This is a genomic window from Mesorhizobium sp. M6A.T.Ce.TU.002.03.1.1, from assembly GCF_003997275.1.
Classification (GTDB): Bacteria; Pseudomonadota; Alphaproteobacteria; order Rhizobiales; family Rhizobiaceae; genus Mesorhizobium; species Mesorhizobium mediterraneum.
In genome coordinates this window covers 1-41,998 of record NZ_RZTI01000044.1, presented here as the reverse complement: position 1 = coordinate 41,998, position 41,998 = coordinate 1, and the positions used below count along the sequence as shown (strand labels likewise).

The following is a 41,998-nucleotide window of genomic DNA, read 5'->3' as shown; positions in this document are numbered from 1 at the left end:
GAGCGTTACGGCATGCGACGCCTGCGCTTCTTCAACCTCGCCACCAACCGCACGCAGTGCATACTGGCCGCCTGCGCTTACAATCTGCGCACCATGATTGGCGTCCTCTATCCACCCGATGAGAGGCGGACATGAGGGAGGAGTGCGTCCACAATCCGGCAGGATGGCTGCCTAAACCGACAAAGGCCCCGCAAGGGCCGCGGAAAACCGCTCTGCCGGCCTTCAAAAAGGCCCTCACTGACCACCGAAATCCACTTCGCTCCCCGTGCAAAGCCCTCCTTGTGGGAGAAGGTGGCCTCGCGAAGCGAGGTCGGATGATGGATGTTCCAGCTTGGCAATAGCAAAGATCCACCGCCTCATTTCTTCCAACACCCCTCATCCGTCTCGACACTAACGCGCCGATCCACCTTCTCCCACAAGGGGAGAAGGGGCGCTAAGCTATCGCTCAGTCTGAAAATCCGCTGCTATAGCTTATCGCAGGCACCTGGCGTGCGCAGGTGCCTTGACGCGGACACTAAGCCCGCCGCACTATCCCCATTGCAGGCGAAGGGAGGCCAGTCGCCTGCGGGAGGATATACCCATGACGGAAGCGATCAGGCTCTACTGGGGCCGGTTCGGACATGTTTCTGTCCTGAACGTCGCCAGCGACTTCGTCACCCATGCCCATGTCGAGGCGCACATCATCATCTGGCTGGAAGGCACGGCCGGCGAGATGACCATCGGCCGCGAGACGGTGCGACTTGGACCGGGCACCGCCGCCGGCATCAATTCCTTCCAGCCGCACAGCCACGCTCTGTCCCGCGACGGCCGGCCCGGCCTGTTCCTCGCCTTCTACATCGATCCGGACTGGGCGCGACGACGCCGCGATCTGCCGTCCGCCGCGCCGCTGTTCTCGACGCCGGCGATCGTGCTGGAGCCATGGCTGCACAAGGCGGCGGCCAACCTTCTCGACCATCTCAGCGACAATGAGAGCATCGACGACATCGCCAATTACGAGATCGAGCGTTTTATCGACAGCCTGCTCGATGCTGCTGACGCTTCGGCCCCGCCGGTGACGCGCGCCCGCGTCCGTACCATGCAGGACTTCCGCGTTCGCAAGGCGATCCAGCTGATGAAGGCCAATGTCTGCGAGCGCATCTGCTTCGATGACGTTGCGCGCAGCGTCGGCCTGTCGCGGCCGCATTTCTTCGCGCTGTTCAAGGAGCAGACCAATCTGACGCCCAACGTCTATTGGAACACGCTGCGCATGGAAGAAGCGGTGCGGCAGTTGCAGTGGTCGCAGGAGCCGCTGATCTCAGTGGCCTGCAATCTCGGCTTCACCACGCAGGGCAATTTCTCGCGCTTCTTCCGCGACCATGTCGGCGTTCCGCCGACACTCTATCGCGAGGCGGCGCGGGCCATTTCCTGAACCATTTTCAGACTATTTGATAGGTGTTCAAGACGCATTGATAAGCGCCGCCGGGCTCGCCGCCCTACCCTCGCGACACACATATTTGCAAGGGAACGATCATATGGCGAAAGTCACCATCTCCAGCGTCATCGACGCACCGGTCGAAAAGGTCTGGGCGCGCATACGCGACTTCAACGGCCTGCCGAGCTGGCACCCGCGCATGGTCGAGAGCCATATCGAGGACGGCAAGGATGCCGGCACGATCGGCTGCGTGCGCAATTTCGAGCTCGCCAGCGGCGCCCGTATCCGCGAAAAGCTGCTCGACTTCTCCGACGACAATTTCCTTGTCAGCTATTCCATCCTGGAGACGCCGCAGCCGCTCACCAATCACAAGGCGACACTGCGATTGCGGCGGGTGACCGACGGCGACCGCACCTATGCCGAATGGACCGCCAGCTTCGACGCTGCTCCGGAAGAGGCCGACAAATTGGCCGAGGGCATGGGCGCCAACGTTTTCCAGGGCGGCTTCAACGCCCTGAAGAATCATTTCGCCGGTCAAGGTTGAACTGAATTGGGCTGACAAACAGGAGCGTTCCATGGCGCTTGCATTGCAGACTTTTTCGACGGTGAAGGACGCGAATGCGGCATTGAAAGCTGCCGGCACCCGCTATCTCGGCGGCGGCACGCTGGTCGTGCGCGCCGCCAATGAAGGCGATGTCTCGGTCTCCAGCCTTATCAGGTCGACCGAACCGGTGCTGTCGGCCATCACCGTTTCCGGCAGCGAGGTCCACATCGGCGCTTCGGTGACCATGGCGGCGATCGCCCGTCACCCGGATCTCGCTGCGCTTAGCGGCGCGGCGCGCGCCGTCGGCGGCCCGGCGATCCGCAACATGGCGACAGTCGGCGGCAATCTCTTCGCCCCGGCGCCCTATGGCGATTTCACCGTCGCGCTGCTGGCGTTGGATGCCAGCGTCAGCACCGATGGCGGTGACCTGCCGATCGAAACCTTCCTGGCAAAACGCGAAAGCCACCACGCCATCGTCACCGCGGTCGGCTTCAGCTTGCCAGTAGATGGCGGCTTTCGCTTCCTGAAAGTGTCGAGGGTCAAGCCGAAGGGCGTCTCGGTGCTCAGCATCGCCGCCGTGCTGGAGCAGGCGCCGGACGGCACCGTGTCTTCGGCGCGGATCGCGCTTGGCTGCATGGCTGACCGTTCGATGCGCGCCAAGGCGGCAGAAAAGGCGCTGCTCGGCAGGAAACTCACCAGCGATGGCATCGCGCCAGCACTTGCCGCAGCCAGCGACGGGACCTCGCCCGTCACCGATCCGATCGCCAGTGCCTGGTATCGCAACGAAGTCCTATCGGTCCATCTCGGCCGGCTGCTGCTCGGCTGAAATTGCTCATTGGGGCGCGCGCTTGCTTGGCTGCGCGCAAGGAGGAAAACATGGCAAAGGTCCCGGTTCAGTTCACGCTCAACGGCGCGGAGAAGGCCGAATTCATCGACAGCGGCACGACGCTGCTTCATGCACTGCGCGACAAGATCGGCGACACCTCGCCGAAAGGCGGCTGCCATCAAGGCACATGCGGCGCCTGCTCGGTCATCATCGACGGTGAGCTCCGGCTTTCCTGCCTGACGCTGGCCGAGACCTGCAACGGCGCGACCATCACCACGACGTCAGGGCTTTCGGAAGGCGGCGTGCTGCATCCTTTGCAGCGCGCCTTCCTCGACGCCTTCGCCACGCAATGCGGCTTCTGCACGCCGGGCATGATCATGGCGGCCAAGGTTCTGCTCGACCACACGCCGAACCCCAGCCGCGAGGATGTTGTCGAGGCGCTGTCGGGCAATATCTGCCGCTGCACGGGCTACGAGCCGATCATCCAGGCGGTGCTGACCGCCGCACGGTCCAATTCGCAGCATGCGGCTTGAGGGGAGTAAAAAAAGATGGAACTCCGCAAGAGCTATTTCGCCGACCAGCGCAAGGACGATCTGCACGAGATCGGCCAGCCCCGGCCGCGCTCCGATTCACCCGGTCATGTCACCGGCAAGACCGCCTATTTCGCCGACCGCAACTTTCCCGGCATGGTGCACCTGAAAATGGTGCGCAGCCCGCACCATCACGCCCGCATCCGCAGCATCGACATATCAGAGGCGGAAAAACATCCAGGCGTCGTCAAGGTGCTGACGGCTAAGGATGTGCCGCACAATGTCTACACCATCCTGATCCTGATCCAGATCGGGCCGGAGGACGAGACGGTGCTGGCCGACGGCAAGGTGCGCTGGAAGGGCGAGGCGGTGGTGGCGGTGCTGGCAGAGACCGAGCGTGCCGCCCAGGAAGCGGCGGCCAAGGTCAAGGTCGACTACGAGGTGCTGCCGGCCGTCTTCGACATGGAGGAGGCGCTAAAACCCGGCGCGCCGATCGTGAACGAATATCACGGCCAGAACTATTACCTCTATGACAGCGGCGAATGCCGAAAGGTGCGCTTCGGCGATGTCGAGGCAGGCTTCGCCGGCGCCGACCATGTCCTGGAACAGACCTACCAATCCTCGCCGATCGAGCACGCGCCGACCGAGACGACCGGCTGCGTCGTGGCGCCGGAGGGCAATGACCGCTTCACCTGCTATACCAACACGCAGGCGATGTTCTTCACGCTCGACAACACTTCGATCATCCTGCAGATGCCCGGCAACAAGCTGCATTTCGTCGGCGGCACCGTCGGTGGCGGTTTCGGCGGCAAGGTCGACGTCATCGTCGAGCCAATCGCCATCCTCGGCGCCAAGCTGACCGGGCATCCGGTCTCCTTCATCTACAGCCGCGAGGAGGAGATGCAGATCTCCTCGCCGCGCGCGGCGGAAAAGGTCGTCATCAAGGACGGCGTCATGAAGGACGGCCGAATCGTCGCCCGCAAGGTCACCGGCTACACCGATGCCGGCGCCTATTCGCGCCATTCGCCCTATGGCGCGCAGAAGGGCGCTGGCCACTATCCCGGCCCCTATACGATCCCGAATGTGTGGATCGACACCTATTGCGTCTACACCAACCGCACGCCCTCCTCCGCCATGCGCGGCTTCGGCGTCACCATTGGCGATTTCGCGCTGGAGGTGCAGATGGACAAGCTTGCCCGGCTGATCGGGATGGACCCGCTCGAATTTCGCTTCATCAATGCCTACCGCGACGGCGACATGAAAGCGCATCGCCAACCGACGGAAGGGGCCGCGCTGATCGAGTGCATGCAGGAAGCGTCGCGCGCCGCCAACTGGCCGGTGGCGGAAAAATATCTGGCCATGTCCTCCTACGCGAAGGGAGCTTGAGATGGCGATCAGGCGCGGACGCGGCGTGGCCGCGATCAACTACCCGACCGGCATGAATCTCGGCGGCGACCCAACCCAGGCCCTGGTGCATTCGACCCCGACCGGCAATTTCATGGTCACGCTTTCCAGCGTCGATCTCGGCCAGGGCATGAAGCAGATCATGGCGCAGATCTGCGCCGAGACGATCGGCGTGCCGACCGACCGCGTCGTCGTCGACACCGCCGACACCGACACCGGTCCGCACTGCATGGGCACCTTCGCCTCGCGCGGCACGCATCGGGCCGGCAACGCCGTCATCCAGGCGGCCAGGGAAGCCCGCCAGGTGATGCTGGAAGTGGCGGCCGAGGAGCTGGAAGTGAATGCCTCGGACCTCGAGACCGACGGCTTGGGCAACATCCTGGTCAAGGGTGCGCCGCAGAAATCGATCTCGATCTTCGATGTCGCGCTGTCGGCGCATTTCAAGCGCGGCCGCTCGATTTCCGGCCGCGGCATGTTTTTGATCCCCCGCTCCTACCCGGAGAAAGAAACCGGCGCGATGAAGCCGTCGACCTGCTATGCGCATGCCTGCACGGTGGCGGAAGTCGAGGTCGATGACGAGACCGGCGAAGTCACCGTGCTGACGGTCAAGAACGTCTTCGAGATCGGCCGCGCGCTCAACCCGAAAATGGTCGAGCAGCAGCTTGTCGGCGGCTCGTGGATGGGCATCAGCCATGCGCTCTATGAGACGACCGAACCCTATTACCCAAGTCGCGATCATGGCGGCACCGATTTCAACCAGTACCTGATGCCGGGCCCGGGTGATCTCGCGCAAACCGAGATCATCGTGCTGGAACGGCCCTCGGCCGATGGGCCGTACGGCGCCAAGGGGCCAGGCGAAATGTGCGCCAACCCGCAAATCCCGGCGGTCGCCAATGCCGTCTTCGACGCCGTCGGCGTGCGCATCGACACGCTGCCAATCACGCCGGAGCGCATCCTGCGGGCGCTGAAGGCGCAAGCCGGCGCGCCAAACTGAGTGTTGGAAATGCCCAAGAGAAGCGCCGAAACTGTCGCGACCTCGCCGGAGGCGGTGGCGTCGCGCCTCGCCGCCTCGCGCTATCTGGCTGATGAAAGCCTGGCCACCGCCATCTTCCTGGCGATCCGGCTGGGCAAGCCGTTGCTGCTCGAAGGCGCGCCCGGCGTCGGCAAGACGGAAGCGGCGAAGGCGATAGCCGAGCTGCTCGGACGCGATCTGGTGCGGCTGCAGTGCTATGAGGGCATCGACGCCGCGCACGCGCTCTACGAATGGAATTACCAGCGCCAGCTGCTTGCCATCCGCCATGCCGGCGAGCATGAGGTCGACATCTATGACGACCGCTTCCTGATCGCGCGGCCGCTGCTGCAGGTGCTGAAGGCGCCGGAAAAGCGCGTGCTGCTGGTCGACGAGATCGATCGCTCGGACCACGAGTTCGAAGCGCTGCTCCTGGAATTCCTTTCCGATTTCCAGATCAGCATCCCCGAGCGCGGCACCATCCGCGCCACGGCGCAGCCGATCGTCATCCTGACCTCGAACCGCACCCGCGAACTGGCGGAAGCGCTGCGGCGGCGCTGCGTCTACCACTGGATCACCTATCCCGGCGCCGAGCGCGAGGCCGAGATCATCATGCTGCGCGCCGGTGAAGTCGCCGAGGCGACCGCACGTGCCGTGGCTTCTGCCGTGCGCGACATCCGCGCCCGCCCGCTGGCCAAGCCGCCGGGCATCGCCGAAGCGGTCGAATGGGCGAACGCCGCGACGATCCTCGAAAAAGGCGGCAGCCCGTGGCCGGAAGCGTTCCGCCGCGCCATCGGCGTGCTGATCAAGGACGAGGAGGATCTGTCCTACATCGCGCCTGAGCTTGGCCGGATCGTCGAGGAGGCACTGGCGTGAGCGCCACAGCCTTGCCCCGGGCGGCTGCGCCCTTGCTCGGCTTCGGACGGCTGCTGCGCCGCTATGGCTTTCCGGTGGCGCCCGAGCAGGTGTCCGGCTTCATGCAGGCGGTGACGCTGCTTGGCCCGCGCTCTATGGCCGATATCCGCGAAGCAGCCCTTGCCACGCTTGCGCCGCCGCCCGACCGCCGCGATGAATTCGAGGCTCATTTCCAAAGCCATTTCTATGGCAACACCGCGGCTGTGGTCGAAGGCGAGGCCGACGAGGAAACCCGTATCAAGGACGACGGCGGCACCAGAGACGAAGAGAGCGAGGTGGCGCGCCAGGAGGAAGGTGGCGAGCTATCGTCTGGCGCCGAACAGTTGAGCGCCCGCGACTTTCAGCGCGACGGCAACGGGCTTGCTGCCTTCCGCCGCAAGCTTTCCGCCGCCCTGCCCGCTCGCCGCTCCTTCCGCACCGTGCGCACGCACGCGCGCGGCAAGCTCGATCTGCGCCGGTCGCTGCGAGAAATCGTCAGCGCCGATGGCGATGTGCCATCGCCGCTGCTGCGCCGCAGGCAGACCGTGCCGCGCAAGCTGCTGATCCTGATCGACGTGTCGGGCTCGATGAAGCTGCATACATCGGACTATCTCAAACTGGCGCATGCGGCGGTGCAGGGCGCAGACCGGGCTGAAATTTTCACCTTCGGCACGCGGCTGACCCGCATCACCGGGGCGTTGCGCATCCGCGACCGCGACCAGGCGCTGGCCCGCGTGGCAGCGCTGGTCGACGACTGGGACGGCGGCACCCGGATGGGACCGACGCTGCTCGCCTTCCTGTCGGTGCCGCGCTTTTGCGCTTTCGCGCGCGGGGCAGCGATTGTCATCCTGTCGGACGCGCTGGAGCGCGGCGATCATGCCGAGCTGGAAATGGCGATGCGCCGGCTGAGCGCCCGCGCCTTCCGGCTTTCGCTGGCGACGCCGCTGGCCGGCGACCCGCGTTTCCAGCCGGCCACGGCAGCTCTGCGCGCCATCCTGCCGGTGCTCGACGATCTGGTCGATGGCTCGTCTATCTCGTGTCTTACCGATTTCATCCTGTCGCTCGCCCGCCCTGCCCCGGCGGCCGCAGCAATCTGGAAAAGGGCTTCATGATGCAAAAGGCGGTCGACGCGCATTTCCACATTTGGCGCCAAGAGGATCAGCCCTGGCTGCGCGGGCCGATGGTGCCGCGCATCTTCGGATCTTATGAACCGATCCGCCGCGACTATCCGATCGAGGAATTCCTGGCCGATCAGAAAGGCTCCGGCGTCGAGAAGGCGGTCTATGTCCAGACCAACTGGGCGAAGGAGGATTTCGAGACCGAAGTCGCCTTCCTGCAGAAGACAGCTGACGAAACCGGCTGGCCGCATGCCATCGTCGGCTATGCCGACATGACGGTGGACGATGTCCGCCCCCAGATCGATCGCTTAAAAAAATATCCGCTGCTGCGCGGCGTGCGCATGCAACTGCATTGGCACGAAACGCCGGCCTTCCGCTTCGCCGCCTCAGCAGATCAGGTCATCGACCCGAAGGTGCGGGCCAATGTGGCGCGGCTAAAAGACTACGGCCTGTCCTTCGACCTGCAGCTTTTCCCGGCCCAGATGAAGGACGGGCTGACGCTTGTCGCAGAGAACCCGGAAACGAATTTCATCCTCACCCATGCCGGCATGCTGATCGGCATGGACCCGGAGACCACGGAGGCCTGGAAAGCCGGTCTGCGCACGCTTTCAGCCGCACCCAACCTCTACGCCAAGCTCTCCGGCCTCGGCACCTTCGTCCACCGCAACGACCCGGCGCTGATCGCTTACATCGTCGACAACGCGATCGACATCCTCGGCAGCGATCATCTGATGTTCGGCTCGAACTTCCCGATCGAGAAACTTTGGACCAGCCATGCGGAATTGATCAAGGCGCACCGGAAGGCGGTTGCGAAGCATGGCGCGGCGGCAGAGGCGGACATTTTTTGGAACACGGCGGAGAAGGTATATCGGCCGGTGTAGCGCGGCGCCCTTTCCTTCTCCCCTTGTGGGAGAAGGTGGCCGAGCGAAGCTCGGTCGGATGAGGGGTGCTGGAAGGATCGCTACCTCGAAGACGTAAGCACTTTAAATTCCCCGATATTTGCGCGTCGCATTTCTTCCAACACCCCTCATCCGTCTCGGCGCTACGCGCCGATCCACCTTCTCCCACAAGGGGAGAAGGAAAAGCTCCCCGCCTCCGCCGACACAGGACGGACAACTGCCACCGGTCTCAATTCCGCGGAATATGACCCGAGACCTCGGCGCCCGCGGCCGGTGGCAGCGCCAGGAAGCGGAACGAGGCCGCGAGCCCGATAGCGCCGATCGCCAGGAAGGCGAGGCGGAAGTCTATGAGGTCGAGCGCCGGCCCGCCCCTCGCGATCTGCGACAGGTTGAGCAGCGCCGCGGCGATCGCCACGCCGAACAGCATCGCCACCTGCTGCAGCATGCTGGACAGCGTCGCCGCCGAGCTGCGCTGCGGCGGGGCCACATCAGCGAAGGCCAGCGTGTTGAGCGCAGTGAACTGCATCGAACGCGACAGTCCGGCGATCAGCATCAGCGCCACCACCAGCTCTTGCGGGGTCTGCGGCGAGATCGCCGCGCAGGCCATGATCGACAGCGATGCGATCACGCCGTTGATGACCAGCACAGAACGGAAGCCGAAGCGCTTCAGCGTCGGTGTCGTCACCGCCTTCATGCCGAGATTACCTAGGAAATAGGCGAGGATCAGCATGCCGGCATCCACCGGGCTCAGCCCGAAGCCGACCTGGAACAAAAGCGGCAGCAGGAACGGCGTGGCGTTGATGGCGATCCGGAAAATGGTCCCAGCCGACAGCGTCGATAGGGCGAAAGTCTGCACCTTGAACGCTGTGAGATCGAGCAGCGGATTTTTTGTGCGCGCGAGATGCCGCACCGCCAGCCAGCCGACCAAGGTGCCGGCCACAAGCAGCGCCACGGTCGGCAAGGTGCCGTCTTCCGCATGCGCGATGCGCTCGAGACCGTAAAGCAGACAAGCAAGCCCGACCGAGGTCAAAAAGAAACCTGGCCAATCGAGCGGTTTGGTCTCGGACTCGCGGTCGCCGGGGATGAAGCGGGCGACCAGCGCCAGGCCGGCCACGCCGAGCGGAATGTTGATGAAGAAATTCCAGTGCCAGGACAGATAGGTGGTGATGAAGCCGCCGAGCACCGGCCCGATCACCGGCGCGAACAGCGCCGGCCAGGTGATCAGCGCCGTGGCATTGAGCAGCTCGGACTTCGGTGCGTTGCGCAGCACCAGGATTCGCCCGACCGGCGTCATCAACGCACTGCCCAGGCCTTGCACCGCACGCGCGGCGACGAACTGGGTCAGGTTCTGCGAGATGCCGCAGGCGATCGAGGCCAGCGCGAACAGCGCGATCGCCACGAGGAAGATGTTGCGCGCGCCGAAGCGGTCGGCGAGCCAGCCCGACAGCGGCACGAACACCGCCATGGTCAGCATATAGACGGTGATGCCGATGCTCATCGCCACCGCCGGCACGCCGAAAGATTCTCCCATCTGCGGCAGCGATGTCGAGATGATCGTCGAATCCAGAAGCTGCATGAAGAAGGCAACGGCGACGATCAGCGCCACGCGACGCGCCTGTGTCGCGCTTTCGGGCAAGGCTTCGTTTTCGGGAATGGCGGTCATGCGCAGAACTGTACGAGAGTTTTTCCCGTGCCACTGGGAACCAGGCAATTGTCCGGCAAATCGATGACGCACCGGTTTGAACAGCATTTGGGCGGCGCCGTCCAGACATGGCCCAACAAACTTTCGTGTCGTATCGCGACCTGTTATGCGATGACTGAACCTCGCCATCGAACCTCTTCTGACTTAGGAATTGTGTGCGCATGAAGCCCATCTACATCGATTATCTCAACGCCCTCGATATCGAAGCGCTTGATATGACCGATGCAGAAATCATCGGAGCGGTCGAGGCCGGGCTGGTGGCGCAGGGCAACGGCCAGACGGTGATCGAGCCGCGCGTCCATCTCGAGCCGGACCCGTCCTTCAACGGCCATTTCAACGTCCTGCGCGGCTACGTCGCTCCGCTCGATGCGGCCGGCGTCAAGATCGTCGGCGACTATGTCGACAATTACCTGCACGGCCTGCCGTCGGAATTCGGCATCCTCAACCTGTTCGATCCGCGCACCGGCACGCCGCGTGCCATCCTCGATGCCACCGTGATCACCGATATGCGCACCGGCGCCGTCACCGCCATCGGCGCAAAACATCTGGCGAAAAAGACATCGAAGATCCTCGGCCATGTCGGCGCGCGCGGCACCGCGTACTGGAACGTGCGCCTGCTCGACCATCTCTTCGATTTCGACGAGATCCGCGTTCATTCGCGCCGGCCCGAAAGCCGCGACGGCTTTGCCGCAAAGCTATCCGCCGATCTCGGCAAGAAGGTCACGGCGGTCACCGACTGGCGCGCTTGCGTCGAAGGAGCCGACATCGTCGTCGAGGCCTCGCGGCTGCTGGAACCGCAGCCGTTGCTGAGGACGCAATGGATAAAGCCCGGCGCGCTGGTGATGCCCTACGGCACGATGAGCGCGGTGGAATTGTCGCTGACCGACATCATGGCCAAGATCGTCGTCGACGACTGGGGCCAGTGCAAGGACGGCAAATTCGGCTCGCTGCGCGCCCACGTCGAGACCGGACGTCTGAGCGAACAGACGCTGTACGCCGAGCTTGGCCAGATCGCCGCCGGCCTCAAGCCGGGGCGTGAGAGCGACGACGAGACGATCCTGTTCTGGCATCGCGGCCTGTCGCTCTCCGACATCGCGCTGGGCAAGGCGATGCTGGCCAAGGCGCAGGCACAAGGCATCGGCCAGCGGCTGCGCTTCGCATGAGTGCGCTCATCCTCACCGGGGCCGACATCAGGGTCGAGGATGTCGCGGCGGTTGCCCGCGACGGACGCAAGGTCGAGGTGGCGTCTGTCGTCCGCGAGAGGCTGGACAGAGCGCGAAAAGTGCTCGACCGCGCCGCCGCCTCCGGCCAGCAGATCTACGGGCTCAACACCGGGCTCGGCGCCAATCTCGGCACGTCGGTCAGCGGCGACGCCAGCGCCTTCCAGCGCCAGTTGCTGGAAGGGCGCAGCGGCGCCGTGGGGGACGCGCTGCCGCAAGACATCGTGCGGGCGACGATGCTTGCCCGGGCGGGCATGTTTTCGGCCGGCGGTTCGGGCATTTCGTCAGAGGTTTTCAACGCACTCATCGACGCGCTCAATGCCGGCGTGCATCCGGTGATGCCGTCGCTGGGCTCGATCGGCGACAGCGACCTGGTGCTGATGGCAACGCTCGGCCGCATGCTGACCGGCGACGGCAAAGCCGACTTCCAGGGCCGGCGCATGCCGGCGGCCAAGGCGCTGGCGATGGCGCGCCTCGCCCCCGTCAGCCTCGCCCCCAAGGACGGGCTGTCGCTGATAAGCGCCTCGGCGGTGTCCGCCGGCAGCGGCGCGCTGGCGGTGGCCGACGCACTGTCCGCTTTCGCGCAACAACAGCAGGCGGGCGCGTTGACCATGGAAGGCATCGGCGCCAACCAGACGATCCTTGATCCGCGCTTGCATGCGGCACGACCGGCCGCTGGCCAGCAGCGGGCCGCGCAAGGCTTGCGCGATCTGCTGGCCCGCGACAAGGCGCCGGCGCCGGCCACCTTGCAGGACCCACTATCGATCCGCTGCATGCCGTCGATCCATGGCGCGCTGTTGCAGGCAATCGATCAGGCCAGGCAAGCCGTCGAGATCGAGCTCAACGCCGCTGCCGACAACCCGCTCGTGCTGGGCGACGACGCCATTGTGCTGTCGACCGGCAATTTCCACACCCCGTCGCTGTCGCTTGCCTTCGAGACGCTTGGCCTCGCCATAGCTCAATGCGCGGCCGCCTCTGCCGCTCGTTTCATCCAGCTTACCGGCTCAGGCCGCAACGGCCTGCCCAGATATCTATCGCCGGTCGGCGGTGCTTCGGCCGGTTTCGCGCCGCTGCAAAAGACGGTGAGCGCGATCCTCGCTGCCATCCGCCACAAGGCCAACCCGGTGACGCTCGACTTCCTACCGGTCTCGGAGGGCGTCGAGGACCATGCGACGCAAGCACCGCTGGCCGTCTCCAAATGCGCCGACATGATCGTGCTGTGGCAGCGGCTGATCGCCTTCGAGCTGATGGCGGCCGCACAGGCCGTAGACCTGCGCAACGGGCTGACGTTGGCGCCGGCAACCGCCGCGATTCATGCGGCGGTGCGCGCGCTTGTCCTGCCCCTCAAGGAGGACAGGCCCCAGGGCATCGATGCCGAGGCGATTTACGCAGCGCTCGCCAGCGGATCGTGGCAGGCGTAGCGCCGAGCGACCGCTCGTCAAAAGACGATTGTCTTGTGGCCGTTGAGCATGACGCGAGCTTCAAGATGCAGCTTGACGGCCCGCGCCAGCACGCGGCTTTCAATGTCGCGGCCGACGGCCACGAAATCCTCCGCGCTCATCGCATGGGTGACGCGCTCGGTCTCCTGTTCGATGATCGGGCCTTCGTCGAGATCGGATGTCACGTAATGCGCTGTCGCGCCGATCAGCTTGACGCCGCGGTCGAAGGCCTGGTGATAGGGCTTTGCGCCCTTGAAGCTCGGCAGGAAGGAATGGTGGATGTTGATCGCCCGCCCGTAAAGCCGATCCGAAAGGCCCTTCGAAAACACCTGCATGTAGCGCGCCAGGACGACGAGCTCGGACCCCGTCTCCTGCACGAGATCCAGCAGCTTCTGCTCCTGTTCGGCCTTGTTTTCCCTGGTCGTCGGCCAATGGTGGTAGGGGATATCCTCCATCTCGGCGAAGCGCCGGGCGTCTTCATGATTGGAGACGACGGCGGCGACCTCAGCATTCAGCCAGCCGACCCTGATCTGGTAAAGCAGGTGGAGAAGCGCATGGTCGAATTTCGAGACCATGGCGATGATCTTCGGGCGGCGCGCCTGATCGACCAGCGCGGTCTCCATCCCGAACCGGTCGACGGACGATTCCAGGGCTCGCTCCAGATCGTCCTTCGTCGAGCCTGCCGGGCTGGTGAACGCGATCCGCATGAAAAAGCGATTGCTCTGCCGGTCCCAGAACTGACTGCTTTCGGCAATGTTGGCGCCGTTCGCGGCAAGCTCAGTGGTGACCGCGGCGACGACCCCCGGCCGGTCTTCACACGATAGAGTGAGAATATGAACCGGCTTCACATTGCCAGTTGCAGCATTGCCGTCAGGTTTCACGCGCCGTCGACCCTTTTCATGAACAGACCGAGTTGGTCCGGGTCCATATGCACCACATGTTTGTCTTCGGGATAGGCCAAGCTGTTCACGTCGGCGACATATTCGGAAAAAGCGGCGATGCGTTCCGCCTGCAGGCGGTCATATTCAGCGGCGAAATTGCGGTAGACCTTGGAATGGCGGGGCATGTGGCCGCGGTTCTGGCCAAGGATGTCGTCGGCGAACAGATACTGCGCGTCGCAGCCGGTGCCCGCTCCCATCGACAGCATGATCAGCGACGTCCGTTCCGAAATCGCCTTGGCCACCTCGACCGGCACCACTTCGATCTCGGCGCCGACAGCACCTGCGGCCTCATACTGCTTGACTGCCTCGAAAATCTGCATGGCGCTGTCGGCGGTCTTGCCGACGGCCTTGAAGCCACCGGTCCAGGTCGCGCGGGATGGAATGAGTCCGACATGGCCGATCACCGGTATATTGTCATCGGCCAGCCGTTTGACGGTGGCATAACCAGCGCTGCAATAGACCGCGTCGGCGCTCGCCTTGTAGAGCCGGAACGCCCAGCGCACGAAATCGTCGGCTGTGCCGATCTCGTAGAAATTGTCGCCCGGCATGGTGAACAGGCTGGGTGCGGCATCGCGGTATTGCGGGTTGAGCACCAGCTCCGGCGGCACCGAGACGATATCGATCCCAGCCCTTTCGGCGGCCTCGGCCTCATCCATCGTCAACACGCGCAGCATGGTCAGTTGCCGCTTGCCCTTCATGGCGCGCAGATCGGCGATCGTGGGTCTTTTACGGCTCATCGAGTTTGGTCCCTTTGTTGCGTGAATGGAAGGCCGGTCAGGCGATCTGGATCATCACCTTACCGGCCTCGACCTTGACCGGGTAGGTCACAAGATTGACGCAGACGGGAGCCCCCTTGGCCTGGCCGGTCTTGTAATTGAAGCGGCCATTGTGCTTGGGGCATTCGATGATGTCGTCCATGACAAGCCCGTCGGCCAGATGGGCCTTCTCATGCGTGCAAAACCCGTCGGTGGCGAAGAATTCGTCGTCAGGGGAACGGTAGATCGCGAAGGTGCGGCCGCCATGGTCGAAGCGGATGACATCCTCTTCTTCGACATCGTCCACGGCGCACGCTTCGACCCAATCGGCCATCTCTACTTCTCCTGAATTTTCTGTAATGCGGCGGGTGTGCAGTGCCTATTCCGCCGCCGCTGACATGTTCACCTCGTGGAACTCGCCACGATAGGGCCGCGCCGTCGGCGGCAGCTCACGCTTGAGGAAATAATCCTCATATCTGAGCTGCCTGAGGAGGACCGGCCAAACCTCGCGATAGGCATGCCACATCGACGGGTTCGGCTCCGGCAAATCGTGCTTGATCAACTCATGCAGCCTGGGCAGCGCATGATAGGGCACCATCGGGAACATGTGATGCTCCACATGGTAGTTCATGTTCCAGTAGATGAAGCGGCTAATCGGATTCATGTATACGGTGCGGGTGTTGAGCCGGTGGTCGATCACGTTGTCGGCCAGGCCGATGTGCTGCAGCAGGCCGGTCAGCACCATGTGCCAGGTGCCGTAGAGGCGCGGCACGCCGATGAGCACCAGCGGCACCCACGACCGCATGGTGAGGGCGAGCGCAATCGTGGCGACATAGATGGCGACATGCCAGCGCGCGGCGATGACGGCCTTGTGCTGTTCCATCTCGGGAACGTAGCTTTTCTCGTCGGGCGTGAGCTTGCCGAACGCTTGGCGTACCAGCGCCGGAAGCGAATAGCGAAAATCAAGGATACCGGTGAAAGCGAGCGCTGCGCGCAAAAGGTCCGGCGGGCGCATCACGGCGATCTCGGCATCGCGTCCGACGATGATGGTATCGGTGTGGTGTCTGGCATGGCTCCAGCGCCAGGTCACGGGATTGCGCATCAGCATGAAGCTGGCGATCTGGTAGACCACATCATTCATCCAGCGCGTGCGGAAGGCAGTGCCATGGCCGCATTCATGCCAGCGCGAGTCGCTGGAGGAGCCGTACAGCACGCCGTAGACGAAGAAGAACGGCACACACCACCAGGTGCCCCAGAAATAGACGCCACCGGCCGCCGAGCCCAGGATAGCGACGATCCAGATGATCGTGTCGCGGATCGCCGGGCCATCCGACCGTTGCATCAACTCCTTGATTGCCTTGCGGGAGACGTCGGTGTGATACCATTCGGCCGAAGCCAGCCCTGTCTCGATCGCCCTGCGTGTGCTCTCGCCGACCAGGCTGTAGTCGCGCTTCACTGTGCCAGCCATTGTGACCTCCAAATCCTGATGGGCCGCGAGCCCTCCCCGCTCCGACCGGACCCAGCCTCCCAACTGGTGCTTCGCATCGTCCTCGTCATCATCACGACCTGTCTCCGAGCACCGGAAAATTGCCTGACGGCTGCGGATAATCCTGCTGCGGCTGCCTGGCGATGTCAGCAATTCGGCTTTCGGCCGCCGCAATCTCGTCGGCACCGTCAAGGACCCGGAACACCGCATTGTAGGAGCGGCTCTCGCCATGCTCCAGCCAGATCATCTCGCCGCGTTCGCGCGCGGCCAGATTGCCGAGCACATGATGCGTCGACGGCTCTATGCCCAGCGCATACTGCCCTGCCTGGAAATTCTGCCACTCATAGGCGCAAGGCAACTGGTCCTTGCGGGTGACGACTTCAAGGCCGAGGCCAAGACGGTCGTTGACCACCGCCACCGGCACCTCGCCCTTGGCGTCGGCGGCGAGCTCGTGCTGCCAAACCTGTTCCTGGAAACCCAATTGCGGCGCCGGCACCGTGCGATAGCCGACCTTCTGCGCCTCGTAGCGCTCGCCGGCATGGCCGGCCCAGACGACGTCGCGGATCGGCGCCAGATAGCGAGAGCCCTCGTCGAGCACCGGATGGCTGACATTGATGTGGTAGAAATACATATGCGGCGTGCGGTTGAAGCCGTGATTGACGACCCGGTCCGAAAGCCGGATCTCGTTGCCGCCGACATCGGCCTCGATCCGCCGCAGCAGATGCAGGTCCTCGCCGAACACCGTCGACTGCTGGACGATAGCCTCGGCCCACAGCACGCAGCGGTCGCCGTCCCATGTCTCGCCATAACCGGTCAGCCGCGCCGGAATGGTGCTGACGCGGCCATGCAGCGAATGGCGCACCGTCTTCTTCGCCGGATAATTGTAGCTGTCGGCCGGCACTTCATCCATGAACAGAATATGATCTAGACCGCAAGTGAGCAGCAGTCCGGAAAATGACCGCGCCCAGGCGAGCCCCTCCTCGCCTTCGTACTCGTGCAGGCCGGGATGGCGAAAGCCGCTCGGCGAATGCCAGCCGATCGCCTGTCCCCTAAAGTCGCAGTCGGCGATATCGAGCGCCCGGTCGACGAGCGCGGTGAAGCGCAATCCCGAGCCGGTGCGAAATTCGAGCATGCGGATGCCTCGCTCCACGCCGTCGCCGAGCGTCATCAGCCGCACGCCGGCGAATTGCGACAGCATGCCGGAGCGTTCCGAGACCTGCCGGCGCGAAAGCGTCTTGCCGTAAAGCTCTACCATGTGACGGCCAATTCCTTCACTTCGCTCTCGTCTCCTTGAGCAGGGCCGACATGTCGGCGCCGGTGATGATGCTCTCCACCGTCAACAGGTCGGTATCGGCGACCGTCTGCTCGGCGACAATCTCGCCGCGGCGCATGACGATGATGCGGTCGGCGACCTGGAAGACATGGTGGATATTGTGGGTGATCAAAAGCACCGAATGACCGGCTGCGCGGACCTCCTTGACGAAGCGCAGCACGCCATGTGTTTCCTCGACACCGAGATTATTGGTCGGCTCGTCGAGGATGATGACCTTGGCGGCGAACTGCATGGCCCGCGAAATGGCGATCGACTGGCGCTCGCCACCCGACAGCGTGCTGACCAGCGCATCGGCGTCGAGCTTTTTCGAGATGCCGACGCGCTTCAAAAGTGCCGAGGCGGCGTCGCGCAACTTGGCGAGGTCGAGCGGCGCGAACACGCCCAACCATTTGAGATTGACCGGCTCGCGACCGAGAAACAGATTGCGCGCGATGCTGAGATCCGGCGCCAGCGACGTATCCTGGTGGATGGTCTCGATGCCGAGATCCATCGCGTCGCGCGTCGAGCGGATGGAGACCTTCTGGCTGCGCACATAGATCTCGCCGCGGTCAACAGGGAACACGCCGGAGATCGCCTTGATCAGGGTGGATTTGCCGGCGCCATTGTCGCCGAGGAGAGCCACCACCTCGCCCTCGTTGAGTGTGAAGGAGGCGCTCTTCAGGGCGCGGACGCTACCGAAGGACTTTTGCAGGTTCTGCAGCCGAAGCACTTCCATGATCAGCTCCTGGCGGCGTTCTTCTGCAGCAAAGCGTGCAGGATGAGCATGGCGAGGATGATGACGCCGACGAAGATGTTGTAGGCGAGCCCCGGCACGCCGATCAGCACGATGCCGTTGCGGATGCTGCGCAGCATCAGCGCGCCGACGATCGTGCCCAGGATCGTGCCGCGCCCGCCGGTCAGCGCCGTGCCGCCGACCACCACCATGGCGATCACTTCGAGTTCGTAGCCGGTGCCGGCCACCGGCGAGGCAGCCGAGATGCGGAAGGCGCTGATCATGCCGGCCAGACCCGCCAGCACCGAGGTCAGGATGAACAGCCAGATCTTGACCGCATCGGCCGGCACGCCGCGCGCCACCGCCGCATTCCGATTGGAGCCGACGGCGCTGATCCAGTTGCCGAGCTTGGCGTAGTGCAGCACGTAGATCGCCAGCAGCGACAGGCCGACGAACCACCACAACGAGGTGTAGAACCGGAATGAGCCGATGTTGAAGCTCCCAGCCAGCAGCGTCACGAAAAAGCCGGGCTGGTCCCAGGATTTCAGCGGGAAGCCTTGTGTGATGTAGAGCGCCGCCCCTCGCACCACAAGCAGCATCGACAGCGTCACCAGGAAGGAGGAGATACCGATCTTGGTGACGATCAATCCGTTGATGGCCCCGATCGCCACGCATAACAACAGCCCGGCAAGCAGCGCCACACCGATATCAACCTGGCCGCTCTGCACCAGAAGCATGACCACGACCGGCGCGAGCCCGAACACGGCACCGACCGAAAGGTCGAATTCGCCCCCCGTCAGAAGCAGCGTCATGCCGAGGGCGATGATGCCGAGCTCGGGCAGGAACGCCATCATGTTGGAGATGTTGAGCGGCGACAGGAAGTTGGCGTCGGCGATAGCGAACGCCGCCAACAGCACGACGAGGATGACGAGCGAGGAGAATTGCGGCGAGCGGATCAGGCTCGACCTGCGCTTGACGCCCGGCATTTCCTCTTCTGCGGCAATTGTCATAACGGTTTGAACCATATCGTGGAGCGACGTCCGCCGCCTGCGCGGCGGACGTCAATTTCCATCACTTGTTGTAGAGTTTCAGGATCGGCTCGACGCTTGTCGCGTCGTAGAGGCTAAAGGTGTGGATGTCGTAGCCGATCGGTTCGCCCGAGGCGGCGAGACCGAGCAGCGCGACCGGCATAAAGCCTTGCGCCGACGGGAACTGCCAGGCGGCCGCGTTGACGAAGCCGGCCTTGACGGCTTCAGCGGTTTCCTTGGAATTGCCCCAGCCGACGACCGGGATCTTGCCGGCCGGCACGCCAGCGCCGTCGAACACCCGCTTGATGCTGGCCGCCACGGAATCGCCGAGTGCGATGATCGCCGGCGGATTGTTGGCCACCATATAGTCGGTCATCTTGGCGATGATGCCGGCTGGATCGGTGCCGCAATCGACCACGTCATATTTGATGCCAAGCGGATCGAAGACGCTGGCGATGCCTTCGGTCTCGAGCTGCTGATAGCTGGCACCCGGCACCTCCACCGGCAGGAACACCTTGTCGCCCTGCTTCACCATCTTGTTGTCGACCAGATACTTGGCCCAGATGACGCCGGCCTCCTTGAGGTCGGCGCCGACATACGCCTGCCGCCCGGTTGCCGGATCATCGGTGTTGAAGAACACGATCGGGATGCCCGCAGCCTTCGCCGCCTTGACCTCCTCGGTCCACAGGCCGGGCTGCGCCGATGTGGTGCCGATACCGTCGGGCTTGGCGGCCAGTGCCGAGTTGAAGGCCTCCTTCTGCGCCGCCATGTCGCCGCCGCTGAAGGAGATCTTGCAGGTCACCTTGAGCTGGTCGCAGGCCTTGGTGGCGCCGGCATTCCAGTCGAGCCAGAATGCATCCGATGGGCCGCCATGCGACAGGAGATAGAACGTCTTCTGGCCGTCCTGTGCGAATGCCGGCGAGCCCAACCCTATCCCTGCCAACAAAGTCGCGGCCGTCGCCAGTTTCAATCCGAATTTCAACATTTCGCTTCCTCCATTATATTTCCTCCCGGTGGAAAGCGCCGCCGCATAGCGGCGACGCAGGACTCCTATCAGAGGCCGTTGGCGCGGAACTTGCCGTCGAGGAATTTCTTGGCGCGCGGCACGTCGTCTTCCGAGAGATGCTCGATGATGACCGGAATGTTCGGGTGCTTTTCGGCAAGCCGCTTGAGATAGAGGTCGTAGTTGAGCGAACCGAGGCCGGGCGCCGGCAGCTCGATCTCGCCGACACCACGGAAAGTGTGGCTCTCCAGCGCGTCCTCGTCGCCGATATCGGCGTGCTTCTCCGACTTGTCGCCGCCCGATCGCTTGACGTCCTTGGCGTGCGCGATCTTGATCTTGTCGGTCAGCGTGTCGAACACTTGGTTCAGGATCTGGTCCATCCTGTCGATGTTATGGGTCTCGAAATAGTTGGTCGGATCCATCAGAAGGCCGAGGCCGGGATGGTCGACCTGCGCGAACATCTTCACCGTCTCCTCGACCGAGCCGACGACATTGTTGACATAGGTTTCGAGCAGGAAGACCGCCCCGTGGTCGTAGGCCGTCTGGGCAAGGTCGGCGATGACCTTACGGCATTCCTCGAAACCTTCCTCGGTCTTGTTCTTGGGATGATGGACCCAGTCGGACTCGGTGTTGTAAGTGCCGGTTTCCGAGATCACGTAGGGCGAGCCGAAATCACGGGCACTGCGGATGATCTCCTTGAGATAGCCGACGCGCTTCTCGCGCTCCGCTCTGTCCGGATGGATGATGTTGGTGTAGCCCGACACGCAGCACACCGGCAGATTGTGGTCGCGGAAGACGTCGCGAACAGCCCGGGCCTTGTCCTTGGTGATCTGCCCGGCCGACAGGTCGACATCCCTGAAATGCAGGTCGAGCTGCACCGTGTTGAAATCGAGCGCGCGGATCTTCTGCGCGGTTTCCTTGAGGCTGTACGGGAAATAGCCCGTGAAAATACCTGCCTGCATCATGATATGAAGTCCTCCCTGTAAGTGATTCAGCTGATTGGGTTTGTCGAGATTTCGGAAAGCTTGACCGTGCGGCCCTCGTCGATCGAGCGGTAGCCGGCTTCGATCAGCGCCATGGTCTTGACGTTGTCGGCGACCGAGAGTGCCGGCGGCTCACCCGTCTTCACCGCGTGCTGGAGTTGCTCCATCACGCCGATGAAGGCATGCGGGAACCACATCGTGCCCCAGCTGGGTGTCACCCATTCGCCGCCAGTGGTTTCGGTCGAAGCATAGGTCAGCGTCGAGGCGGAACCAGTCGGCCAGCCAATCGTGCCCTTGGCGACGCCCTTGGTGCCGTCGACGCGCCAGTTGATGTGCTGGTCGTCCTTGTAGCCCTCCTGGCGCGGGCCGGACCAAACATCCTCCAGCGACACGGCGAGCACGCCGGACGGGAACCGCAGCGTCGAAACGGTGATGCCGTCCGAATGATCGAAGCGGGTGCGCGGATCCTTGCGGGTCAGCGTGGTGATCTCCAGGGGATCACCGAACAGGAAGCGCAGCACGTCGAGGTGGTGGACGCTCATATTGGCGAGCGTCAGCCGATCGTAGTCCTCGAGGAAGCTCTGCCAGTGCGGGATCGCGTGCATGTCGATCTGCGCGAAGACGATGTCGCCGAGCGCGCCGCTGTCCATGATCTGCTTCAGCACGCGCATCGACTGGTCATAGCGCATGTTCTGGTTGACCGAGAGGATCTTGCCGGCCTTGGCCGCCTCGTCGCGCAGCTCGATTGCATCCTTGAGCGACAACGCCAGCGGCTTCTGCGCCAGGATCGCCTTGATGTGCTTCTGCTTCAGCGCATGCCGGATTAGCGCCGGCTGCTGGTCCGGCGGAAAGGCAAGGTCGATGATCTCGACATTTTCGTCCTCGATCAGTTGTTCAGGCATGCCGTGGACGGTCGGGATCTCCCAGCGCCTTGCGACCTTCTCGGCGCTGGCTTTGGTCCGCGAGGCGATCGCCACCACCGGAAAGCCGGCATCGTGATAGGCAGCAAGATGGCATTCGGCCATGATCATGCCGGCGCCGACGCAGCCGATTCTATACTCTTTCGTGCGGACCTTCACGTCCGGCTCGAACCCGTTGTTTGCCATCTGATCCTCCCGAAGCTCGTTTCTTGCAGCCGCCGTCATCGTGCCAGCGCTCCGCCGCTTTGCCCGAAATAATGCACTCTGGCCGGCTCACAGGATATCGCCACCATGGCGTCCGGCCTTATGTCCGGCTGGCCACGCAGCAGCGCCCTCAGGCGCGCCTGCCCGGCAGCGAGCGTCACCACGGTGTAGCCGCCAAGCGGCTCGACCTCGAACACCCGCGCCGGGCGGCCCGCGCGCCCATCCGATATTTCCCCATCCAGCCATGGCCGGACCTTGATATCTTCCGGCCTGAGCCCGATCTCGACGGCATCGGCCGGAGCAGCCTTGTCCGCGATACGGATCGCGCCTTCCGCCGCCTCGACGCCGCCCTCGCCGCGCACCGATTTCAAGATATTCATCATCGGCGAGCCGAGCAGCCGCGCCACATAGGTGCTGGCCGGGCGATCATAGATCTCGGCCGGCGCGCCGATCTGCCTGATCTTGCCATCCTCCAGGATGGCAATGCGGTCGGCGACCGACATCGCCTCTTCCTGGTCGTGGGTGACATAGATCAGCGTCTTGCCGAGCTCGCGCTGGATGCGCTTCAGCTCGACGCGCGTCTCCTCGCGCAGCCTGGCATCGAGCGCCGAGATTGGATCGTCCATCAGATAGGCATTGGGATCGCGCACCAGCGCGCGGGCGATCGCCACGCGCTGCCGCTCGCCGCCCGACAGCTGCGCCGGCGGCTTGTGCAGGATGTGGCCGATATGCAGCTTGGCCGCGACATCGGCGACACGCCTTTCTATATCGGCCTCGTCGACCCGGCGTTCGACCAGGGGAAAACGGACATTGTCGCGCGCGCTCATATGCGGAAACAGCGCCAGGTTCTGGAACACCATGGCGATGTTGCGCTCGGCCGGCGACACGGTGTTGACTGGCCTGCCGCCGATCAGGATTTCACCCGCGTCAGGCGTTTCAAGCCCGAGCACCAGGCGCAGCACCGTCGACTTGCCCGACAGCGGCGGGCCGAAGAAGCAGAAGAACTCATTGTCGTCGACAGTGAACGAGGCGTCGTCGACGGCCAGCGTGTTGCCGTAGCGTTTCGTCACATTGCGGAAGACGATATCGGCCATGGTCTCAGCCCGCTTTCATCGCAAGGCCGGTCGCGGCGTCGAAGACGCGCACCGACTGCGCGGCCGGCGCGACGACTGCCGTTTGTCCGATGGCCAGCCCAACATCATTGTCGAACAGCGCCTTCACCGCGCTCTCGCCTTGGCCGAGATGGACGATGGTGCGCGCGCCGATGCGCTCGACGAAGGTTACCGGCAAGGAGAGCCCCTGGCCGCGTTTGACCAGCGCCGCCTGTTCGGGTCGGAATCCGTAAAGCACATCGCCCCGCGCGCCCCGCACAGCGGCGGCGATTTCGGCCGCCAGCGGCGGCGTCGCACCGAATGGCCCGAGGTCGACGACCAGGCCCCGGTCGCTTTCCGCTGGCCTGCCCTTGAGCAGGTTCATGCCCGGCGCACCGATGAAGCGGGCGACGAAGACATTGGCCGGATTGTTGTAGACCTCGAGCGGCGTGCCGACCTGCTGCAGCACGCCATGGTCCATCACAGCGATGCGGTCGGCCATGGTCATGGCCTCGAGCTGATCGTGGGTGACATAGACCATGGTTTGCTTGAACTGGCGCTGCAACTGCTTCAGCTCGGTGCGCATGACCGCCCGGAAGGCTGCGTCGACGTTGGACAGCGGCTCGTCGAGCAGGAAGATCGCCGGCTCCATGATCGCCGAACGGCCGATCGCCACACGCTGCAAGATGTTGACCGACAGCCGGTCGGCCTTGCGGTCGAGCAGCGGTGTCAGTTGCAGCATCTCGGCAATGGCGCCGACGCGGCGATCGATCTCGGCCTTTGGCGCGCCGCGCATTTTTGGGCCGTAGGCGAGGTTCTGGCGCACCGTCATATGCGTGAAGATCGCATAGTTCTGGAAGACGAAGCCGACGCCGCGCCGCCCCATCGGCACGCCGGCCATGTCGCGCTCGCCAAACAGGATCTTGCCACCCGTCGGCTCTTCCATCCCGGCGATCATGTTCATCGTTGTCGACTTGCCGCAGCCGGACGGCCCGAGCAGCGCCATGAACTCGCCATCAGCGATGGCCAAGTCCATCGTCTTCAGCGCGGTGAAGTCGCCGAATTTCTTGACCAGGTTCTGCAGATGGATGGCGCTCATGCCGTCACCTCGCGTGCCCGGGCCATGCGCTTCATGGCAAAGACCGCGGCGATGGACAGCACGATCAGGATCGCCAGCGCGATCGCCGCGACATAACCCCAGATCAGGTCCTGCGTGGTGAGCTTGTAGATGTAGACGGAGATCGTCTCGGTGGCGACACCGGGGCCGCCGCCGGTCATGATGTAGAGCGTGTCGAATATCTTGAAGTTCTCGATCATCCTGATCGCCAGCGCGATGATTATGATAGTCTTCATCTTCGGCAGCACGATGGTGACGAAGCGCTGCCAGGGATTGGCGCCGAGCAGCGTCGCCGCCTTGATCTGGTCCTCGGGCACGCCGACCAGGCCGGCAAGCAGGATGAGGAACATCAGCGGCGTCCACTGCCAGATATCGGCGACCATGACGGCTATGAGCGCCAGCGTCGGGTCCGAAAGCCAGGCGATGGTGACGGGAAAGCCTGATATCGATGACAGGATGTCGTTGACCGGTCCACCGGACTGGAACAGCATGAAGAACATGTAGCCGGCCACAGCCGGCACCACCATCATCGGCATCAGAAGGATCGAGTAGAAGATCCGCTTGCCGGGAAACTCGTCGGCAAACAGCGTGGCGAGCGCGAGACCCAGCAGGAATTCCGCGGGCACGCAGACGATCATGACGATGGCCGTGCGCTTCAGCGCGCTCCAGAAGCGCGCGTCGGCAGCAAGGTCGGTGTAATTGGCGAAATTGTTCCATAGCGACCAGGCGCTCCACCAGCCGAGGCCCGAAAGCGGTGACCAGTCGGTCAGGCTGATGTACAGCTGCATCAACAGCGGGAAGACCGCGATGAACAGCACCAGGATCTGCGCCGGCAATGTCAGCCGGAAGCCGAGCTTTGCGCCTTCGTCCCGCAAGGCTGGCTTTGCCTGGACGGTCTTCATCACGTCCTCCGAAATCGTCGCAGTCACCGCGCTCATTGCTTGAGCGCCCCGAACGTCAGCCCGCGCACCAGATGACGCTGGATGGCGATGCCCATGATGACCGGCGGCACCGCGGCGATCAGACCGAGCGCGGCCTTGGCGCCATAGAGCTGTCCGGTCATCGAGGAGGAGAGCGACGCCATGTAGACGGGAACCGTCACCCATTCGCGCGTCGTCAGAAGCAGCGCGATCAGATAGTCCGACCAGTTGAGGATGAAGACAAACAGCGCGGCGCTGGCCAGCGGCGCGCGCATCATCGGTAGTGTGATGCGGGTGAAGACTCGCAACCGCGAACAGCCCTCGACCAGTGCTGCCTCCTCGATCTCGCGCGGCATGTCGTCGAAGAAGGTCTTCATCAGCCAGAAGGCAAAAGGCAGCGTGACGATGCCGTAGATCAGCGACAGCCCCCACCAGCTGTCGGTGAAGTTGAGGAAGGCCCACATGATCATCACCGGGGTCATGACCGCCATGGGCGGAAACAGGCGAAGCTGGATCAGTGCCAGCGGCAGGTTCTGGCCCGAGCCGAAGCGCGATAGCCCGTAGGCCGCCGCAGTGCCCGCTGACATGGCGATCGCCGTCCCGAATACCGCCGACAGCAGCGACGACAGGATCGGCTTCAGGGCGGTGCGGTCGAGCGCGACGATCAAATTGTTGGTCGATTCACCGAAGACGAAGCGGAAATTGCTGAGTGTCGGGTTCTTCGGCCACCAAGTCAGTTCAGCGCCGGTCGCCGACCATTCGGCGATCGGCTTGAAGGCCATCGACACCATCCACAGGATCGGCACCAGCGTCACCGCCATTGCCGCTGATATTGCGGCATAGCGGAATATCTCGAAAGGAATTGAACGCTTCATCTTGCAGCTTTGCTGGTACCATCGTTTGCGGAGGGGAAGAGCAACTCCTCCCCTCCCTTGGCGCGATCCTGGGAGGATCAGCTGATCGGATCGAGAACGGTGGGCCATGCCTCCTTGTTGGTCTTGATGGCTTCGAGAAGCTTCTCCTCGCCGGTCCGGCGCGCGATCTTCTTCCACTCGGCCTCGGTGTCGGCCATCGCCTGCTCGGCGGTCTTTGCCTTGGTCAACGCGGCGACGAGGTTCTCGTCCAGCGCATTGTGGAAGGCGGTGGCACCGGGGTAGTTGACGGTCGGCACGGTGCGGGCGACCGTCTCGCGCACCACATCCATGTGGTAGGCGTGGTAGGTCTGGCGGACCAGCGGGTCGGAGAAATCCGACAGCCGGAACGGATCGAAATAGCCACCCGGATTGGCGGTCATCCAGGCGTAGATGCGGCTCGATCCGAGCCATTGCAGGAACAGGTAGCAGGCCTCCGGATTCTTGGCCTGCGAGGAGACCGAAGCCGACAGATTGAGCCAAAGCACCGAACGGCTGATCAGCTTGCCGTCGATCTCGCGGCCCGGTGGCAGCATCGAGCCGATCTTGCCGGTGACAGCTGAATCCTTGTTGCCGGCATTGTCGAGGAATTTCGGCAGGTTGGAGAAGGCGCAGGTCATGGCGGCGCCGCCCTTGGCGAAATTGCCATACTGTTCCGGCCAGCCCCATGAGATCGCATCCGGCGAATGGTGGACCAGCGATGCAATGTACTCGTTGGTCGCAGCGATACCTTGCTCGGAATTGATCAGCGCCTTGCCGGTGTCGTCGAACAGGAACTGATTTGGCGAAGCCATTGAGACATAACGCTGATACCAGTTGGTGTAGCCCCAACCCTGGTTGCGCAGATCGGTCGAGCCGAACAGGCCCTTGTCCGGGCGCTGGAAGAAGGCCGCGATCTCGTCATGCTGCTTCCAGGTCTTCGGCGGCGCCAGCTCGTAGCCGTGCTTGTCGGAGAAGGCTTTCTTCTCGGCCGCATCGCCGAACAGATCGGTGCGGTAGACCCAGGTCTGGAAATCGCCATCCAGCGAAACGCCATAGGTCGAGCCGCGATACTGGTTGAGCAGCGACACGCCCTTGGCGCCGTTGACATAGCCGCGCTCGGGGTCGTCCCATTCGGGCTTATGCTGGGCGACGAGGTCGTCGAGCTTCAGGATGCCGCCGGTTTCGGCGAGGTCGCCGAGGCGGTTCCACTCGACCGCATAGATGTCATAGGCCCCACCCTTGGTGGAGATGTCCTGCATCGTCTTGGTGAATTCCTGGCCATTCGGCACGCCGACGATCTCGAGCGGAATGCCGGTTTCCTTTTCCCACAGATCCTTGATCGAAGGCGCGCCGGCGGGAAACGGCTGCGTCAGCTGGCCGATCGAGCCGTCGGACAGGCCGAGCACGATCCTGGTCGGCGCCTTGCCGGCGCCCTTCATCGCCTTGGCCGCCTCGATGGCGCGGCCTTCCGGAGAGTCGGGCCCATATTGATAACGCTCCGAGCCGTCGAAGCCCGTGGGGCCGCCGATCATGCCCGGCGCGAGTGCGTCGGCGGCGTAGGCGCGGCTGGGACGGATGAATTTTGGCGCGATACCTGCTGCGGCAACAAGCACTGCCGCCTTTCCACCGGACGCCAACAAACGGCGCCGCGACATGCGGATCAAATTCGACATTGGAACTCCTCCCTCGGGCCTTGTTCCTCCATGGCCCTCGTGATGGATATTGACGGCACTGGGATAAGGCTGTCAACATCATAAATAATCAAAACACGTCATAACATCGCAATCGAGGAGGAAAAATGCATTCTGCTGAGATCACCATACAGCATCCGATGCTTGCATTTGAGGGAATCATGCACCACGCCAGCAAGTTGTGGTCCGCCCAGGCGATTTGGTGTAGCGCGCCGGCTTGCGCATCGGCTAAGGCCGGATACATCATTTCCCATCAGAATCGCGGATGGCAATGAAGTCATCGTCCGACATCCGTCCGTTAAATCCGTGATTTTGATGCGCCCGTAGCGCCTAGCATGAGGTGATCGACTGTGCGGTCCACCCTGACAGACATAGCCCGGGAAGCCGGTGTTTCCGCCGCCACGGTCGACCGTGTGCTCAACAACCGCGCCGGCGTCAGGGCGCGCACCCGCGAAGTCGTGCTCGAAACGGCGCAGCGGTTAGGCTACATCGCCGAAAATTCGAACAGCCCGAACTCACGTACGGCGCTGCCCGGCGATGTCATGCGGCTCGACTTCGCGCTGCCCGCTGGCACCAATTCCTTCATCAAGATGCTGCACCGGCATATCGAGGCGCAGGCGCAGGCGCGGCCCGATCTCGACGTGCGCGTCGCCACGATTGAAGGCTTCAATCCCGACCGGCTCGCCCGCCTGCTGCAGGACTTGCATGGCCAGACGCAAGGCGTCGGCGTCATTGCGCTCGACCATCCGACCGTCCGCGAAGCGATCCGCTCGCTGTCGGCCAGCGGCGTCAAGGTCGTCACCATCGCGTCCGACATCCTGCACGTGCCGAGGGTTGCCTATATCGGCATCGACAATCGTGCCGCCGGCCGCCTCGCCGGCTATCTGCTCAACCGCTTCATGGGCACTGATCGTCCGGGCAAGGTCGCGTTGTTCGCCGGCTCGCTCTCCTATCGCGGCCACGAGGAGCGCGAGATGGGCTTCCGCCACATCCTGACGGAGGAATCGCCCAATTTGCAGATCGTCGAGATGCGCGAAATGCTCGACGACCGGGAAAAGGCCTATTCAGAGGCCTCCGCGCTGCTGGACCGGCATCCGGATCTGGCCGCGATCTACAATGTCGGCGCCGGCAACACCGGCATCGCCAGGGCGCTGAAGGAGCGCGGGCGCGCGCTATCGACCGTGTTTCTCGGCCACGAGGTGACGGAAGGCACCAAAGAGCTTCTACTCGACGGAACGCTCGACGCGGTCATCGACCAGAACCCGCGCGTCGAGGCCCGCGAAGCACTGAACACTTTGAGCCACGCGGTCAGGGGCTTGCCTTACGAACTGCACCAGCCGCGCTTGCAGGTGATCTTCAGGGAAAGCATCCCGGAGATCTGAACGGAACCTCAGGGATGAGAGAGAGGCCGCGCCGGCTGGCGCAGCCCCGCAGCATTTTCAACTAAGTCTACTGGACGGCGGCGACTTCCGTATAAGCACCATCGACAAAGCTCTTGTCGACCCATTTGCTATAATCGATCGAGCCTTTCAAAAGCCCGGCGCCGGCCATGAACTTCTCTTCGCTCTTGAGCGCCGCGATCGCATCGTCGGTGAGCTTCGGGTCCTGGTAGAACAGGCCCTGGCTGTAGGTCTTGCGGACGGATTTTTCCGACGATTTGGTCGCCTCGACGAAGGTCTTGATCGTCTCGTCGGGATGCGCGTCGGCCCAGCGCGAAATCTCGATATCGACCTTCAGCAGCCGCTTGACGAGATCGGGGTATTTCGCCGCGAAGGCGCCGTTGACGGAGATGACGTTCGGCACGTTCCATTCCGGATGCGTGCTGGTGTCGTAGAGCACGCGGGCCTCGCCGGTGTCGACCAGCTTGGCCGCCGTCGAGTCCGTCTCGACAATGGCATCGATGTCATCGCGCAGCAGTGCGGGCCCTGACGCCTCGAAGGGTAGGTTCAGCCCTTCGATGTCGCTGGTCGTCAGGCCGACGCTGTTCAGCGCCTTGCTGAAATTCGAATGCCGTACCGTGCCGGTGAGATAAGCGGCCTTCTTGCCCTTCAGATCCTGCAGCGTCTTTAGCGGCGAGTCGGTCTTGACGATGATGGAGGAGCCGCCTGCCTTCACATAGCTCGACACGCCGATGAGCTTGACGTCGGCGCCGGACGCGGCGACGCGCAGCGCTGGATTGTTGCCGGTATAGGTGACCTCGATCGCTCCGGTCGCCAATGCGGTGGTCGCCTCCGAGCCGCCGTTGAAAGTAACCAGTTCGACCTTGATGCCGTCCTTGGCGAATTCCTTTTCCCACCAGCCATGCTGCTGGGCGAGGATGAATTTGAGATGCCCCGGTGCGGTGCTGCCGATGCGGATGACTTCAGGCTTGTCCTGCGCGAAGGCGGGAGCGACGACGACAGAGGCGCCGATGGCCGCGGCTATGGCGCCCTGCAAGAGCAATCGGCGTAATGCACTGAAAGATATCCTGGGCATCTGAAATTCCTTCCTGATTGGCATGAACTGCTTGATTGGTTCAAATCATTGAGGCTTCCGACTGGCCCTTCCAGGCGGTTGCCCAGCGTTCGAACCAGACGAGCAGGTAGTTGACGACGAGGCCGATGACGGTGAGCGTCAGAATGCCGGCATACATGTCGGCCGTTTCCATCATCAGTTGCGAGTTCTGGATGAGAAAGCCGAGACCGGATTTGGCGGCCAGCATCTCGGCGCCGATCACCGCGAACAGCGAGGATTTCACGCCGAGCCGCGCGCCGGCGACGATCGAGGGAATGCTGGCCGGCAGGATGATTTTCCTGAACATGTCGAAGTCGGACGTGCCCATCGAGCGCGCCGCCTTGATCAGCAGCGGATCGACCGACGTGACGCCGCTGATCGTGTTGACGAGGAGGAAGAACACCGAGGAGTAGAAGGTGATCGCCACCTTCGATTCCTCGCCGATACCGAGCAGAAGGATGAACACCGGCAGCAGCGCGAACTGCGAAGTGTTGCGCAGCGTCTGCACCAGCAGATCGGAGACCTTCTCGAGCAGCGAATAGCGCCCCATCAGCAGGCCGAGCGGGATGGCAACGACCACGCCCAGCGCGAAACCAATGGCCGCGCGTTGCAGGCTGATACCGATATGCTCGACCAGCACGCCCGAGGCGAGCAGATCCCACCACGCGACCAGCACCTCACTCAGCGGCGGGAAGAAGATGCGGTTCAGCCAGCCGAGCCGTGGCGCGATCTCCCAAGTGAGAAAGAACAGGCCAAGCAGCGGCAGGCCGTAGATGAACGTGCCGAAGCCGGCTCCTCTCCTGCGCCTGACGGCCGGGGTAGCGCTGCGGGCCTTGATTGCCGGGACCCTGGCGGCGGCCACCGCTTCACCGGCTCCGGCAAACGGATGAAAGCCGCCGGCAGGGCCGAACTTTTCGGTCAGATAGGCCATGCCAAACTCCTCAGTGGCTGAACGCCGGCGACAGCGTCCAGTCCTTTTGCGCCTTGTTGACTTCGTCGCGCAGCACTTCCCAGACGCGGGCGCGGTGATTGTTGAAGGCCGCACTTGCGCGGATATCGCCGTTGCGCGGCCGCGGCAGGTCGATGTCGATGATCTCCTTCACCGTGCCCGGGCGTGCTGTCATGACGACGACCCGATCGGCCAGGAAAATCGCCTCGTCGATCGAATGGGTGACGAAGATCACGGTGGTCTTGATCTTGCCCCAGATCCTGAGCAGCTCGCCTTGCAATATCTCGCGCGTCTGCTGGTCGAGGGCGGCGAACGGCTCGTCCATCAACAGCACTTCCGGATTGCTGGCGAGTGCCCTGGCGATCGCCACGCGCTGCTGCATGCCGCCGGAAAGCTGGTTGGGGAAGCGGTCCTCGAAACCGGCAAGGCCGAACAGCGACAGAAGATGACGGGCCGTGGCGGTGCGCTCCGATTTGGGCACGCCGCGCACTTCCAGCGCATATTCGATATTGGCCAGCGCCGTGCGCCACGGAAACAGCGCATATTGCTGGAACACATAGCCGGTCTTCGGGTCCGGCCTGGTGATCCGCCTGCCATCGAGCTGGACACCGCCACTGGTCGCCGACGTAAGCCCGCCGATGATATCGAGCAGCACCGATTTGCCCGAGCCGCTCGGCCCGACCAGCGTGATGAACTCGCCCTTGCGGATGGCGAGATCGACGCCGTCGAGCACGGTGACGCGGTCGGTCGCCTCGCCATCGACGGTGATGGATTGTCCCGGCTTGAGCTGAAAAGTCTTCTTGATGTCGCTGACGACGATGCGATCCATGTCTGTCTCCGATCGTTTCACTGCGCCACGCGGATGCGGTGCGTCGGGTCGAGCTGCGAGCCGCCGGCCTTGCCGCGCTTCCAGCCGAGCGCACGGGCGTAGCCGCCGAACAAATGACGTGCCTCGACCTCCGCCTCGCTGATGCCGGTCGGACCTTCGGCGACCTCGGCCACGTAGAGCGCATCGGTCGGGCAGTAGATCTCGCAGAGGAAGCAGGTCTGGCAGTCTTCCTGCCGCGCGACCACCGGCACGCCGCCCGTCGCGTCGAAGACATTGGCCGGGCAGACCTTGACGCAGATGTCGCATTCGACGCACCGCGTGGCCGAGACGATCTCGATCATGACGCCAGCTCCGCCAACCGTTCGGGCGCCCCAGCGATACGGAAATCATCAACGCCGGTGATCACCAGCCGGTGCGCGAAGGCGGGGTTCTTGCCCGGCAGATCGGTGCGGCGATGCATGCCGCGGCTCTCGTTGCGATAACGTGCGGCAGCGATCGACCAGCGCCCGGCGGCAGCAATCGACGCGGCTTCGCGCGTGCGGATCCGCTCTAGTCCCTCGCCTTGCAGGTGATCGCGCACGTCGCGCCACAGCGTCTCAAGCCGCTCGCCGCTCTTTTCCAGGCCGGTGTCGCTGCGGAAGAAATTCTTGTCGAGCGGTGTGACCTCATTGCGCACGGCTTCTATCACCTCGCCTGCGGAAACATCGGCACGCGGCGAAGCCGCCGGCCGCAGACCGGCCTGGCCGAGCGGCAGCACCTCGCTGCGGAACGCCTTGCCGCCGCGGCGCCTGGCGTGGGTCGAGGCACCCTTGCCCGCCCACCAGCCGCTGGCCAGCGCCCAGGATGAATTGATGGCGCCGCCGCCCGACACCGCACCGGTCATGATCTCGCGGCTGGCCGCATCGCCGGCGACATAAAGGCCGGGCACGCCGGTGGCGCAGTCGTCGGAGATGATATCGATGCCGCCGGTGCCGCGCACCGTGCCTTCGGCGCGCAGCGTGACGCGGAACAGGTCTCTGAAGGGATCGATGCCGGCGCGGTCATAGGGCACGAAGCAATTCGGCTGTCCCTGGCGCAGCCAGCCTTGCAGCGCCGGCTCGGCCTGGTCGAGCCGCGCATAGAGCGGCCCCTCGATCAGCGCACGCGCCACTTCTTCCTCGCGGTCGCCGATGCCATTGCGCAGCGGCTCGCCAGTCGGTCCGAGGATGGGCGAACCGTCCTCGCGGTGGAACGAGGCCCAGCGGAACGGCAGGCCCTTGTTCAGCGACGAGCCATGCGGCGCCAGCGTGTACTTGCCGGTGAATTCCATGCCCGAAAGGCTGGCGCCGGCTTCCGCCGCCATCAGATAGCCGTCACCGGTCAGCCCGGTCGAGCCGAGGATGCGTTCGCGGAAGGCGCAGCCGCCGGTTGCCAGCACGACCGCCCTGGCATCGACGCGCCAGTCGCGCTCGGCCTGGCGGCCGACCCCGGCCGCACCGACGATCGCATCGCCGTCGGACAGGAGTTCGAGCGCCGGATGATGATCGAGCACGGTGACGCCGGCCAGAAGCACCCGGCGGCGCATGAAGCGCATATAGTCCGGCCCGCGCAGATTGGCGATGTAGAGCCGCCCGTCATCCTCGCTCGGAAACGGATAGCCCCACTCAGAAAGTTGCAGCAGGTTGCGGTAGGCGGTGTCGACGCAGCGCAGCATCCAGCGCTGGTCGGCAAGCTCGCCGGTGCGCTGCCAGCGCCGCTCGACCACCGCATGCCTGTTGTCGCCCGGCGGCACGCACCAGGTGCCGGTGTTCGACGGCGCCGTGGCGCCGCTGGTGCCGAGATAACCCTTGTCGGCCAACACCACGGTCGCACCGTTCTCAGCCGCGGCGACCGCCGCCCAGGCGGCCGACGGACCACCGCCCAGCACCAGCACATCGGCTGCGAGGTGCAGCCTTTCGGGAGCGGATCGGACGGCTCTGGCAGTCTTCGGCATGATCACTCACGGAAAGGGGAATTGGTGGCCGGCCGAGGGCGGCAGGTTCGGTCAGGCCGCCCTGGAGAACCACACCGGCTCGTTGCCGGCGCTCCATTTGATATTGCAGCCGATCGACGGCACCTGCTCAGCGGCCGGCGTTTCGCCCTTCAGCACCGTGTCGACCGCGGCGCGCAGATCGGCACCCGTCACCGGCTTGCCGTTGCCCGGCCGCGCTTCGTCGAACTGGCCGTGATAGGCGAGCCGCCGATCGGCGCCGAACAGGAAGAAATCGGGCGTGCAAGCCGCTCCATAGGCTTTCGCCGTCTGCTGTGAAGCGTCCTTGAGATAGGGGAAGCCATAGCCGAATTTGTCGGCCTCCTCGCCGATCCGGGCCAGCGCCTCCTCGGGATGCGCCTCATGGTCGTTGGCGTTGATCGCCACCACCTGCAGGCCCTTGCCGGCATAGTCGTTGGCGAACGCCGCGAGAGCCTCGCGGATCAGCACGACGAACGGGCAGCGGTTGGAGATGAAGGCAACGAGCAGCGCCGGCTTGGCGTCGAAATCGGCCAACCTGTGAAGCACGCCTTGCGCGTCCGGCAGCAGGAAATCGGCAGCCTTCGTACCAAGGTCGATAGGATTGGATTCTGTCTTCGGCATCGATGGGCTCCCTTTGTGTCTCGCAGTCCAGCCGCGAACGCCCATGCCGTTCGCAGTTAGTCTATGAATTTAGTAGAATTATAGGCTGGAGATGCCGTTCGCGGTCAAGCTGGCGGGATGGAATATCATCCCAATGTTTGTTCCGGACCTGCAACTTTGTTCGGCCCGCAAGCGTCCTGGAGAAAACGGCGCTCCGGACCGGCGTCCGACCACGACGGCCGGCGCCTCCACATTTCGCGTTAAATGGCCGTCTCGCACAGGGGCAAAGCGGGCCTGCCGATATTGGCCTTAGTCTGCGTCCGCGACCTCTGGATACAGCGCCTGCGCCAGGTCGCGGATCGCGTCGGCGGTGCGTGGGCCGAAACCGATCATGTAGGCGCCGTCCAGCACGATCAGCGCCTTTGTCTTCGCCGCCGGCGTGGCGCTCAGCGCGCGTGTGCCGAACACCTGCTCGGCGGTCGGCCCGCCCTTGCCGTCGCTCATCATCAGGATGACATCGGGCGCCATTTCGATCAGCTTCTCCTCCGACGCCGGCTTGTAGCCCTTCACGACAGCCATCGGATTGATGCCGCCGGCATAACGGATGATCGCATCGGCCGCCGTGCCGGCGCCGGCCGCGCTGAGCCGCACGAGGCCGTGGAAGAACACCACCTTCTTGCGGCGCTCGGCCGGTATTTTTGCGGTGAGATCGGCGGCTGCCCGGAAGGCATCGAGCACGCGCCTTGAAACCTCCCTGCCCTTGTCCTCAAGGCGAAGCGCTGCGGCGATCAGGGTAATCTTGCGCTCGATGCCTTGTGGACTGTTGTCTTCCGGCACGAAGACGACGGGGATCGCCAGCGACTTCAGCACCTCGATCGCCTCCGGCGGCCCGCTGTCCTGCGCCGCCAGGATCAGATCGGGGCGAAGCGCGACCAAGCCTTCGACGGACAACTGACGCCGATAGCCGACATTGGGCTTTTGCGCGACGGCAGCGGGATATTTGCTGCCACGATCGACGGCGATGATCCGCTCGCCGGCGCCCAGCGCATCGACGATTTCGGTAACGTCGGAACCGAGCGTCAGGATCCTGGTTGCCGGACCGGTCGCGACTGTCCGCCCTGCTGCATCGACGACCGTCTCGGCGGCCAGCGCTTTGAACCCGCAAGACGGCGCAAGAACAGAAAGCGCCAGCAGCAGCACCGCCATATTGCTCGATCGAAACCAGCGCACTTGTCCGCACCCGCTATCACTGCCGACCATGCCATTCGCTCCTGTGTTTAAGAATCCTGGAAGATGGTCGTGGCCTATAAAATTAAAGTTGACTAATGTCATCATGTTTCAATAAGTAGCCCTGCCCGACCGCCGGTCGAGGCTTCTCCATCATGCCAGCCAGGGCCGACGGCCGCCGCCAGCAATCTTGCTTTTCCCGGGGGCGGCATCGCTATGAGACTGACAAGCAACAAGACCTTGATGGCGAGCACCGCGCTCGCCTTCGCGCTCGGCCTGTGTGTCGCGCCGCCCGCCGCCGCGCAGGAGGAGCAGAAGCAAGGCGCCGCCGCCAAGGCCGACAGGCCGGTCAAGGTCCCCCAGCAGACTGAAGCGAACGAGCCAACCGTGCTCGACCTGATCACCATTTCGGCGACGATGATCAAGACGGCTGTCATCGACTCGATGGCAGCAATCAGTGCCGTCGATCAGGAAGAGCTCGAGCGCATCCAGCCTGACACCGCCGCCGACATCTTTCGCACCACCCCCGGCGTTGCCGCCTCGATGAACGGCGACGATCCGGCGACCGCCATAAACATTCGCGGACTGCAGCAGTATGGCCGCGTGGTGGTGACGCTCGACGGCGCCCGCCAGGACTACTGGCGCGTCGGCCACGGCTCGGGCTCGTTCTATGTCGAGCCCGAATTGATCAAGGATGCGACAGTCATTCGCGGCCCGGTCTCGAATGCCTATGGCTCGGGCGGCATCGGCGGCGTCGTCTCCTTCGAAACCAAGGATGCCGGCGATTTCCTCAAGCAGGAGGAACGCTGGGCGCTGAGCGAGAAGCTCGGTTATGAGAGCAATGGCGACGGCTTCACCACCAGCACCACCGGTGCCTACCGCTTCAGCGACGACGCCGACATCATCGGCAATCTCATCTATCGCGACCGCGACAGCTACATCGACGGCAATGGCGACACTGTGCCGTGGACCGGCGAGCGCATCACCAGTGGCTATATGAAGGCAACGCTGCGGCCGGCCGACGGTCACGAGCTGAAGCTTGGCACCATCCTGCAGCGCTACAGCGACCAGATCACCGGATCGAGCGGCTCGACCTCGCCGACGCTCAGCCGTTACGACACCGACACAACCAATCAGACCTACACGGCCGCCTACACCTGGAAGCCGGACGACAACGAGCTGATCGACTTCAGTGCCAATGCCTACCACAACCGCACGCGCGCCGAGCAGACACAGGTCTGGCCGACTTCCGCGATCGGAAACTTCCGCTACTATGACGTCGCCACGACGGGCTTCAACGTGAAGAACTCCTCGCGTTTCGACGCCTGGAAGATGGCCCACACGCTCACCTACGGGCTCGACTACTACTATCTGGAAGCATCATCGGAGGCCGCGCATTTCGGCGCCGGCGAACAACAGGGCTATGGCGGCTTCCTGCAATGGCAGGGCGACTATGATAACTGGCTGCAGCTCATCGCCGCCATGCGCTATGACGGCTACCAGCTCGACGGTGAGACAAAGACCGTGCCGCCGGAGGAAGCCTCGATGTCGGGCGACCGCTGGTCGCCGCGCCTCACCGTAGGCGTCACGCCGCTCGAAGGCTTCCAGCTCTACGGCACCTATTCCGAAGGCTACCGGGCACCGGGCCTGCAGGACGTCTATCGCGGCGGCGGTGCGCACGGCTCTGGCGACACCTACGTGCCCAATTTGCTTCTTCAGCCCGAAACGGCGAGGAACTGGGAAGCCGGCGTCAATTTGAAATATGACGACATACTGGCCGCTGGCGACCTGTTTCGTGCCAAGGTCAACGTCTTCCACACCGATGTCGAGGATTACATCGAAGTCGACCTGCGCCCCGACGTAACGCGCACGGCGATCAATATCGGCGACGCGCGGCTGAAAGGCATCGAGGCTGAGGCGGTCTATGACTATGGCTGGGGTTTCGTGAACCTTGCCGGCGCCCTCATCGACGCCAAGGTCGTCAGCGGCGTTTACTCCGGCCAGGCGCTGAGCAACACGCCGCTCGACCGCTTCTCGGCAACACTCGGCTTCAGGATGCTCGAAGACCAGCTCACCGTCGGCGCGCAATATCTCAGCGTCGGCAAGATCACGCGCACCAACCGCACCCAGCCGAACGAACCGACAGTCGTCGATGACGGCTTCGATCTGGTCAACGTCTTTGCCAACTGGCGGATCAACGACCACGCCAAGCTCGATTTCGCTGTCGATAACGTCTTTGACACCGCCTACACCGACCCGCAAAGCGCATGGTCGACGTCGGCGGCGACGGAACAGGGCAAGGGCCGCACTTTCAAGGTGGCGTTGACCGGCAGGATCGGAGGTTGAGCGTGAGCGAAGCATCGGCAAGCGGACTGGCCTGCGAAGCGCGTCTGAACCTGCGCAACCTGCCGCTTTACATCGGCCGCATCAGCGATAGGCTGCAGAGCTTCGATGCCGATGCCTCGCAGGACGGACAGCGGCTCGACTTCCGCTTCGCCTTCGGCGGCGCTTCCTTCGACATGGAGCGGCTGGTGATGCGGGCCAATGCCGCCGACCGCGACGGCCTGGCGCGTATCAAGGACCTGCTGGCCACCGCGGTCGAGGTCTATGCTAGGGAAGAAAACCCGGAGATCGTCTGGACCGGCGATCTCGCCGGGGAAACCCGTCTCGCCCAGTTCCGCGAGATGGTGGTCACCCATGTCGGCGATCTCACACCGCACATGCGCCGCATCCGCTTCGCCGGCCAGGATTTGGCACGTTTTGCGAAATTCGGCGGCATGCATATCCGCATGCTGTTTCCGACCAGGGAGGTGTCCGATCCGCTCTGGCCGGTGCTTGGCAGCAATGGCCTGCCGGTCTGGCCTTCGGATGACAGGCGTCCTGTGGCGCGCGTCTACACCATCCGCGCGCTCGATATGGCCAACGGCGTCATCGACGTCGACTTCCTCGTCCATCCCGGCGAAAGCATCGGCGCTGCGTGGGCCATGCAAGCGGCACCCGGCATGAAGGTTGGCATCATGGGGCCGGTCGGTCGCCCGGTGCGGCCGGCATCATGGTATCTCATGGGTGCCGACGAAACCGGCCTGCCGGCGCTGGCGCGGCTGTTGGAGACGCTGCCCGCCGAGACCAAGGGCGTGGCTTTCGTTGAGATCGCCGACGATGGCGAGCGACAGGAGATCGACAACGCCACCGGCATCGAGCTGCATTGGCTGGCCAGAAATGGCGTGCCAGCCGGCGAAGACAGACGGCTGGCTGACGCCGTCTGCGCGGTGGCGTGGCCACAACACGATTCGGCATTCGGCTGGTTCGCGGCGGAAGCGGCGGCGGCGAAAATCGTTCGCGAATACTGGCGCGACACGCTCGGGTTCGGCCGCGACCAGACTTTGGCCGCAGCCTATTGGCGGCGCGGTGCTGCCGGGCTGATGGCCGGCTAAGTCAGGTTGACGATCGCCTGGGCATCCTCGCCGATGCCGATGGCGATCCTATCGCCGGAGACAATGCCTGATATGTCGCAGACGACCAGCGGCATGCTGATGTCGTAGAGGAATTCGGCGATAATGGCGCCGACGGGAAGGATCGGGTCCGGCCGCTCCAGGATGATGCCGGCCGGCGCCGTGCCTCTGCGGATCGCCTCGGCCAGGACCGAAGACGAAGACGACGAGCCGCGCCCGCTCGGCATCACGAGGATTTTGCCGGCGATGTTGCCGCCCAGGTCCGAATGCGAATGGTCTATGATCTCGCCTGTTTCGACATCGATCCCGCCCCAGAAGCTGAGCGCTTGCGACAGAACCAGCGCCGAGCCTCGCGCTTCGCCGGCAAGCTGGAAGGTGCCAAACCTGTTCAGGGCTCGACTTTCCTGTTCACTCATTGCGTACCCGTATGACATGGCCGGCCGCGGCGGAACGAATGCAATCCGCCATCTCAGCAAAGGCGACTGAGACGCCGATATTTCCGGGCGCGTAATGCGCCCATTTGCCGGAATTGGTCATCACCACGCCATCCAGCCGCTTGATGATCGCGGTGACATAGGTGCAAGTATCGGCGACTGGAATAAGCCCGAACGCCTCCGTGCCGTCCAGCGCCCCCTCATCGTGCAAACGCGTCAACGTCGCGCGCCCGGTGTTGACGTAGATCGGAATGCCTCTGCCCGGCGCCACCTTTCGCAACAATGGCAATAGCCGCATCCATTCGTCGTGCGAGAAATGCGGCGTGCCCAGAGACACGGCTGCCAAAGGCGCGCCGTCGGGGACGCTCGACAGCTTGGCCAGCGCTTGGTCGATGTCGGCGCGAGAAATCCGGATCGTCTCCTCCGGCGCCAGGCCATGAAGGGCTTCTTCGAGCGTGTTCGCTTCCGGCGTGATGCCAGCCGCATGGAACAGCGCCACGGCGCCCGTCGTTGCGGCGGCTGCGCCTAGCGCCTTCAGCTGGTCCTCATCGCGTGGTTTTGGCAGGCCCGAGATCACCGGGATGCGATCGCCACTCGCTTGCCCGATGATCAGCCCGACGGCGACGAACAGGCTGTCGCTCGGTTCCAGGTCAGAACCGATCAACTCGAACAGAACCCGGCCACGTCGGTTTTCGCTCAGATGCAGTCCCCAAGCCGGCGCGCGCCCGGTCATCGCGCAGCACAAATCGATGAAATCGCCATAGCGGTTGGTCCGCGCTCCGATTACCGAATTGGCAAAGACGATGGCGTTGGACTCACCCCAGGCGATCTGCTCGCCAAAGCTTGGCCGGAACCGCGTCTGATAGGGCGCGCAGGTGAAGGTCGCCTGGCAGCCGAGCTCCAGATGCGCCTTCATCAGCCGGCGTGCCGGCGCCTCTTGCGACAGCGGCATCTTCACCAGTCCGGGATGGATGAGGTCGAACGAGCCGACATTCAGCGTCGTCGGGACCCGAACGTGGCCGCCGCCCTCGATCAGCCTTTCGACGAAATCGAGGCTGGCCTGGCCGTGATACAGGCAGCCATCGATATGAGCACCGGCAATGTCTAACAGCTCGCGCGCACCGACCGCCTTCGAAAAGGCGACTAGGATCTTCATCGCGGCGGCCACGGCCGGGCCCTGCTCGCCCTGCAGCATCGACTGGTCGCCCGCATTCAGCTCAAGCATCATCAGGTATTTCGCTTTTCCGCATTGTGCCCGACCATGCTCTCACTGATTGCGGTCCGCCTGGCAAGATCAGTTCGCGGCGATCAGCACCGTACTCTCCGGCGACCAGCGCAGCACCACCTCTTGTCCTTCCGCCAACCTTTCAATGCCTGTGTTCTGCACGATGACCTTGAGCGTTTGCCCGTCGCGATCGACAAAATAGGTGCTGTTGTTGCCGGCGAAGATGCGCTTGGAGATTTGGCCACGGAGCACATTGGCGTTCGGATCAGACGTTCCGGAATCGGTGGCAATGCGGATGCGTTCGGGCCGCACCGCGCAGCTAGCTTTGGCGCCGGCGGCAAGCGTCGCGCCTGCCCCGGCGGCAATCGCGGTGCCATCGACCAAGCGGATACCGGTTCCGGTGCTGTCGCCGCGCAAGATATTGGCATCGCCGAGGAAGGTGGCGGCGAACTCGCTCTTCGGGCTGTCGTAGATCTCCTCCGGCGGCCCCTCCTGCACCAGCCGGCCGTCGCGCAGGATACCGATGCGGTCGCTCATCGTCAGCGCTTCTTCCTGGTCGTGGGTGACGAAGATGGTGGTGATGCCGATCTCGCGCTGGATACGCTTCAGTTCTATCTGCATATCGACCCGCAGCGCCTTGTCGAGCGCGCCGAGCGGCTCGTCGAGCAAAAGCACACGCGGCTTGGTGACGATGGCGCGGGCCAGCGCGACCCGCTGGCGCTGGCC

Annotated in this window: 40 protein-coding genes; 14 read left to right on the top strand and 26 right to left on the bottom strand. The window is 63.8% G+C overall.

Annotated elements, in window-relative coordinates; translation table 11 throughout:
- Nucleotides 1-580 precede the first annotated feature (580 nt).
- The 9 genes from EOC93_RS15510 to EOC93_RS15470 all read left to right on the top strand — a co-directional run bounded on the left by EOC93_RS15510 (nucleotide 581) and on the right by EOC93_RS15470 (nucleotide 8,617).
- Complete coding sequence (locus EOC93_RS15510) at nucleotides 581-1,408, top strand: AraC family transcriptional regulator (RefSeq protein WP_127205032.1); 828 nt, start codon at nucleotides 581-583, stop codon at nucleotides 1,406-1,408.
- Nucleotides 1,409-1,511: 103 nt separating this feature from the next.
- On the top strand, nucleotides 1,512-1,955 hold the full coding sequence (locus EOC93_RS15505; RefSeq protein WP_095482624.1) for an SRPBCC family protein: 444 nt from the start codon (nucleotides 1,512-1,514) through the stop codon (nucleotides 1,953-1,955).
- 31 nt (nucleotides 1,956-1,986) lie between these two features.
- The gene (locus EOC93_RS15500; protein WP_095482625.1) at nucleotides 1,987-2,781 is read left to right on the top strand and encodes an FAD binding domain-containing protein; all 795 of its coding nucleotides are present in this window, start codon (nucleotides 1,987-1,989) and stop codon (nucleotides 2,779-2,781) included.
- Nucleotides 2,782-2,831: 50 nt separating this feature from the next.
- Nucleotides 2,832-3,314 (top strand): (2Fe-2S)-binding protein, encoded by a 483-nt coding sequence (locus tag EOC93_RS15495; RefSeq protein WP_095482845.1) that lies wholly within the window; start codon nucleotides 2,832-2,834, stop codon nucleotides 3,312-3,314.
- Between the two features lie 15 nt (nucleotides 3,315-3,329).
- Nucleotides 3,330-4,697, top strand: a complete 1,368-nt coding sequence (locus tag EOC93_RS35385; RefSeq protein ID WP_095482626.1) for a xanthine dehydrogenase family protein molybdopterin-binding subunit — start codon at nucleotides 3,330-3,332, stop codon at nucleotides 4,695-4,697.
- 1 nt (nucleotide 4,698) lies between these two features.
- Nucleotides 4,699-5,709 (top strand): molybdopterin cofactor-binding domain-containing protein, encoded by a 1,011-nt coding sequence (locus tag EOC93_RS35380; protein WP_095482627.1) that lies wholly within the window; start codon nucleotides 4,699-4,701, stop codon nucleotides 5,707-5,709.
- A gap of 9 nt (nucleotides 5,710-5,718) precedes the next feature.
- A complete protein-coding gene (locus EOC93_RS15480) occupies nucleotides 5,719-6,600 on the top strand; it encodes a MoxR family ATPase (RefSeq protein WP_095482628.1) in 882 nt (293 codons plus the stop codon).
- Nucleotides 6,601-6,653: 53 nt separating this feature from the next.
- Nucleotides 6,654-7,730 carry a VWA domain-containing protein gene (locus EOC93_RS15475; protein WP_206532242.1) on the top strand — a complete coding sequence of 359 codons (1,077 nt, stop codon included), beginning with the start codon at nucleotides 6,654-6,656 and terminating at the stop codon, nucleotides 7,728-7,730.
- On the top strand, nucleotides 7,730-8,617 hold the full coding sequence (locus EOC93_RS15470; RefSeq protein WP_164759148.1) for an amidohydrolase: 888 nt from the start codon (nucleotides 7,730-7,732) through the stop codon (nucleotides 8,615-8,617). The genes EOC93_RS15475 and EOC93_RS15470 overlap by 1 nt, the downstream gene beginning before the upstream one ends.
- Nucleotides 8,618-8,864: 247 nt before the next feature.
- On the opposite strand, the gene EOC93_RS15465 is transcribed toward EOC93_RS15470, so the two are convergent.
- A complete protein-coding gene (locus EOC93_RS15465; protein ID WP_095482631.1) occupies nucleotides 8,865-10,298 on the bottom strand; it encodes a DHA2 family efflux MFS transporter permease subunit in 1,434 nt (477 codons plus the stop codon).
- A gap of 200 nt (nucleotides 10,299-10,498) precedes the next feature.
- Here EOC93_RS15465 and EOC93_RS15460 point away from each other — a divergent pair, with 200 nt between their 5' ends.
- Both EOC93_RS15460 and hutH read left to right on the top strand, forming a co-directional pair.
- The gene (locus EOC93_RS15460) at nucleotides 10,499-11,500 is read left to right on the top strand and encodes an ornithine cyclodeaminase family protein (protein ID WP_095482632.1); all 1,002 of its coding nucleotides are present in this window, start codon (nucleotides 10,499-10,501) and stop codon (nucleotides 11,498-11,500) included.
- Entirely contained in the window at nucleotides 11,497-12,978 is a 1,482-nt protein-coding gene (gene hutH, locus EOC93_RS15455) for a histidine ammonia-lyase (protein WP_127205030.1), read from the top strand. The genes EOC93_RS15460 and hutH overlap by 4 nt, the downstream gene beginning before the upstream one ends.
- Nucleotides 12,979-12,995: 17 nt before the next feature.
- Here hutH and purU read toward each other — a convergent pair whose 3' ends face one another.
- The 15 genes from purU to EOC93_RS15380 form a co-directional block, all read right to left on the bottom strand.
- Entirely contained in the window at nucleotides 12,996-13,877 is an 882-nt protein-coding gene (purU, locus tag EOC93_RS15450) for a formyltetrahydrofolate deformylase (RefSeq protein WP_095482634.1), read from the bottom strand.
- Complete coding sequence (locus EOC93_RS15445; protein WP_095482635.1) at nucleotides 13,874-14,674, bottom strand: 3-methyl-2-oxobutanoate hydroxymethyltransferase; 801 nt, start codon at nucleotides 14,672-14,674, stop codon at nucleotides 13,874-13,876. Before EOC93_RS15445 ends, purU begins: the two co-directional genes overlap by 4 nt.
- Nucleotides 14,675-14,711: 37 nt before the next feature.
- Nucleotides 14,712-15,026 (bottom strand): MocE family 2Fe-2S type ferredoxin, encoded by a 315-nt coding sequence (locus EOC93_RS15440; protein WP_095482636.1) that lies wholly within the window; start codon nucleotides 15,024-15,026, stop codon nucleotides 14,712-14,714.
- A gap of 45 nt (nucleotides 15,027-15,071) precedes the next feature.
- Nucleotides 15,072-16,160, bottom strand: a complete 1,089-nt coding sequence (locus tag EOC93_RS15435; RefSeq protein ID WP_095482637.1) for a fatty acid desaturase family protein — start codon at nucleotides 16,158-16,160, stop codon at nucleotides 15,072-15,074.
- Nucleotides 16,161-16,251: 91 nt separating this feature from the next.
- The gene (locus tag EOC93_RS15430; RefSeq protein ID WP_127205029.1) at nucleotides 16,252-17,433 is read right to left on the bottom strand and encodes an aldose 1-epimerase family protein; all 1,182 of its coding nucleotides are present in this window, start codon (nucleotides 17,431-17,433) and stop codon (nucleotides 16,252-16,254) included.
- Nucleotides 17,434-17,449: 16 nt separating this feature from the next.
- Nucleotides 17,450-18,232 (bottom strand): ATP-binding cassette domain-containing protein, encoded by a 783-nt coding sequence (locus tag EOC93_RS15425; protein WP_164547311.1) that lies wholly within the window; start codon nucleotides 18,230-18,232, stop codon nucleotides 17,450-17,452.
- Nucleotides 18,229-19,233 carry an ABC transporter permease gene (locus EOC93_RS15420; protein WP_245329717.1) on the bottom strand — a complete coding sequence of 335 codons (1,005 nt, stop codon included), beginning with the start codon at nucleotides 19,231-19,233 and terminating at the stop codon, nucleotides 18,229-18,231. Before EOC93_RS15420 ends, EOC93_RS15425 begins: the two co-directional genes overlap by 4 nt.
- A 61-nt stretch (nucleotides 19,234-19,294) precedes the next feature.
- Nucleotides 19,295-20,236 (bottom strand): substrate-binding domain-containing protein, encoded by a 942-nt coding sequence (locus EOC93_RS15415; protein ID WP_095482641.1) that lies wholly within the window; start codon nucleotides 20,234-20,236, stop codon nucleotides 19,295-19,297.
- 68 nt (nucleotides 20,237-20,304) lie between these two features.
- Nucleotides 20,305-21,219: a sugar phosphate isomerase/epimerase gene (locus EOC93_RS15410; RefSeq protein WP_095482642.1), complete on the bottom strand. Its 915-nt coding sequence runs from the start codon at nucleotides 21,217-21,219 to the stop codon at nucleotides 20,305-20,307.
- A 26-nt stretch (nucleotides 21,220-21,245) separates the two neighbouring features.
- Nucleotides 21,246-22,343, bottom strand: coding sequence for a Gfo/Idh/MocA family oxidoreductase (locus EOC93_RS15405; RefSeq protein ID WP_095482846.1), 1,098 nt, complete (start codon nucleotides 22,341-22,343; stop codon nucleotides 21,246-21,248).
- Between the two features lie 35 nt (nucleotides 22,344-22,378).
- Nucleotides 22,379-23,455, bottom strand: coding sequence for an ABC transporter ATP-binding protein (locus EOC93_RS15400; protein ID WP_127205028.1), 1,077 nt, complete (start codon nucleotides 23,453-23,455; stop codon nucleotides 22,379-22,381).
- Nucleotides 23,456-23,459: 4 nt separating this feature from the next.
- Nucleotides 23,460-24,551, bottom strand: coding sequence for an ABC transporter ATP-binding protein (locus EOC93_RS15395; RefSeq protein WP_127205027.1), 1,092 nt, complete (start codon nucleotides 24,549-24,551; stop codon nucleotides 23,460-23,462).
- The gene (locus EOC93_RS15390; protein WP_127205026.1) at nucleotides 24,548-25,507 is read right to left on the bottom strand and encodes a sugar ABC transporter permease; all 960 of its coding nucleotides are present in this window, start codon (nucleotides 25,505-25,507) and stop codon (nucleotides 24,548-24,550) included. The genes EOC93_RS15395 and EOC93_RS15390 overlap by 4 nt, the downstream gene beginning before the upstream one ends.
- The gene (locus tag EOC93_RS15385) at nucleotides 25,504-26,364 is read right to left on the bottom strand and encodes a carbohydrate ABC transporter permease (protein ID WP_127205025.1); all 861 of its coding nucleotides are present in this window, start codon (nucleotides 26,362-26,364) and stop codon (nucleotides 25,504-25,506) included. The genes EOC93_RS15390 and EOC93_RS15385 overlap by 4 nt, the downstream gene beginning before the upstream one ends.
- 77 nt (nucleotides 26,365-26,441) lie before the next feature.
- Entirely contained in the window at nucleotides 26,442-28,055 is a 1,614-nt protein-coding gene (locus tag EOC93_RS15380; RefSeq protein ID WP_127205024.1) for an extracellular solute-binding protein, read from the bottom strand.
- Between the two features lie 368 nt (nucleotides 28,056-28,423).
- On the opposite strand from EOC93_RS15380, the gene EOC93_RS15375 reads away from it, so the two are divergent.
- Nucleotides 28,424-29,455: a LacI family DNA-binding transcriptional regulator gene (locus tag EOC93_RS15375; protein WP_095482648.1), complete on the top strand. Its 1,032-nt coding sequence runs from the start codon at nucleotides 28,424-28,426 to the stop codon at nucleotides 29,453-29,455.
- A 67-nt stretch (nucleotides 29,456-29,522) separates the two neighbouring features.
- Here EOC93_RS15375 and EOC93_RS15370 read toward each other — a convergent pair whose 3' ends face one another.
- From EOC93_RS15370 to EOC93_RS15340, 7 genes are all read right to left on the bottom strand, one after another.
- On the bottom strand, nucleotides 29,523-30,548 hold the full coding sequence (locus EOC93_RS15370) for an aliphatic sulfonate ABC transporter substrate-binding protein (RefSeq protein WP_127205023.1): 1,026 nt from the start codon (nucleotides 30,546-30,548) through the stop codon (nucleotides 29,523-29,525).
- Nucleotides 30,549-30,588: 40 nt separating this feature from the next.
- Nucleotides 30,589-31,497: an ABC transporter permease gene (locus EOC93_RS15365; protein WP_127205022.1), complete on the bottom strand. Its 909-nt coding sequence runs from the start codon at nucleotides 31,495-31,497 to the stop codon at nucleotides 30,589-30,591.
- Nucleotides 31,498-31,507: 10 nt separating this feature from the next.
- Nucleotides 31,508-32,344, bottom strand: coding sequence for an ABC transporter ATP-binding protein (locus EOC93_RS15360; protein ID WP_127205021.1), 837 nt, complete (start codon nucleotides 32,342-32,344; stop codon nucleotides 31,508-31,510).
- 17 nt (nucleotides 32,345-32,361) lie between these two features.
- Nucleotides 32,362-32,685: a ferredoxin family protein gene (locus EOC93_RS15355; RefSeq protein WP_126105794.1), complete on the bottom strand. Its 324-nt coding sequence runs from the start codon at nucleotides 32,683-32,685 to the stop codon at nucleotides 32,362-32,364.
- Nucleotides 32,682-34,316 carry an FAD-binding protein gene (locus EOC93_RS15350; RefSeq protein WP_127205020.1) on the bottom strand — a complete coding sequence of 545 codons (1,635 nt, stop codon included), beginning with the start codon at nucleotides 34,314-34,316 and terminating at the stop codon, nucleotides 32,682-32,684. The genes EOC93_RS15355 and EOC93_RS15350 overlap by 4 nt, the downstream gene beginning before the upstream one ends.
- Nucleotides 34,317-34,367: 51 nt before the next feature.
- Nucleotides 34,368-34,955, bottom strand: a complete 588-nt coding sequence (locus tag EOC93_RS15345) for a thioredoxin family protein (protein ID WP_127205019.1) — start codon at nucleotides 34,953-34,955, stop codon at nucleotides 34,368-34,370.
- Between the two features lie 288 nt (nucleotides 34,956-35,243).
- Entirely contained in the window at nucleotides 35,244-36,194 is a 951-nt protein-coding gene (locus EOC93_RS15340; protein ID WP_127205018.1) for an ABC transporter substrate-binding protein, read from the bottom strand.
- Nucleotides 36,195-36,377: 183 nt separating this feature from the next.
- Here EOC93_RS15340 and EOC93_RS15335 point away from each other — a divergent pair, with 183 nt between their 5' ends.
- Nucleotides 36,378-38,507, top strand: coding sequence for a TonB-dependent hemoglobin/transferrin/lactoferrin family receptor (locus EOC93_RS15335; RefSeq protein ID WP_127205017.1), 2,130 nt, complete (start codon nucleotides 36,378-36,380; stop codon nucleotides 38,505-38,507).
- A 2-nt stretch (nucleotides 38,508-38,509) separates the two neighbouring features.
- Complete coding sequence (locus EOC93_RS15330) at nucleotides 38,510-39,595, top strand: siderophore-interacting protein (RefSeq protein ID WP_127205016.1); 1,086 nt, start codon at nucleotides 38,510-38,512, stop codon at nucleotides 39,593-39,595.
- On the opposite strand, the gene EOC93_RS15325 is transcribed toward EOC93_RS15330, so the two are convergent.
- The 3 genes from EOC93_RS15325 to EOC93_RS15315 all read right to left on the bottom strand — a co-directional run.
- The gene (locus tag EOC93_RS15325) at nucleotides 39,592-40,029 is read right to left on the bottom strand and encodes a DUF126 domain-containing protein (RefSeq protein WP_127205015.1); all 438 of its coding nucleotides are present in this window, start codon (nucleotides 40,027-40,029) and stop codon (nucleotides 39,592-39,594) included. The genes EOC93_RS15330 and EOC93_RS15325 overlap by 4 nt on opposite strands.
- On the bottom strand, nucleotides 40,022-41,275 hold the full coding sequence (locus EOC93_RS15320) for an aconitase X (RefSeq protein ID WP_127205014.1): 1,254 nt from the start codon (nucleotides 41,273-41,275) through the stop codon (nucleotides 40,022-40,024). Before EOC93_RS15320 ends, EOC93_RS15325 begins: the two co-directional genes overlap by 8 nt.
- 66 nt (nucleotides 41,276-41,341) lie before the next feature.
- Nucleotides 41,342-41,998 (bottom strand): ABC transporter ATP-binding protein (locus EOC93_RS15315; protein ID WP_164759144.1); only part of this gene is annotated, 657 nt, incomplete at its 5' end.

What these genes read in the sequence shown, in the direction of transcription:
- EOC93_RS15360 (WP_127205021.1), bottom strand. Translation starts at nt 32,344, where the DNA reads ATGGATCGCATCGTCGTCAGCGACATCAAGAAGACTTTTCAGCTCAAG.
- EOC93_RS15470 (WP_164759148.1), top strand. Translation starts at nt 7,730, where the DNA reads ATGCAAAAGGCGGTCGACGCGCATTTCCACATTTGGCGCCAAGAGGAT.
- EOC93_RS15505 (WP_095482624.1), top strand. Translation starts at nt 1,512, where the DNA reads ATGGCGAAAGTCACCATCTCCAGCGTCATCGACGCACCGGTCGAAAAG.
- EOC93_RS15325 (WP_127205015.1), bottom strand. Translation starts at nt 40,029, where the DNA reads ATGAGTGAACAGGAAAGTCGAGCCCTGAACAGGTTTGGCACCTTCCAG.
- EOC93_RS15410 (WP_095482642.1), bottom strand. Translation starts at nt 21,219, where the DNA reads ATGATGCAGGCAGGTATTTTCACGGGCTATTTCCCGTACAGCCTCAAG.
- EOC93_RS15405 (WP_095482846.1), bottom strand. Translation starts at nt 22,343, where the DNA reads ATGGCAAACAACGGGTTCGAGCCGGACGTGAAGGTCCGCACGAAAGAG.
- EOC93_RS15495 (WP_095482845.1), top strand. Translation starts at nt 2,832, where the DNA reads ATGGCAAAGGTCCCGGTTCAGTTCACGCTCAACGGCGCGGAGAAGGCC.
- EOC93_RS15440 (WP_095482636.1), bottom strand. Translation starts at nt 15,026, where the DNA reads ATGGCCGATTGGGTCGAAGCGTGCGCCGTGGACGATGTCGAAGAAGAG.
- EOC93_RS15390 (WP_127205026.1), bottom strand. Translation starts at nt 25,507, where the DNA reads ATGAGCGCGGTGACTGCGACGATTTCGGAGGACGTGATGAAGACCGTC.
- EOC93_RS15380 (WP_127205024.1), bottom strand. Translation starts at nt 28,055, where the DNA reads ATGTCGAATTTGATCCGCATGTCGCGGCGCCGTTTGTTGGCGTCCGGT.
- EOC93_RS15445 (WP_095482635.1), bottom strand. Translation starts at nt 14,674, where the DNA reads ATGAGCCGTAAAAGACCCACGATCGCCGATCTGCGCGCCATGAAGGGC.
- EOC93_RS15480 (WP_095482628.1), top strand. Translation starts at nt 5,719, where the DNA reads ATGCCCAAGAGAAGCGCCGAAACTGTCGCGACCTCGCCGGAGGCGGTG.
- EOC93_RS15435 (WP_095482637.1), bottom strand. Translation starts at nt 16,160, where the DNA reads ATGGCTGGCACAGTGAAGCGCGACTACAGCCTGGTCGGCGAGAGCACA.
- EOC93_RS35385 (WP_095482626.1), top strand. Translation starts at nt 3,330, where the DNA reads ATGGAACTCCGCAAGAGCTATTTCGCCGACCAGCGCAAGGACGATCTG.
- EOC93_RS15400 (WP_127205028.1), bottom strand. Translation starts at nt 23,455, where the DNA reads ATGGCCGATATCGTCTTCCGCAATGTGACGAAACGCTACGGCAACACG.
- EOC93_RS15465 (WP_095482631.1), bottom strand. Translation starts at nt 10,298, where the DNA reads ATGACCGCCATTCCCGAAAACGAAGCCTTGCCCGAAAGCGCGACACAG.
- EOC93_RS15355 (WP_126105794.1), bottom strand. Translation starts at nt 32,685, where the DNA reads ATGATCGAGATCGTCTCGGCCACGCGGTGCGTCGAATGCGACATCTGC.
- hutH (WP_127205030.1), top strand. Translation starts at nt 11,497, where the DNA reads ATGAGTGCGCTCATCCTCACCGGGGCCGACATCAGGGTCGAGGATGTC.
- EOC93_RS15420 (WP_245329717.1), bottom strand. Translation starts at nt 19,233, where the DNA reads ATGACAATTGCCGCAGAAGAGGAAATGCCGGGCGTCAAGCGCAGGTCG.
- EOC93_RS15335 (WP_127205017.1), top strand. Translation starts at nt 36,378, where the DNA reads ATGAGACTGACAAGCAACAAGACCTTGATGGCGAGCACCGCGCTCGCC.
- EOC93_RS15320 (WP_127205014.1), bottom strand. Translation starts at nt 41,275, where the DNA reads ATGATGCTTGAGCTGAATGCGGGCGACCAGTCGATGCTGCAGGGCGAG.
- EOC93_RS15395 (WP_127205027.1), bottom strand. Translation starts at nt 24,551, where the DNA reads ATGAGCGCCATCCATCTGCAGAACCTGGTCAAGAAATTCGGCGACTTC.
- EOC93_RS15415 (WP_095482641.1), bottom strand. Translation starts at nt 20,236, where the DNA reads ATGTTGAAATTCGGATTGAAACTGGCGACGGCCGCGACTTTGTTGGCA.
- EOC93_RS15370 (WP_127205023.1), bottom strand. Translation starts at nt 30,548, where the DNA reads ATGCCCAGGATATCTTTCAGTGCATTACGCCGATTGCTCTTGCAGGGC.
- EOC93_RS15340 (WP_127205018.1), bottom strand. Translation starts at nt 36,194, where the DNA reads ATGGTCGGCAGTGATAGCGGGTGCGGACAAGTGCGCTGGTTTCGATCG.
- EOC93_RS15430 (WP_127205029.1), bottom strand. Translation starts at nt 17,433, where the DNA reads ATGGTAGAGCTTTACGGCAAGACGCTTTCGCGCCGGCAGGTCTCGGAA.
- EOC93_RS15510 (WP_127205032.1), top strand. Translation starts at nt 581, where the DNA reads ATGACGGAAGCGATCAGGCTCTACTGGGGCCGGTTCGGACATGTTTCT.
- EOC93_RS15345 (WP_127205019.1), bottom strand. Translation starts at nt 34,955, where the DNA reads ATGCCGAAGACAGAATCCAATCCTATCGACCTTGGTACGAAGGCTGCC.
- EOC93_RS15350 (WP_127205020.1), bottom strand. Translation starts at nt 34,316, where the DNA reads ATGCCGAAGACTGCCAGAGCCGTCCGATCCGCTCCCGAAAGGCTGCAC.
- EOC93_RS15385 (WP_127205025.1), bottom strand. Translation starts at nt 26,364, where the DNA reads ATGAAGCGTTCAATTCCTTTCGAGATATTCCGCTATGCCGCAATATCA.
- EOC93_RS15460 (WP_095482632.1), top strand. Translation starts at nt 10,499, where the DNA reads ATGAAGCCCATCTACATCGATTATCTCAACGCCCTCGATATCGAAGCG.
- EOC93_RS15500 (WP_095482625.1), top strand. Translation starts at nt 1,987, where the DNA reads ATGGCGCTTGCATTGCAGACTTTTTCGACGGTGAAGGACGCGAATGCG.
- EOC93_RS15365 (WP_127205022.1), bottom strand. Translation starts at nt 31,497, where the DNA reads ATGGCCTATCTGACCGAAAAGTTCGGCCCTGCCGGCGGCTTTCATCCG.
- EOC93_RS35380 (WP_095482627.1), top strand. Translation starts at nt 4,699, where the DNA reads ATGGCGATCAGGCGCGGACGCGGCGTGGCCGCGATCAACTACCCGACC.